This is a genomic window from Mycobacterium sp. MUNTM1 (assembly GCF_054660795.1).
Genome location: NZ_BAAGDE010000028.1, coordinates 1 through 57311, shown reverse-complemented (window position 1 = coordinate 57311; position 57311 = coordinate 1). Strand labels below are relative to the sequence as shown.

Here is a 57311-nt window from a genome sequence, read left to right as displayed (position 1 = left end):
ATCGTCGGGGATGTGGGCCTCAGGTTGGTGGAAGAGGGTGGTCGCGATGCGGGTTCCGAGGATGCTGTTGATTCCTAGTGCGGCTAGCACTTTGTGTTGATGTTTCGTGAGGTTGGGCGCCCAGGTGGTGATCCAGTCGGCGAGTTCGGCGTTGAGTCCGTCGATGAGGGCGGCGTAGGCGGTGTCGAGGCGGGTTGATTGGCCGGCTGGTGTGCGGGCGGCGATTTGCAGCAGCTGGATCTCCTCGTCGATGACGCTGAGTAGGTAGCGACCTAGGACGGTGAGTTCGGCGTGCAGGTCGCCGAGCCCGGCGAACAGTGCGCGGATGTCGCGCATGGCGTGGCGGCGGTCGAGCTGGCGATCGATCCCGGCGTCGAGCAAGGCGTCCTTGGATTTGAAGTGGCGATACAGGGCGCCCGAGCCGGCGGCCAAGCCCGCCGCGGCTTCGATTTGGGAGACGCTGGTGGCTTCAAATCCCTTGGCGCTAAAGAGTCGCATCGCTTCGGTGACCAGCCGTTCCCGTGTCGACACCGGTGCAGTCATTGACCTCTCCAAAGTGATCACTTACATTTGGCAAGAGCTTACTACACATGGCGTGTCTCGTGGGAGGACTATCAGATGGCGGAGCGCGACCAACCCGTGCCGCAGGGGCGGATCCGGCGCACCATGCCGCTGGCGGGCTTCGCTGCCCGCGCTGCAGGAGGCCGGTTGGTCGCTGGTTTGCGAGAGCGCACCGGTGATGACGGCGCGGTTGGGCGGTTTCACGAGCGCACCGCTGAGCGCTATACCGAACTATTGGGGCACTCCAAGGGTGTGTTGATGAAAGCCGGCCAGATCTTGTCGATGGTCGATGCCCGCGCACTCGGGACCGGCGGGTTCTGGCCCTATCAGAAGGCGCTGGTCCGACTCCAGGCTGATGCACCACCCATGCACCCGAGGCTCGTTCGCGATGTCCTCGATGCCGAACTAGGCTGCGCGGTGAAGCAGTTCGACCAGTTCGCCGAGAAACCAATGGCAGCAGCATCAATCGGCCAGGTACACCGTGCCGTCCTGCGCGACGGTCGCCAGGTTGCGGTGAAAATCCAGTATCCCGGTGTGGCCCAAGCGATCCGCGATGACCTCGCTAATACCGAGCTGCTGGCGACGTTTCTGCGCTTCATCAACTCAGCGTCGGGCATCAAGGTTGATGTTCGCCCGGTGGCGCGTGAGGCAGCAGCGCGGATCTCCGAAGAGGTGGACTATCGTCACGAGGCGGCGATCATCGCGATGTTCGCTGATCTGTACCGGGGCCACCCGTTCATCCGCGTTCCCGACGTCGTTCCCGAAGCCTCCACGGATCAGATCCTGACGATGACCTACCTCGATGGAATGGACTGGGCGGCAGCACAAGAGGCCGACCAAGACCTCAAAAACACCTGGGCCGAAGCCATCCTGCGCTTCAGCCACAGCAACTTCCGGCACGCCAACCTGCTGCACGTCGACCCGCACCCTGGCAACTACCGCTTCAACAGCGACGGAACTGTCGGATTCGTCGACTTCGGCTGCATGAAGGTCTTGCCCGAACCGATGCGCTGGCTCATGGTCGCCATGCAGCGCGCCGTCATCGACGGCCGCAAACACGACTACCGCACCCTGATGGCACAGGCCGGTTTCCTCGATCCCGACTCCGACCTGAGCGCTGACGAGCTCTATCAGTGGCAATCACAGATGTACTACGAGGCCATCACAGCACCACAGCCGGCCACCTACACACCCGAGACCATCGCTCGCACCGTTCGCGGCATATTCGGCCTGCGCGACGCCGACCATCCGATCAACCGCATGTACGCACCCGAGGACTACATGTTCGTGCCCCGCTTCCATCTCGTCGTCTTCAGCGTGTGCGCCGGTTTGGGCGCCACCATGCCGATCCGGGCCATCCACGAGGACATGGACGGGCTCGCCGAACCAGCCACTGAACTGGGCAAGCTGCACCACGCCTGGGTGCGTGAACGTGGCCTGCCCGGGGCCTTGGACCATCATGACCACCCCTAACAACCAACCGGCGCCCGCCCCCGACCTCACACCCAATATCAGCAACGTGCGGGCCCATCGTGACGGGTCGACCGCCACCAGCGAGGACACCATGAACTACGACGAGACTCCCATTCCGCGTGGGCGGATTCGCCGCGCCATGCCGCTGGCGGGCTTTACCGCCCGCGCCGCCGGGGGTCGGCTTGTCGCTGGTCTTCGGGAGAAGGCCGGTGATGACGGCGCGGTGGAGCGGTTTCACGAGCGCACCGCTGAGCGCTACACCGAGCTACTGGGCCATTCCAAGGGCGTGTTGATGAAAGCGGGCCAAATCCTGTCGATGGTCGACGCCCGCGCAGTGGGCACCGGCGGATACTGGCCCTACCAAAAAGCCCTGGCACGCCTGCAGGCTGACGCGCCGCCCATGCACCCCACTCTTGTGCGCAAAGTCCTCAGCGACGAACTAGGCTCTGCTGTCCAGCATTTCGTCGAGTTCGCCGATGAGCCGATGGCCGCGGCGTCGGTGGGGCAGGTACACCGCGGCGTGCTGCGCGACGGCCGCCACGTTGTGGTGAAAATCCAGTATCCCGGGGTCGCCCAAGCAATCCGCGATGATTTGGCCAACACCGAGCTACTGGCGACGTTCCTGCGGTTCGTCACGGCGGCATCAGGGATCAAGCTCGATGTCCGAACTCTTGCGCGAGAGGCCGCAGCGCGTATTGGCGAGGAGATCGACTACCGCCACGAAGCGGCCACCATCACCACGTTCAGCGAGCTCTACCGCGGTCACCCCTTCATCCGCATCCCCCAGGTCATCCGGGAAGCCTCCAGCGACCAAGTATTGACGATGACCTACCTCGATGGCATGGACTACCGAGCAGCACAACAGGCCGATCAGGATCTGAAAAACACGTGGGCCGAGGTCACCTCACGGTTCAACCTCGGCAACTACCGGCACGCCAACCTGCTGCACGCCGATCCGCATCCCGGTAACTACCGCTTCAACACCGACGGCAGCGTCGGCTTCCTCGACTTCGGTTGCGTCCAAATCCCGCCTGAAAAGCAACGCTGGCTGTGGGTGGCTTCGATGCGCGCTGCCGCCGAGGGGCGCACAGACGATTTCCGCGACCACATGATTCAGTTGGGAGCCATCACCGCCGAATCACCTTTGAGCACAGTCGATCTGCGGCGGTGGCTTGAGGAGACGAGTTACGAGGTCACCGCGCCGCAGCCGGTCACCTTCACACCCGACATCATCGCACGCACTGTCCGCGGATTCTTCGACATTCGTGACTCGGACCATTTCTTGGCGCAAATAACTGCTCCCCCTGAGTTGGTCTTCACATCTCGAATCACGCTCGCCTGCAATAGTGTCCTTACCGGCTTGCAGGCGACCCTTCCGATACGGGCGGTCCTCGATGACATGGACGGCGTCGCCCAACCCATCACTGAACTGGGCAAACTGCACCATGCCTGGGTGCGCGAGCGAGGCCTGCCCGGTGCCTTGGATCATCATGACCACCCCTGACGTTAGAGCCGGCGTGCGGCTGCCGTGGGATCCCGCCGACCCTTACCCGTTCTATGAGGCGTGTCGCCGCGGAGGCGATGTGGTGTGGGACAACACCGCCGCGACGTGGCTGATCCTGGGCTATCACCCGGCGCGACAGATCCTGGCGGGACCCGGCTGGACCAGCAACCCGCTGGCCAACCCCAACACCCCATCCGCCGTACGGGCAGCGGATCCAGACATCCTGCGCCGCAACATGTTATTCACCGACGGCGCCGATCACCAGCGACTGCGTGGCGCGGTCCGAGACTTCTTCACCCGCACTTTCATCGCCGGGCTGCGCGACGGCATCGCCACGCTCGCCGCGGATACGATCGACTCCATTCCCGCCGGAGCCGAGTTCGACTTTATGGCCGACATCGCCTTGCCCCTGCCGATCGCGGTCGCGGCCGCCTGGATGGGGCTCGACATCGCTGCAGCCCGGCTACTCCGCGAGGAGTCCGCCGCGATCACCCGGATGCTGGCCGACTCAACTGATGATGTCGCCGCCGAAGCCGGCACCGAGGCCCTCGCCGCGCTGCTCACCGAATTCCTTCCGTTGGCCGCCGATCGCCGCCGCTATCCCGGCGATGACCTGCTCAGCGTCATCGCCGCGGACACCGATCTCGAACTCGATGACGTCGTCAACACCGCCATCATCATCGCGATCGCCGGTCATGAAACCACCGCAAACCTGCTCGGCGCGACAATGATTCGCCTCCTCACGCCCTGGCCTGGCGGAGCCCGCCCCCTGGACACCATCACCACCATCGACGATGCGTTGATCACCGAGCTGCTGCGTCTTGATGGCCCTGTTCAAACCGTGGCGCGCACCGCCACCCAGGACCACGTTTTCAGCGACGTCAGTATTCGCGTCGGCGAACCCGCGCTGGTCGTGCTCGCCGCCGCCAACCGCGATCCCGCGGTCTTCAACAACCCCGACCAACTCCGCACCGACCGGTCCGGTCCGACGCCGCTGGCCTTCGGTCACGGGGTCCATTACTGCCTTGGAGCACCGTTGGCGCGGCTTGAGACCGCCGTAGCGCTTCAACAGATCCGGGCGCGCCGACCCATACTTTGTGGGAGTCCCACCTGGCGTGACAATCCCGCCATCCGCGGACCTCAGACACTGCCCTGCGTCTTCCTCGCCGCACCAGCGACCTGAATTTTTGGCAGCGCCACGCCAACGGAATCCGGTTGGTGCGTAGCAGATTTAGCGGCTTCACTTGGATGGTGTGTCTAACGGTCAGATGAAGGGGATCCGATTGCGCTGCTACACGGGCGGTCTCGAGGTATCACTCATCAGAACGTTCCATCGGGCGGTCGGAACCTTCCACAAATTCATCTTCGAGCTGTCACGATGACTCCCCTCGGGTCGGGCCGATCGCGGTGAGGACCTAGGACCATCAGTGATGGAGCCGAGCCGTTTCGAGTAGTATCTGCAATCCTTCTGGTATATAACGGATTTCATGTTCACCAGGTAATTGGCAATTGAACTTGACCCGCCCATCCGAAGATATTCCGGCGAACTCACCCGGCCGCGGCAATTACGTCGAGCAGATCGTCATGACCGCTGGTCCAACACTGCCAACAGCTCGTCGCGCTCGCCGCGATCATCTCGCGGCGCGGTGAAGGCGCATGGGTTCCTGCGCCGTTAAGGGGGAATGTGAAGTCATGTGTCGTTGAGCGAAGTTGACGCTGTGGGTGTGGAGCGGTCGGCCGGTATCGCTGACGGCGAACGCTCATCGCCGCGTTCTATCCACAGGTAGCGCAGGACTCCATCGTTATCGTTGGTTTCGACAATCTGGTCGGCTTGTGCGAGGACCGCAGGTTGGGCGTTGGCTGTCGCGATGGCGTGGTCGGCCACCTCGAACATGGGTAGGTCGTTGAGGTGGTCGCCGAAGACGGTCAGTGGAGCCTCGGTTAGCCCGAGATTGTCTCGTAGGCGCGCGACGGCACTGCCCTTCTGCGCGTCCGGATGGGCGACCTGCACTTCGGAGTAGCCGGGCACATAGCTGTTTACCGCGCTGGTCACCAGGGCGCAGTCGCCGAGCAGCAGACGAAGGCGGCTGACCAGCGTGCAGGCTTGTGAGTGCGGCAGGAACGTCGTTACCGTGGCGATCTGTTCGATGTCGACAACATCGGCAAGGTCATCGTGGTGCAAGCGAAGGCGGGGATCGCCGTACGCATGCTTTTCCGCGATGTACCAAGCATTGCCGGGATTGGCCTGTGCGCCAGGTGTGTAGTACATGTGGTCATCGACGCCGTCCCAGGTGGTCAGGATCGGTTCGATAGCGGCGTCCCGCAACGCTTGCACCGCGTCATCGGCGACCCCGGTGTCGAGCGTTCGCTGCTGGATATGGTGGCCGGAGTCCAGGTTGGTGATGAAGGCTCCGTTGAGCTCGATGATCGGCAGCGTCAGGCGGACTCCGGTAAGGAGTGCGCGGATGGCCGGGGCGCTTCGTGACGTCGCGACGGTGAATGCCAGCCCGGCATCAAGCAGCTGGTTGAGACCGTCCCGGGCGGTGGCGCTCAATGTCGCATCCGAACGCAGCAGTGTGCCGTCCAGATCGGAAACGTACAGCCGCGCAGTCACGGGCGGCGTTCGGCAGTGAGCACGCCCAGCCAGTCATCGGTGGAACACCACGGTTGTGCGTTTGGGGCGTATCGCTGGGCGAGCTCGGGGACTCGGGCGTGGTCTCGGACGGAAAAACCGACCGCCTTGAGTGCGTCGGTGAGTTCGGTCAATGATAAGGCGGTACGCCAGGGTTCGCCGCGGCGGCGTACCAGGCGCTCGGTGCGGCGTGCACCGACGAGTGGGTGTGTGCCGGTGACGATCTCGGGGTCACCAAAGTCTGTGACGAGGAGACTTCCCGGTGCGCAGATCGTGTTGAGATCGGCCAGAGTGCGATCAATCGCCGCTCGGGTGAGGTACACCGAGACACCGATCCACACGACGAGGCACGGTTGGGCCGGATCGAATCCCGCCTGGTGCAGACGCTGCGGCAGATGATCGCTTTCGAAATCGCACGAAACCCAGCGGACTCGTGCGTCCACAACGCGGCTCGCGCGGTCCAATAGTCGTCGCTTCTCCTGCTGGGTGGTCGGTGCGTCGACCTCGAAGAGGGTCGGCCCGGAATCCGTGATGGGCGTGCGCAGGCTGGTGGTATCGAACCCCGCGCCCAACAGGACGATCTGGTCGATACCCGCCGAGATCGCCTGCCGCAGAACGTCGTCGGTGTAGCGGACGCGCAACACAATGTAGGCATGTAACCCCGGCAGGTAGCCGTCGAGGGCGCGCAGCATCATGCGTGCAATGACCGGTCTGGCCAGCAGTGGTGCGTAACGGCCGGTGAACACCCTGGAGTCCGGGTCAAAGAGCAGGCGACGATCAGGCGGTTGCAGGGACTCCGCGGCCCGCTGGATCGCACACGTCTGTGCGGTCAGGCTGGCTGCTCGGTCCAATCGCCGACGAGGCATGACCTCAACCTATCGCGTGCCGACCAGAAACAGTCGCGGATCGTCTGGCGGGGCCTCCCCTCCGTCTGGTTCATAGGCGCCTACCCTCGATCAGCGTGACCGCAGTATCGGGGACTCAGACGACGAGCAGGGTGCTCAGTGGTTGGGGCCGACGAATCCGCTCGCGCGCCGACGTGCTCTCGACACCGGACGTCGAGGTCATCGCCGCCGCGGTGCGCCAGGCTGGCCCGCGGGGAGTGATCGCGCGGGGCCTAGGACGCAGTTACGGCGACCCCGCGCAAAACGGCGGGGGCCTGGTCATCGACATGACCCCGCTCAACCGCATCCACCGCATCGACCCGGACTCGGCGATCGTCGACGTCGACGCCGGCGTGAGCCTGGACGCCTTGATGCGAGCGGTCTTGCCGCACGGACTGTGGGCGCCCGTGCTGCCCGGGACCCGCCAAGTCACCATCGGCGGCGCGATCGCGGCCGACATCCACGGCAAAAACCACCACTCGCACGGCAGCTTCGGTAATCACGTCCTCTCCATGGACCTGCTCAAGGCCGACGGCACGATCACCACCCTGACACCCGAGGGACCGGATGCCGAATTGTTTTGGGCCACCGTGGCCGGCATGGGGCTAACCGGCATCGTGCTCCGCGCCCGGGTCCGGATGACACGCACCGAAACCGCCTACTTCATCGCCGACCACGACCGCACCCGCAACCTCGACGAGACCATGGAACTGCTCACCGGCGGCTCCGATGAAGGCTACGACTACTCGATGTCGGTGCCCGACACCATCTCCACCGGCACCCGGATGGGCCGGGCCGGATTCACCCGCGGATCACTGGCCACCCGCGAACAGCTCCCCCCACGACTACGCCGAGACCCGTTGCGGTTCACCGCACCTAAGCTGTTCACCGTGCCCGACATTTTCCCCAACGGATTGGTGAACGGGTTCACCTCCCGCATCGCCGCCGAGCTCGCCTACCATGTGTACCCCAAGCATGGCCGCGGCACCATTCAGAACATCACGCAGTTCTACCACCCACTGGATCTACTCGGAGAATGGAACCGCGCCTACGGACGAGAAGGCTTCATGCAGTACCAATTCTCCACACCGTTCGGCGCCGAACAGCAACTCGCCCACATCATCCGGGCAATCGCCGCGTCCGGGCACCGCTCCTTCCTCAACGTGTTCAAACGCATGGGCGCAAGTAATCGGGCGCCGCTATCGTGGCCACACCCCGGCTTCATGCTCAGCCTCGACTTCCCGATCAAACCCGGCATCGGGGCATTCCTCGACGGACTCGACGAGCGGGTGCTCGACGCTGGCGGCCGACTCTACTTCGCCAAAGACTCCCGCGCCAAAGCCCAGCACATCCCGAAAATGTATCCCCGCCTCGACGAATGGCGCACCGCCCGGAACAAAGCCGACCCCGGCGGCGTCTTTGTCTCCGACCTCGCACGACGACTCGAACTCGTCACCAGCCCCGAGCAACGACGGTGCCTCTAGGGTGTTGGTGTGAGCGATTCCTACCCTGTGCTTCACACAGCAACTCCGAGGGACTTTCTCGGAGAGGATCAATTCATCCAGGTTTCGGACCCAGGTGTTCGGGCGCTCGCGCGAAGGCTGCGGCACGCCACCGGCGATGATGCTCCGTTTGCCAAGGCGGCTTTCGAATGGGTGCGCGATCAGGTCGGACATTCGTATGACGTGTCCGATCCCAGGGTGACGTTGACCGCAAGCGAGGTCCTGCAACACCGGGTAGGCCTGTGCTACGCAAAGTCACACTTGCTGGCGGCGCTGCTGCGCTCCGAAGGTATCCCGACCGGTCTGTGCTACCAACGCCTTTTACACGGCAACGGACACGTCCTGCACGGACTCGTCGCCATCTACCTCGAGGAGGCGTGGCACCGCCAGGACCCACGCGGAAACAACGAAGGCATCGATGCCCAGTTCTGTCTCGGCACAGAACAACTCGCTTGGAAGGTCGATGAATCCCTCCGGGAAATCGACTACCCCCAGATATTCCCCTCGCCTGCACGCTGTGTCATCGACACCCTGCGCGGCGCCACTGACATCCTTGCGCTCTACGACACAGGCTTGCCCACCGAGCTTCCCGGCCGAAATTAGCGCGCCATCGGGGGCGGTTCGTCAATCCTTCTCGACATCCGTCGCACCGATCCAGCGGTTGCAGGCATCGACTTAAGCTGCTGCAACGGTTTTCGGTCATGGTGCGCTGGCCCGGTGATACGAAGGTGCCCCAATCCGGTCGGTGCCGGTGGCTTCAACGGTTGGCTGGTGATGTGGGCCGTGGGGGTCCAAGCCAGCTGGTGAGCGCTGTAGTGAGTCCGGTTTGTGTGCCGTTTCCGACCCAGGCGACGTAGCCATCGGGTCGAATAAGCACGGCGTGAGGTGTTGTGACGTTTCCGATGATAGGAAGTTCCCAACCGCCGGCGTATTCGGCGTGGATTACCGACAGCGTGTGTGCCCATGGGGAAGCGTCGAATGACCATGGCGTGCGAAGGTTGAGGAGTACTGCCTGGCCGTGGTGAAGAAGGGTACAGACCCGTGTTGGGCCGGCCGCGGTATGTACGTCGATGTCGGGCATGCGTCGGCCAAGTTGGGGGTGTCCATGGCCGAGGTCGTAATGGATGTCCAGGCCGCACATCATCGCGGCGATCCGTCTGCGCGGCCCGTCCAAGGCGATCAGCTCGGATACAGCGTCGCGTAGCGCATCGATGCGAGCGCCGCTGCCGTTGAGTGCGGTTTGGGCCATGGTGTTATGAAGTACGTTGGCGGCCACGGGATGTCGTTCGGTGTGGTAAGTGTCCAGCAGCATCTCTGGTGAGGTGCCGTTGATGACGTGGGCCAGTTTCCAGCCCAAATTCATCGCGTCTTGCATGCCGGTGTTGAGGCCTTGCCCGCCAATCGGGAAGTGCACGTGGGCGGCGTCGCCGGCCAGCAACACCCGACGATCGCGGTAGGACGACGCTTGTCGCGTGACGTCGGTGAATCGGGAAATCCATGTGGCGCTGCGTATTCCATAGTCGGTACCGCGTATCGTGATCAGTGCCTCGCGAACGTCATTGAGGGTCGGCTCGCCGATTTTTCCGACATCGGGTTCGGCCACCATGACCCGCACCGGTCCGTCGTCCTCCAACTTGAAGAAAGAGTGGAACCCGCCAGCGCGGTGCATACCCCACGGCGGATCCTCGCCCATTTCGACGTCGGCGAGCAGGCAACTCGTTGAAGGGTCCCATCCTGGGAAGTCGATGCCGGCGTTCTTGCGGATGAGGCTGCGCCCGCCGTCGCAGCCGATCAGGTACTGCGTTCGCAACGTCGCACCGTCGGACAGTGCGACATCGACACCGCCGTCGTCTTGCGTGAAACCCGTTACCTCACAACCCAAGCGGAGGTTTGCGCCGAGTTCACGCGCCCATCCCGCCAGGGCGCGCTCGATGCGGTACTGCGGCAGCCCCAGCCCATAGTTATGCCGCGCGGGCAGATCGCCAATGGGGAGCGGAATACCCGCGTAGTGCCCGATTTGGCCGGTCCATCCTTGCGTGAGGAATCGGTCGACGATGCCGCGTTGGTCGAGTATCTCGAGGGTGCGTGATGTCATGCCGCCGGCGCGTGATCCGGCGAGATCGTGGTGGGTGCGCCGTTCGATCACGGCGATGTCGATGCCAGCCAGGGCGAGTTCACCGGCGAGCATGAGGCCGGTGGGGCCGGCGCCGACGATGAGAGCATCGTGGTCGATCATGTGGAGTCCGCGGGAAAGCCCGGGACGACACGGCCGGACAGGGCGGCCAGGCGGTCGATGGCAGGGGCATGGTCGTCGATGGGTTGCGGCGGGGCGAACTGGCCGCTGCGCTGCAGAGCCGCGGCATGCCGCTGGGCGAAAGTCAGCGCTTCCAGCGCCAGATCGCCTGCCCCGTGTCGGGACTGGCCTGTGGCTGCGGCGATGTCCCAGCCATGGAGGAGCAGATCGGCAACGCGAAGGGCCAGCCGGCTGCGCAGCTGGGTCGGGAGATCTGTTGAAGGCGCAACCGTTCGGGCGAGTGCTCGCTGCATTACCGCCGTCGAGAAACGGTAGCGGTCCAGGAGATCGCCGGGTTCTTCCGAGCCGCTGAGGGTTTGGCTACCGGTTGGGTGAAGTTGCTGAGCGAAACTGAGGTTGACCTCGACAACGTGTTGGGTCACCTGGGTGACGTTCCAGTCTGTGCACGGGGTGGGCGCCTCCCATTGGGTGCTGGTGAGGTGCGCAAGCAGGTCATCCACGGTCTGAGCGGCGCGAGCAAAGTGTGTCGGGTCGGCAAAAGCCATGTCCGGGATCCTCTGCGATCTGGTTCGGGAGCCGGCGGTCTCGTCGAGGGTTATCGGGGGGCCGAATAGCCGGAATCAGCAACCGACGCGGATGGTCGTATCCCAGCGCGTCGAATACGTTGTGCACGAAGGACGTCGGCATGAACTGGCGCGCCTCTTCTCCTTTGGGTCGATCGACTAGTTGGCGAGCAACTCGAGATAGTCGACCCCACCGACATAGATCGTATCTTTCGCGGATCCGGGGCCGACCGCGGCAAGGGCGATCGCTGTGGCGAATTCGTCGAGGGACGGCAGCGGGCCGTGGGCGCGGCGAGCTTCAACAGCGCCCGGGTCGCGGCGGTGGAGTAATCGAACGATGATCGTTCCGTCGATCATGTCGCCGGAGACCACGGTCAGTGAAACGCCGCGGGTAGCGAGCTCAGGGCGCATGGCGCGCAGGGAGTCTTCGCCGGCACGTTTGCTTGCAGCGATCGGAATGTAGTCCTCCGGTACGGGTTTGAGGCCATGGAAATGGGCTTGGTGGCTGGTGACGAAGACGACGCGACCGCCAACCGGTATCAGCGGCAAGGCCCGGTTAAGCAGATGCGCCGGGGCGTCACGGTTGATATGCATCGGGTAGGCGGGGGAGGCGCCGCGCTCGAGCCCGCCTGAGGCGTTAAGGATCAGTACATCAAGGTGTCCGAATTCGTCTCGTACAAAACGGATGACCTCGGCACGTGCTAGCGGATCGCAGACGTCGAGGCGGATGGCTGAGGCTGATCCTCCTGCAGCGGTGATGTCGTCGACCACGCTGTTGGCGCGCTTGGTCTTTTCGCGATAGGTGACGACCACGTGGTTGGTGGGGGAGGCGAGACGGCGCGCCGTTTGCGCGCCGACACCGCGCGACGCGCCGGTGACCAGAATGATCCGCCGCCGCACCGGCGCCCGCTGGTGTCGATCCATGGCTTCTGCCTTTCTGACGTGCACTATCAGCCTGTGCTCCCTCGTTGGGGAGGGGGCCTTCGGAGGTGTCAGGACGCCATCCTACCGAATAAATAAGAAAAATAAGAGAAAATTGTGGTATCAGTAAGAACAGCTCCGCGGCGCTATTCATCGATCCAGGGGCCGGAGGTTGCGATGGAGTCTTTCGATGTGGTGGTGGTCGGCGGTCGGTGCGCGGGATCGCCGCTGGCTACGATGCTCGCCCGGCGCGGAATCAACGTCTGCGTCGTTGATCGGGCCAGATTTCCCTCTGAAACACCCTCAACCCACATGATTCAGCCGTGTGGTGTGCGCATCCTTGACGAGCTCGGCGTGCTGGAAGCTCTGTTGGCCGCGGGAGCTGTTCCGTTGCGGGACTTCACCATCGTCAGTGACGACGTCCGCATGGACGCCACCGTCGATGACGTGGCCGAGCATCCGGTGCTGTGTGTGCGGCGAGTGACGTTGGACGTGCTGCTCCTAACAGCCGCCGAAAAAGCGGGTGCCCACGCGCGCACCGGACTGCGCGTCGCCGGGCTCCTACGAGATGGGGACCGGGTGACCGGGGTTCAGACCGACAAAGGGCCGATCGATGCGCGCCTCGTCGTCGGCGCGGACGGGCGACACTCGACGGTTGGCGCCGAGGTCGGCGCGCAGGAATACCACGTGACGTCGCCAGGGCGCATGGCTGCGTGGGCCTATTTCGAGGGTATCGACCGTAATGGCCTGGCCCTGCTGGGCCGGATGAAGGACATGGCCTACCTCGCCGGCGCCACCGATGGCGATCTGTACATGGCGGCAATCGCGCCGGACCTGAGCCGGGCCGCTGAATTCCACGCGGACCGTGACAGATTCTTCACGACCGCCATCCGGCAATGGCCCGAGCTGGCCGACGTTATGGCGGGCGGACAGCGGGTCGGACCGCTGCGCGCTTTCGTCAACTGGCATGGCTACTTTCGTCAATCCGCCGGCCCGGGTTGGGCGCTCATCGGCGACGCCGGACACTTCAAAGACTTCACCCCAGGACAAGGCATCGCAGATGCGCTACGCCAAGCGCAGCGGCTCGCGCACAGCATCGTAGATGGCCTGGGCGCGGGCAGCCTTGACCGTGAGTTGCAGCGCTGGTGGCGCTGGCGTGACCACGACGCCTACGACATGTATTGGTATGCGGCGCGTATGGGCCAGCCCGGCCCCGCCTCGCCATGGACAAACTGCATCCTTCGCGAGATCAGCTCCGATGCCGACGCGGCGCACTCATTCCTGCGCATCCTTAACCATGACCTCCCACCCTCTAAGCTGTACACGCCAGCCCTGGCGTTGCGCGCCGCCGTCCGCACGATCCGGCAAGAGCCCCGCCACGCCACAGCGACAGTCAAAGAGTTCTTTTCGGTTGCGGGGCAAACCATTCGCCAAACCAGACAAAAACGAAACACGGCTCCAGACATGGCCATCTGAGGACATCTGAATGGGTGCGGCATGAACACAGCTCGGTACAGCATGGGGCTCGGAGACTCCGATGCCCACCGCCTGAAACTGCTCGGACAGTTCTACGATCCCAGCACATCGGCTTTCCTTGAGGCCGCCGGAGTCGCACCCGGTGATTCAGCGGTCGATATCGGTGCGGCCACGGCGGAGCCACTGATCGGATCGCTGCCCGTGTCGGCGATGCCGGAAGGGTCTACGCCGTGGATGCGTCGCCGCAACAACTACAGATCGCCCGCAACGCACTGGCCCATCGCCGCAACGTGCGGTTCGTCGAAAGAAGTCTCGAGGACGATCCGCTTGACGGTCAGCGCGTCGATTGGGTTTACAGCCGATTCCTGTTGATGCACGTCCAGGACCTTCGCAGTGCCCTTACCTCGATGGCGGCAATGGTTGCTGACAGGGGCGCCCTGCTGCTCGAGAGCGCTGATATTGGCAGTCTGCGGTTCTGGCCTGATGACGCGGCTAGCGGCCTATGGCGTGACTGGTGGTACAGGTTAGGGCGAGCGCGAGGACTCTGCTTCGACGTTGCCGACAGGATTGAGGATCTCCTCGTCGAGTCGGGCTTTACGATTCACCGCAAGGATCGCTATCAACCGATTACCTCAAGTGCAGAGGCCAAATGGGTTCACGCCCTTGGCTTCGAGCAGTGCATATCCGCCTATCGGGACGAAATCGGCGTTGCTGTCGAGCAAATCGAAGCCCACCACCGCTACCTTGACCGGGTCTTGCGCGACCCGGGGGTGACGATCTCCCTATTCGAAAACGTGCAATATATCGTTCGCTGCTCTTGATCCGAGTCTCGCATTTTGGTGCCTGGATTCGAGCTACCAAAACGCGCATGCATCGTCCTGACGCTGAGGCTGCCGGGTCCCTGTCGTTCGTCTGGAAGCAAGATGGTGGGGCGATATCGGACATTTGTTACTAACCGCGTTGTAAATTCGACTCGTGTCGTATAGCGTTGCCGTCACCGTCGATCCCTTCCTGCGCAGGTAATGTCGGCGATTAGCTGGTTGCGACAGAGCCAGCACTACGATTGGCTGTCGGGATATCTCGCGGCGCGGCGTTTGATCGTGATAACCCGCGTCTTGATGGCCATTCTTGCACTGTCGTACATCGTGTGCCTGCTCGCGCTGTTGGCCGGCGGGGATGGCCCCCGCGGGGCTGTTCCAGTTCTGATGACCTGGATCGCGTGCGCTGGCGGTGTGGCCGGGTTGCTGTTGTGGGTGTGGCGCTGGCCAACCCGCGCTCAATCGGTGGCCTTCGCCGTCACGCTCAATACCGGCATCGCGTTAGCGTGTCTGGTGTGCCCTAATCCGCTGGCCGGAATAATCGGGTGCATCGCCTTCGCCACGAGCGGCGCATATATCGCGTTTTTCTTATCAACCGGGTTGGTCCTCTACAACTTTGTTGTGGCTGCCGCCGTCGCCGCCACTCAGGCGGCACGGCTGGCAGCGTCGGGACATCCCACTCTCGCCGGGGTGGATCTGTGGCTGGTGGTCGAGGTGAACATCGCCCTCCCAGTGGCCATCCACGTCCTGATTCGTGCTGTAGCAGGTGATTTGCTGCAGGCCGACCAAGATCCCTTAACAAACCTACTCAACCGGCGCGCCTTCAACCACAAAATACTGGGGCTGATCACCACCCGCCGCACCGTCGACGCCCACTTGGTGGTGTTGGTCATCGACCTCGATAACTTCAAAGCTCTCAACGACAGCCACGGCCACGCCGCCGGCGACCAAGCACTGGTCGACGTTGCCCACCGATTGCAAACCCTCGCCGGCGACTACCAAGCGGCGCTCGCACGCAGCGGCGGCGAGGAATTCTTCCTCGCCGCCATTTCGCCGACGTGCAACGCAGAGGCTTTGGCAACCCAGGTCTGCGCTGCTGTCGCCACCTCGCCTTCCGGAGTCACCTCCAGCGTCGGTACCGCCTGCGCCCTACTTGTTGACGACACACGCGCCCAGCATCGGGCACTCCTTAAGGACCTCATCACCGCCGGCGACATCGCGATGTACCGCGCCAAACGCCGAGGCGGCAACCAATCCCACCACCACGGACTCCTACGCCCATCCCAAGACCTAATCTGATCAGCCCGGTTTACCGAGGAACAGCAGTGTCAACGAACGTGGGAATGCTGGTGGGGCTTGACGCCTCCCGTCCCTACGCCGGGGGATTCCAACTCGTTTAGGCCTACCCCACGGCTAAAGCTCGGGGACCGGGGCGCTGCGTACCTTCCGATGGTAAATGCCGGCTCGTTACGCGGGGTAGTGGCAGTGCGGACGCTTTAGACTTGTCGGATGATGGATTTCGGACTTCTTGGTGTTCCCGAGATTGAGGCTCTTCTGTCGGGGTTGCATGGTTTCAACCTGGCGACGATGGCTGAGAGTCTGGCGTTGACGGGTACCGCTCACGGCGTGACGCCTCCGGGCGCAGAATTGGCGTCGCTGACGGCGAATACGGGTATCCAGGCGCAGGTTGCTGATCTTGACGCGATCTGTCAGGCGTCGGCGGCGAATATCATGGCGTATTTGATGGTGTCGCAGTCGAATACGGCGGGTTCGGTGGCGACCGACCTGGCGTCTGCTGCGCCGTTCGCCATGGTGTAGTGAGCGGGCGGTTGTTTAGCGCTTACCACTGGGATTATCTGCATCGTCAGGGCTTGGTGGTGTCGTATCCGGTTCAGCTTGGGCCGTCGCCGTGTGGTGGTGCTGATGTGGATTTCGAGGTGCGTGAGGATCTCCTCGGCTGGGGGGTGCTGGAGGACACCGATTCGGGTTTGCGGTTATCAGCTTCTCGGAAGCCGATTTTCGATGCGTTTAGCGGGCCGCCAGTGAGTTTGTTTGGCACGACGCTGTTGTACCGGGACCAGGTGGACTCGGCGCCGGACCTGTCGGGTGTGTCGGAGTCGTTGCGTGCGGTGTTGGCGGCCGGGGTGAGCACGGTGCCGATGTCGAAGTTCGTGGTTGCCGCGACAGATGCTGTGGTTGCCGGAGCTGTGCAGTTCAACGGACTGGTGGCGTTGGCCGGTATTGATTGCGCGCACGCGGATTCGGTCACTCAGGCGGCGCGGCTGTTGTGGGAACAGTTGTCGCCGGGTCCTGCGTATGAGTCGTTGTCGGAGATGACGTTTCCGATGGCAGCGCTAACGGCTGTGTCCAAGGTGCGCATGGATGGTGATGATCGGCAGGATTGCCAGGCCGTAGCCGAGGTGGTGTTGGCTGACTGCGGTGTGCCTGGGCAGGACGCTGATTTCCTCGCGAAGCTGCTGCAGGTCCAACCGGACGCGGCAGCCCAGGTGTGTGTGTCTGTGTGGTCCAACCACAAGCGATTGGATGCCCAGGATGCCGCGGTGGGGTTGTTGCAGTTCGCCGCAGGTGCCGTATTGACCTATCCATGCTGGCGTTTGGACGGTAGCTGCTATGTCACCTACGTGCCCGCGACTGTTGAGCGTTGGGAAAAAGCGATCGTGGATTATGTGGAACATTATCAGCGGAGGCTTGAGGCTGTCGCGTGAGTTCTGCGTTACCGCCCCGGCTTTAAGCGGTCTCGGGTGCATCAACCGCAGTTATGCTTGTGAGCTATGACTGATACCTCGGTTGATCTGGAGCAATTGCGTGGCGTTTCTCGTCAGCTGCGCGCCATTGCCGAGGGTGATCTCAGCGCGTTGATCAACGATCATTCGGAGTTGCTCAAGACGTATCGCGGGGATGCTTCGGCTAATACGGTCGACGGGGCGCCCGCGGGTATCTATGCGGACACGGTGGCCGTGCTCGAATCAGGTGTGCATGACGTGTCGACAAAGTTTCAAGCGATGAAGGCCGAGCTACTCAAACTCGCTGACCACATGGACGCACACGCACAGGGGGTCGACAACGATGAAAGCGATGCCTCGCAAAAATTCACCTACGGCACCACAACTTAACTGGTCGACGCTGCAGTCCCGATGCGGGCAGCGGTCAGCGTGAGGCGCGATGGCTACCGACACCACCGTTGATTCTCCGGTCGTTAACGGCAATTTAACGGGACTGGACGGCGCCGTAGGGGCGCCCGGCACACCCGCGGCTGGGCCAGGGCGCCAAGGCCTCGACGCCCCGCTCACCGGCGTCAATGATCGGGACAAAGGACTGCGGAATTCGGGTAGTCACACCATCGCCAACTCGGGCGCAGGTGCGCGTGACATTGTTGATGGCGACACCGCATCTGCCGCTAAATTCGGCCAGGCTGGCCTAAAAGGGCCCGGCAGTGGGGGATTGGGCAGCGGCGGGGGCGGCAACGGACTGGACGCCTTCAAGAGCAACATGTTGGCTCCGGGCAGCATGCTGCAGTCCGCATTCACCGAGCCGCTGCAGGCAGTCCAGGGTTTAACGCGGCCACTTGAAGGCGCGCTGTCGGCGCCGCAACAGTTGTTGTCGCCGTTGAACTCAATTCTCGGCGGTGGTGGAGCACCCGGGGGCTTGGGTGGCTCGCTGAACCCGATGAGCGCGGTGGGGTCGACGGGCGGCAGCGGGGGGCTGTCGGGAGATCTCAAATCGCGCCTGGATCAGTTTGTCTCGTCGACCGCGGGCCGCGTGGATTATGCGTGGGGGGGCGGGCACGGAGATGGCGCTGGCCCCACGACGGGGCGCCCGGATGGCGGCGGGGCCGGCGACGCGCACGGCGACTATGCGAAGAGCGGTGTGGACTGCTCAGGCTTCACGAGGTGGGCCTACGCTGAGGTCACCGGCCACGACGTACTTGGTAAGTCCACGTCGGAGTCTCAATTTGCCGGCGGCCGTGCTGTGGGCAGCCCGCGGCCCATGGATGTGGCGTTTCCGCCGTCCGCGTTTTCCGGCGGCGGCGGGCCTCACCATGTTCAGCTGTATTTGGGTGACGGAATGATCGCTGAGGCACCGCAATCCGGCGAGAAAGTTCGTATCCGACCCGTGTCACCCGGGACACAGTTCCGACGGTATCTACCGGATTAGGTGTGACGTGGACGCGAAATTCGTTGCAGTTAGCGGGATCAGCGCAAAGCGCGGGATCTGGGTGATCGCATGACTGAACCCTGGCCTACCTATACGCCGGAGATGAACGCGTTTCGCATGGAGGCAGGAACCGGCCCGGAGACGTATATGGCTGCAGCGACGGCGCTTTCGGCGTTGGCGGCCAGTTTTGAGATTCAACAAGGGGTGCTGCTAGCGCACGCCGGCGTGATGGCCACGCTGTGGCCGGGGCTCACCGTGGCTGCGCGTCAAGCCAAGGTCACCGCTTACAGTGCATGGCTGGATACGATGATGGCCGAGTGTGCGCGACTGGCGGCGGCATGCGTTGTCATCGCCGAGGCCTACACGTCTGCACGTGCGGGCATCATTCCGTCCGCGGCGTGTGTTCAGAACCGGATCAGCCAAGCAGCCGCGGTCGCAACCAACTTTTGTGGCATCAACCAGCCGTTGATCACGTTTTTGGACACGGCCTACGTCGAGCACTGGACGCAGAACGCGACGGCGATGACCACTTACGATGCTCAAGTCATCACGGCATCGGCCCCGGTGCCTAAAATGCCGCCGCCGCCACTGGTGAATCCGGCCGAGCCCGCTCTTGATGCCGCCCAGCAAGCAGTCGGTGACGTGGCTCAAAACGCCGCCGGGTCGATCACCAATCAGGGAACGGACGCGTCGCAATTCATGCAGCCTCTGCAGGAGGCGATGTCAGCGCCCCAGCAGCTGGTGGGACAGACCGGGCAACTGATGCAGCCCTTCCAGCAAGCACTCTCGGCGCCCGAACAGATGATGGGGCAGTTCATGTCTGGGCTCAACGGCATGAGCAGCGGGGGCATGGGCGCTGACAACCTGTCATACAGCCCGCTGGCGGCGATGGGTGGAGCCGGTATGGCTCCCACTCTGAGCGGGGCCTCGAGCGGCGGTGCATTCGCCAGTGGCGGTGTTGGAGGTTTACGCCCGGCGCTGGCCGCCCCCACAGGCGGGCTGAGCACGATGTCGAGCACGCAAAGCCTTTCTGCCGGCGCTAGATCCGTTGTCCCTGCATCGAGTTCACCGATGAACGGCATGGGCAGCGGCGGCCTCGGTGGTGCTGGAATGCGGGGAAAGGAGGAACAGTCGTCCCGACAGCCGGTTGCAATCGAAGCAGGGGTCGCACCAATCGCTGATACCGATTCAGTGCGAGCAAATGAAATCCTTGCTACGTGGCTTCCTAAGCGAGCAGGCGGCTTACACTAGTTTTTAAACACACGCATTGTCTAAATGAAAGGATCGTCGGCAATGGATGTTTTGATTGACCACGCGGCTGCGAACGCAACCGTTTCGCAGATCGATGAACACCGGGAAGCCCGGTATCACTTGTGGCAGCAACTGCTGCGTGAATTCGAGGACCTGAAAGCCTCAGGCGCAATGCTCGGGCAAGCTTCCGAGGCCTGCCAGCTCGCGGTGATGCGCGTCAACGATGAAGTCGAGCGGCAAAATCAGTCCGAAATTCAGCTGATCGAGCACATCAGGAGCGCACTGGCCGACGACCTGCACAACGAAGCAGAGTCCGCAGCCTTGTTCGTGCCACACGGCCACTAACAGATACACGACACGGCAACAAACAACCGAGTCACGAATATTTGCAGAGAGGAATGCAACACAATGTCTGATATCGTTCAGTATCGCCCGGGTGCTCTTGACGCAGCGGAAGCGTCGCTGACGGCCACCCTGAATTCCATGAAACAAGCCGGCGATGATGAAATGCGGTCGATGACCCAATTCGTCAACGAATCATCGGGCCAGTTCACCCAAGCATTGGAATCAGAAAAGGCAAAGATCACGCAAATCCAGACCGATGCCGCGCAGGTGGTCAACCAGATCATCACGTCGGTGGGCGAAGCCAAGATGCAGAACGCAGCGCGCGACCTGCGGTCGGCCAACTCGATTCTCTAAGTCGGGTCTGCTGGCAGATCGAATATGTCAACTCCCGCTGGATGCTACGGGGCCGCCTCAGGTCCCGTGACCGTCACCATGCATGGAAGCGGGGACATCGTCTTACCTCTCGTCACGATTGGTGATGTCCCCGTTTCCGGTGCAGACCTCGAGACCCGGATACGGGCCTGCCTCGACGTTTTGGACATGCGCGCCGCCGATGATTGAACGGCCGCACGGCGATGACGCCGACCTGATCATCGTCGACGGCTGGCCCGCGGCGTTCAACGAGGACCTCCTACATCAGGCCGCTAACCACCATCGCCGTGTCGCTGACGTCCTCGCCGAACACGCGCATCCGCACTTGACGGCCGCTCACCGTGAAGCGCAGACCCGCATGGACGGCGCCTTGGCTACCCGGTCAGCCAGCCAAATGAGTCTGCACATCGCAGATACCGAGAGCTCCTACCGCCGGCACCAACGCTGCGCCGATGAGCTGGACAGTTTCGCGCAGACCGTCATCAGCACCAAAACAGGGATCATCGGCGCGGTCGACGAGTTCACCGCTAAGTGGGCTCAAGCCCTCGGGCTAGCCATCCGCGAGGGCTGGCATCAGCACCAGTACAACAACTACCGCAGCGAATTGGTCAGGGCGGGGCGCTGCGCCATCAAGGCCGCAAACACCAACCTCGAGTGTTCCTATGCCGAACTGGGGACCACATTGAAAGCAGAATTGGACGCATGACCGTCAGCGTGAATATCGACACGATCAATGCGGCTCTGACCGAACTGCAACACACATTCGACGAAAACAATGAGCGCCTCGACAGGATCGGCGCATACATGGACGACCCTAGCGAACCAAGCATCATCGTCCGAGTCAAACACGGAAAAATACTCGACTTCGCCGCGAGCAATGCCGTCACCGCTCTCGGGACGAAAGAACTCGAAGAATTAATTAACGCCGTGATTTTCGGCGCGTTCCTCGACTGGTATGAAAGAGTCAAAGCGCCATGACACGGTCCGATCCGCCCACCACCCCGGAAAGCGTCACCGAATCGCTACAAGCCATCGGAATTGATGGGGAAGGTGCAGCTGGCGAAGCGTGGCGTTCTGAATTACGCACAAACGCGAACATTTCCCAGCATCTATCCGAGATCCTCGCAGCCGTAAAATCCGCGAAAGAACGCGCCGAAGTAAACCTCGCCAATTATAAAGCTGCCGCACCAAGCCCAGCGGAAATAGAAGCGGCTCAACAGGAAGTCTTCGCCGCCAGCCGAGACGACGATCCCCGGCACGCAGACCGCCTCAAACACGCAGAAGAACGACTCGGTGAACTACTTGCACGCAAAGAAGCCGCTACCGACCAATACGAAAGCGACTCGAAAGACAACATCGACGACTTAGACGCAGATCGCCACGCCGCCGACCAAACGCTATCCCCAGAGGCCCGCGCGAAACTCCAGCAAATGCTTTCCGGACTCGCGGCGATCCCGCAGCAAATGACCCCCCAGCAACCTCAGGCGGCGCCGCAACCAGCTTCGGCGGGCTATCCCAGCCCAGCATCACCCGCCGGGTCAGACATTGCAGACAGCGGGTTCAACCCTGACTGTGCATACGACAACACCGCCGCCGACCAACCCGCCCAAACCCACACCGCCGGCGATACCACGCCGTTCACCGCCGTACCGACACTGACGAATGTCACCACCGCTGCGCCCATAGATGTCGCAGGCACACCGATCGCCACATCCGCCGGACAAACCACCGAGGGCCCCAGCGCCCCCAACACCGGTGCATCAGGGCTCATGCCACCGATGACACCAGGAATGGGAGCAGGCGCAGGCACCCACAGTGCGCGCCGCGAGGCATCACCAGCAAAAGACGGCAAGAGCGTCGACCGCGACGAAATCCTCAACGGCGACGACATGCTCAGCCGCAGCGTCAACGGCCGCCTGTAACCCCCCGACGCATCGCCAACCAAGCTTTTCGACGAACGAAATACGCAGCCAGGCCAGGGATTCGGCCGGAAACAGCCGAAGCGCCCTCACCCGGGGCTCGCGCCATCGCGATGAGAACATGCCCTGGTGTCCCGTCCGTCCGCGCGAACGGGCGGCGGAGCCAATCGCGACCGGTAGCAGCACCCAATTTCGGCTATCGCACAAGCATCGACTGACCGGCAGCGTGGGTGCTGCTGCACGAGGCAACCTGAGCAACAACAATCGACGAAATGAACGACTGGACAGAATCTGAGCTGGCCTGGCAATTAGCCGACCAAATCGGGCCGCTGCTAGCGGACCCGGATCGCGACCAGCTCTACACCACCATCGGCGCGGGACACTCGTTCATCGCGATCGACAAGATGCTGCAGATAATCGTCCAACGTCACCTGACAGTCCCCCGAGAGCTGGTAGCTACCCTTGCCGAATGGCTCGACGCATACGCCCACAGTCACGACGCGCCGCGCCTCAACGAACTACTCTGTCTTATCAAGGGCCTGCAGCAAGGTTGACCGCGAGGAGGTCAGGCGAGGCCGCGAGACATCCCGAAAGCGTATTCGGTCTGGCCGGTGGCAAGCCACCATGGCAGAATGGTGCCATGCCCTCCAAGCACAAGCATCCGGCCATTACGCCGCGGCCGGCCCCTGAGCTACGGGAGCGCGCCAAAGAGGCTGTTGCCGAGGTGAACTCGACATTGAACGGGCACATCATAGACTTTCTGCGTTGGCTGGTGGGAGACACCGATGAGTTGCCCCCACGGCCTAAGAAACCCATCCCACCCTTCAAGCAATGAATGCGTCTCACGCAATCACGGGTCGAAGTTGATGATCTTGGTAATTGCAGAACAACGATCGCGCAGTTTGGTTTCTTCCCCAATGAAACCAAGATTACTGATGGTCAGACATCGAATGTTGTTGGTGGCGCGGCTTATTGAGCTATGGTCTGAGCGCGTTGCTCAGGTTGTTCCATGCCGCGCGGCTCGCTGCTGCCCTTTCGGCTTTGAGTCGTCGCCGCAGGGAGCGTGCGTCAACTACGTATCGCAAGTCAAGCAGCCATTGATCGAGTACACGATTCTTGTGCAGCGCCATTTTCGTAATCTGCTCGCGCGTCAAACTCGTTGGCCCGCCGGACTCGTCATGAGAACTCACGACGATGCGACCGCGAAGGAAGGGAACGTTCTTTGCGGTTGACGGCGTGGCCGCTAACAACAGCTCTGTCGCGGGGCGGTTCACGTCGCGAGAAGCCTGCCCTATTGGGTGGAACCAGAAGTCCAGATAGCCGAAACGACTTGCAGTGGAGATGCTTTCGATCCGGACGGCCCCCAAGTATGCTGCGATCTCGTCCAGGGACGCTAGATCGACCAATCCGTCCGGATCAAAATAGTTGTTTCTGGGACTTAGGAAAATGACGATCACAATTCGATTTTATGTGGCTGCGATCGTTGCCTGATCGTTTAAGCGACCTACCGCTGCCTCGTTTTTCCTTCGAGTTTTGAACTCCGCCGCAAAGAAACATAGATCTGGTTCCTGTGCGGCAATGCCAAGCGCGCTATCCTAGGAATTCGCGTAGTCAATCCCGACTGACCTCGCGATGATACAAGAAGTTGGAAGGTGGCCGTCCGCTTAGCGGCGAATTACTGAGGCCGATCGGCTCACTGAGTTTCCAACTTGAGCGGTGTCACAGCATTAGGTAGTTTGACGTGCATTAGTTCGTCTTGAGCGGCGTTGACGGGCAGCGGCAGACGGTGCGCGCGGAAGAGCGGATGATTGACTGAATTCGGTGCTGCAAGAAGTGATTCGGTTCTGCAGTGGGTGTCGCCGGTTGAGGGGCATAGTCGAGCACTGTCGCAGATGTCGGTTTCTCGCCTACGAGGCCATTTGTCGGTTCGGTCGCGAGGACTTGACCACTCTCATGTGAAAATGCTGGCCGAGTGTTCGGATCTGTTACCTCCGATCGTTGTGCACAGTGGTTCAATGCGGGTGATCGACGGATTGCATCGCCTACGGGCCGCTGAGCTTCGCGGGCGCGACCAGGTCGATGTCGCGTTGTTTGATGGGACCGAGGAAGAGGCGTTTGCGTTGAGTGCGCTACTCAATGTTCGCCAAGGCCTGCCGTTGCCGCTGCAAGATCGTAAGGCTGCGGCAGTGAAAATTCTTCGGAGTAGTGCGGGCTGGTCTGATCGCGTTGTTGCGAGCGTAGTTGGTTTGTCCCCCAGGTCGATTGCGAGCATCCGGCAGTGTTCGACTGGCGATAGTCGTCAGTTGGACCGCCGGGTCGGTCGGGACGGTAAGGCGCGGCCGGTCGATCCAGTTGCAGGAAGGCTTCGCGCTGTGCGGTTACTTGCAGAGAATCCGGAGTTGTCGTTGCGCCCGCTGGCGCGTGCCGCGGAGATATCGATTTCTACGGCGCGTGACGTGCGGCTACGGCTGCGAAATGGTGATGATCCTGTTCCCACTCGTCTCCGCCGTTCACTCAACAGCTCCTCGCTCGGATCGCGGGAGAATAAGAGCAATACTGGGCCGCGGACGCGGCCTGGAGAGCATCGTGGTGCTGAAGATGAGACGGTGTCGGTCGTGCCCGAAGTGCGCGAGCCCGTGGAGGGCGATTTATCGCGCGTAGAAAACCGAACCGTGTCTTTTGATCTGAGCTTGGAGCGGCTGAAAAGAGACCCTGCTGTTCGCTCCAATGAGGCGGGCCGCAACTTGGTGCGTCAACTCGTAGCAGCTCGCCTCGTCGTGACGTACTGCCAGCAGGTGTTGCCTTTCGCCCCTCCGCATTGCTTGGCGACCGTGGCTGACCTAGCTCAGATTCAGGTCGAGGCATGGCAGCAATTGGCCGAGTCAGCTGATGCGTCGGCAGAGACGAAACGAGCGCTGGTATGAGCCAAGTCCGGCAGCAGTTATGTGAAAGAGGGTGAGGCATGCTGCGTCGGATTGCGTTGCTGGCTTTGGGTGCGCCTCGGCGGGTCATCGCCGTATCGCTGCTGGTTTTCCTGGCAGCTATCGTCTTTGGTGTTCCTGTCGCGAAAAGCCTGTCTGCTGGTGGGTTTCACGATCCCGCGTCGGCGTCGTCGCAAGCGAGTCGGTTGTTGGCGCAGAAGTTCGGCGAGACCGATCAGCAGCTTTTGCTGGTGGTGTCGGCGCCGGCCGGCGGCGCCCGCGGTGAAGCGGCGCGCGGTGTCGGTATCGACATCGTCGAGCATTTGCAACGTTCACGCTTTGTGCTGAATGTGTCCTCGCCGTGGACGTCGGCGCCGCAAGCCGCGGCGGCGTTGGTGAGCAAGGACGGCAAGTCCGGCCTGGTCATCGCCAACCTCAAGGGCGGGGAAAATGATGCGCAGAAATACGCCAAGTCGCTGGCTGCTGAGGTGGTGCACGACCGCGATGGCGTGAGCGTGCGCGCCGGCGGTTTGGCGATGGCCTACGCCCAGGTCAACGAGCAATCTGAGCGGGACCTGTTGATGATGGAAGCCATCGCGATCCCGTTCAGCTTCCTGGCGATGGTCTGGGTGTTCGGTGGCATGGTTGCGGCCGCGCTGCCGGTCGCGGTGGGTCTGGTCGCGATCGCCGGATCGATGGCGATCCTTCGACTGATCACGTTGACCACCGACGTGTCGGTCTATGCCCTCAACCTCACCACCGCGCTGGGATTGGCATTGGCGATCGACTACACCCTGTTGATCATCAGCCGCTACCGCGACGAGCTGGCTGAGGGTAGCCCCCCTCGGCAGGCGCTGATCCGGACGATGCAGACCGCTGGCCGCACAGTGTTGTACTCGGCGACCACCGTCGCCTTGGCGATGGCGGTGATGGTGCTGTTCCCCATGTATTTCCTGCGGTCGTTCGCCTACGCCGGCGTGGCGACCGTCGCATTCGCCGCCGCCGCAGCGGTCGTGGTGACCCCGGCGGCGATCGTCTGGTTGGGCCCGCGACTGGATTCCCTGGATATCCGGCGACTGGGCCGCAAACTGGTGCGGCGCCCCGCACCGGCGCCCAAACCGGTCCAGCAAGTTTTCTGGTACCGGACTGCCCGCGTCGTGATGCGCCGCGCATGGCCCGTCGGACTTGCCGTGACCGCGGTGATCGTGCTGGCAGGGGTGCCGTTCCTCGGAGTGAAGTGGGGCTTCCCCGACGACCGCGTGCTCCCGCGCTCGGCCTCCGCACACCAAGTCGGCGACCAGGTGCGCGCGGACTTCGCCAACAGTGCGGCCACCGCTGTGTACGTCGTGATCCCCGATGCGCGCGAGCTTGATGCCGGCGACATCGGCCGCTACGCCGCCGAGTTGTCCCAGGTTCCCGATGTTTCGGCGGTCACCGCGCCATCCGCGACGTTCGTCGCGGGCAACCCGGTCGGCCCGCCGGCCGCGCCCACCGGAATCGCCGACGGCAGCGCGTTTTTGACCGTCGCCAGCACCGCACCGCTGTACTCGAAGGCCTCCGACGCCCAGCTCGATCGGTTGAATGCGGTCGCCGGGCCGCGAGGCCGGATGGTTCAGCTGGCGGGGTTGGGTCCGATTAATCGCGACGGGGTCGACGCCATCACCGCGCGGCTGCCGCTGGTACTGGGTCTGATCGGCGTTATTACCGCGATCCTGATGTTCTTGATAACCGGCAGTGTGGTGCTGCCGGTCAAGACCCTGGCGCTCAACGTGTTGTCGCTGTCGGCGACGTTCGGTGCGCTGGTCTGGATCTTCCAAGATGGCCACCTCGGCGGTCTGGGAACCACCACCACGGGGCGCCTGGTGGCCAACATGCCGGTGTTGCTGTTTTGCATCGCGTTCGGGCTATCCATGGACTATGAGGTCTTCCTGGTCTCACGGATCCGTGAATATTGGCTGGCATCACGGAAAACCGACGCCGACAACGACGAAAGCGTCGCGCTCGGTGTGGCCTACACCGGCAAAGTGATTACCGCCGCCGCGCTGGTGATGGCGATCGCGTTCGTGGCGCTCAGCGCATCGCAGGCCTCGTTTATGCGCATGTTCGGTGTCGGCCTGACACTGGCCATCATTGTCGATGCCACCTTGATGCGGATGATCCTGGTTCCGGCGTTCATGCATGTCCTGGGACGAGGTAACTGGTGGGCCCCCAAACTCCTTGTGTGGCTGCACAACAGGATCGGGGTCACTGAGTCCCCGGGTACCGATCCGCGAGCACACGAGGTTGCCCCCGTCGACGCGGCTCTTGCCGATGAACACTAAGCGCCGGGGGAGGATTGGCCACCACCTAGCGTCCGCCACTGTTTGGCCGCGACCGGTTTCAACGCAAACACCAGAGGTCCGGTGGCTACTATGACCGGACTAGACCCCGTGCGGGATGGGCATTTTCCAGCAACAACTGAGCAAGAGCCGCGTGTCGAACACTTATCGATGAGGGAGCAATCGCCTTGGCCGACGCTGATGACGATGCCGAACGCACACAGATCCAAGCCGCCATCACCGCTCTGGTCAGCCGAGCTCTCGGCGACCCGCAGCAGCCAGAGCCGCAGCCGCACGAGGAATTTCGCGCGCTCGGGCTTGATTCCCAATCCTTTGTCGCGCTGATCGCCACTGTGGAGCGTCAGTTCGGGATTCAGTTCGGCTTGGACACACCACCAGAGGCATTCGCCAGTATCGCGCAGCTCACCGACGAGGTGTTGCGGCTGAGTTCGGCCCAGATTGCGAATTGAGAGGCAGGCCATGGGAGTTCTTGTGACCGGCGCGACGGGCAGCGTCGGAATCGGCTTAATGCTAGAACTGCTGGAGAGCACTTCGGCAGAGATTGTTTGCCTGGTCCGCGGCCCCGATGACGACACCGCGCAACGCAGGCTGCACGCCACCCTTCTGGAGGCAGCCGAGGTCTACGAGCGCGCCGAGCTGGCCGAAGCCATCACGAGGCGGTGCCGGGCTGTAGCAGGCGATGTGACCGAGCCCGGCTGCGGAATCGACGACCTCGCACGCCTGGGTGAGGTCGACGAAATGTGGCACCTGGCGGCCTCGTTGCGCTACCTGGACAAGCATGAGGACTCCATCCGGGCGGTCAACGTAGAGGGCACCCGCCAGGCCATCGCGTTGTCCCGCCGCGCGGGCATCGAGGTTTTCAACCACGCCAGCACCATTGGGACAGCCGGAGCGCAATCCGGCATCCACTACGAAGAGCCCATCCCGGCGGATGCGCCGATGAACAACGCCTATGAACGCTCCAAGCGTGACGCCGAGTATCTCGTCGGCGCCGCCGGGTTCACGACCGCCCGGATCATGCGGCTGCCGATCATCATCGGGCATAGCCGCACGTATGCGATGGCGGCCTGCACCCCCAGCGGTGTCTACACGCTGATCAACGAGATGAGCCGGTTCCACGCCGAGGTCGAGGATCGGCTCGGCTCCTACTTGGAGCATTACGGTGTCCAGGTCATCGCGGAGCCGGACGCGCGCAATGCCGCGCTGCCCATCGATCGTGTCGCGCAGGCGATGGTCACGTTGAGTCAGTGCGCCGCGGAACCGGGCTTCTACACGATCGCCAACACCGCGCTGGGCAATGTCGGTGTGTTGATGGCAGGCATCGCCGACGCGCTGGGCATCTGTGAGCCACGTTTCGTCCAGGATCGCGCGATGTTGACCTCGATCGATCAAATGTTCACCGACAAACTGCGTTTCCACGCACCGTATTTGATGCAAGACCACGTCTACGACTGCGCCAACCTGTTGCGCTACGTCAACCCCGAGGTGATCCACTTCGCAACCCCGCGCGAGGTCCTCGCGGCCTACGCAGAACACCACCTGGCGCACACCGGATCGCCGGTGGCGGCCGTGGGAAGCGTTGAGGGCTAACGGCATGGATTTCACACGCCCAGAAACGGTGGACATGCGGTATCGGAGCGGGCAGCGCTGCGCGACCCGCAACGGCGGCGAACTCTACGTCGAAGTCGACGGCCAGGGGCCACCGATCGTCTGTTTGAACAACTTCTTCATCGTCGCGCCCGCCTGGCGCAACTTCACCCCGACCCTCGTGCAGCATCACACCGTGGTGAAGTACGACCTGCAAAATCAGGGCGTCTCCACCCAGCGCGGCACGGACTTCCCGCTCGGTGAGCACGTCGAGGACCTGCTAGATCTGCTGGATTTCCTTGCCCTGGACAAAGTCACGCTGATCGCCTCGTCGATCTCCACGCTGATCGCGCGTGACTTCGCGCTCAAATACCCCGAGCGGGTGAGCGCGACCATCATGGTCGGACCCGCCTTCACGCCCTACGGCAACACCCGCCTGCAGCTCGTCCTGCGCGATCTGATGTATCGGCTCGACGCCGGCGGGGCACGAGCGGTCTTCGAGTATCTGTACCCGCTGGTGTTCGCCGGCGCCCAGGTCGAAAAAGGCGGCACGGCCAGCTATCTGGGGCTGCGGCAGCATTTCTTGGCGCTCAACTCCAAAGCCCAGATCCGCGCATGCCTGGCCGGCGTCATCAACCAGCCTGATCGCCCAGATATGGTGGCGCGACTGGCGGTTCCGACCATGTTCATCATCGGCGATGGCGATCACCAGTGGTCGCCGAGCATGCTCGACGATGCCTGCGCACTGTTGCCGGGCAGTCGGGGGTGCGTGATTCCCCGCAGTGGGCACATGCCGATGGTGGAGCAAACCGAGCAGTTCGAGGCGGCCGTGCTCGATTTCGTCGCATCGCTGGAGCAGCGCGCCGCGACGGCCACAGCAGCGGGCACGTGATGGCCGGCCGGGCACGCGTTGAGGACACTGCGACCTCGCCCGACTCCACCGACGATGGCGTGTGGTTGCAGGCGCTTTCGCAGTTGACACCTGTACCCCGCCAGTACGCCTGCCCGAGCGTCGCCCCCGAGGATGCCCCAACGTTTCTGGGGTGCGATGCGGCCACGCTGGCGGCGCTGACCGATCACGGATTGCCGGACTATCCGTCGGGATACGACCAGTTCGACCTGATCAATCTCGCGCTGCATGCACGGCTGGGCACATCGATCCCCGAGGTCAGCCTTGGGTTTTTGCTGCGCTTCATCACCGATGATCCTGCGACATGGACGTCGTCGATGCAATGGAGGTTCAGCGCCCAGGGCAGCTGTGAAGCCAACCGCGATGCCGCCCGGGACCGCACACCGGTCGCGGGTGAACGCTGGGTGTTGTGGGCTCCCGAAACGGGGCGCAATAGTACTGCGCCCCAGGCCGGCAACGGCAAAGTCACCGTCGCTGGCCCCACATTGTCCTTCTCGTGCGAGACTGCCACCGCCGGCCAGTCAGCGGCCATCCAGTCCGCACAGATCCGCGCGGTGGTCGATGAAATCATCGACGCCGGTTACACGTTCACGCGGATGCCGACCGCCGCGCAGCGAGACGGCTCCTGGATGCGAGGGCGCCGAATCTTTGACTGCGTGAGCATCAGCGCCGAGCTCGAGCGCAGATTCGCCGCGCGCGGATTGCAGTGCCGCACCCGTTATGGGTGGCTGGCCGCGCTCGCCGCGTCCGGGCATGCCTGGATCGAGGTCCTCGACGAAGATGGCCAGTGGAAACCCGTCGACCTCGCGCTGCGCTCGCTCGCGCAGATCCTCTACCCCGAACACACGCAGTTCCAACAGTTTTGCCTGGGGTCGCGGCTGAATCGGTTGATCCCCACCGGCTGCCCCATTGACCAGCCGCTGATCACCCATGTCTGCGACGGCGTTATGGACGACAACGACCAGCGAGTGAGCATTCAACAGCTACGGCAGTGAGCTGCCGGCGGCTTCGAAGGCGAGGTCTTTGAGGAGTTCATTAACCCCTGCGGTGATCGGGGAGGCGACCGCGTCGCGGTACAGACGCGCCGGAATGGAATCCTCACGGTAGCCGCGGGCCCCATGCAAGTGCATGCACGCCAACGCTGCAGCTAATTCCAGATCGGTCGCTTTCTGCTTCAGTGTCGCCGCGGTGAAGGTGTCCAGGCGGCCTTGACTGTGCTGCCAGGCCGCGGCATAGGCGAACTGGCGAACCAGCGCCAGCTGGCCGGTCAGGTCGGCCAGACGATGCCGCACACTCTGGAAACCGCTCAACGCGGTGTCGCCGACCATGTGGGTCCGGATATGCGTACTGAGAACTTCGAGGGTATAGCGGGCACCTCCAAGAGCGAGAAAGCCCGCGATGAGCCGTTCAAAGTCCAACGCACTCATCAATTGCAGGAGTGCACGTCCTGGCTTACCAAGCAGGTTGCTGGCAGGCACGGGCAAGTCCTCGAAAACCAGGGATGCCACACCGGAGCTGCGGAACCCGAGCGGTCTTTCAGGGGCCCGTCTCACTTCAATCCCGTCGATATCGGCAATGAGGATGCTTGCACCGGCTAGGCCGGCCGTTCGAGTCGACGTGATCGCGACCGTCACCGCGAAATCAGCCGAGACACCGTTGGCCACATGGGCTTTCACGCCAGCTAGCCGGTAGTCGTGGGTGTCAGCGATTTCGGCAGCACGCGAGGCGATGTTGCGCAGATCAGATCCCGCATGCGGCTCGCTGATCGCCAGCGCGGCGACCTTGTCGCCGCGCTGGGCTGGCTCCAGGTACTTTCGGCGCTGTTCGTCATTGCCGAAGAGGCGCAAGTACGACGCGGCCATGTAGGCGTGTACGGCGACGGCGGCGCGCAGGCCGGCATAGCCCGTGCGGCCCAATTCCTCGCAGAACACCGCACTGTCGAGAAACCCGGGCCCATCATGAGGTAATCCGAGCAGCCCCTGGGCGCCCAGCGCTTGCCACGCTGTCCTCGGAATACGCCGTTGCTGTTCCCACGAATCGGCGTTCGGTAGCACAATCTCGGCCAGAACGGCGCGGACACGTTCCCGTAGGGCCTCATGCTGGTCGTTAAGGATCGGACCGGTGCTCTCGGTGCCATCGCTCAGTGATGCGGTCATGGCGATCCTCCTGGGGCGTGTTGTGGCTCAGGCACATTCGCGGCCTACGGACGGGTCAGGCAGGGGAGAGCAATGCGGTGCGGTCGATCTTTCCGGTCTCGCCAAGGGGCAGCTCGTCGACCACCGAGACCATCTTCGGGATCATGTAGGCGGGTAGCCGGGCGCTCAGATGGGCGCTGACCAGACCAGGTAATTCTGCCGACATAGCGGGGTCCTCGGCGATGAGGAAGGCGGCCAACGCCCGCTGTCCAAGGCTTGGTTCGTAGGGGGTGACGTAGGCGGCGCGCACCGCGGCGAGTTCTTCGATGCGGTGGCGTACTTCGCCGAGCTCGATGCGGAACCCGTTGATTTTCAACTGATCATCGCGGCGACCGCAGAACACCAGCCGACCGTGCTCGTCGAGGTAGGCCAGATCTCCGGTGTGGTAGAGACGTTCGAGATGGGGTCCGATCGCTGCGTCGAAGAATTCGGCTGCGGTGCGCTCGGGCAGCCCGAGGTAGCCGGGACTGAGTCCGGGACCGGCCAAGTGCAGTGCGCCGATTTCCCCCGGGGCGCACAACCGGTCCTGGTCGATCAGGTAGGCGCGGGTGTTCTGGATCGGCGTGCCGATCGGCACGGTGGTGGTGTCGGCGGCTATCTCGTTGATCGGGTGATAGGTGGCGAACGTTGTCGCCTCGGTCGGGCCGTAGACGCTGACGATCCGGCCAGGCCCATAGTGGTCTAATGCCCGGCGCATATGCCGGATCGAATGGGCCTCGCCGCCGGTGAGGATGGTGCCCACGGAATCGAAGCTCTCCGGGGCCTCATCGACGATGGTGTTGAACAGCGCGGTGGTGACGAACGCGACGTCGCAGCCGTGCGCCTGGACGGTTTGGCGTAGTCGAGCGAGCCGCACGAAGCGATCGGGGTAGATCACGCACACGCCCCCGTGTAGCAGCGGCGCCCAGATCTCGAAGGTAGCTGCGTCGAAGGTGACTGGCGCCAAGTGCAGGACCCGCACCCCGGGTGTCAGGGGCGCATACCGCGAGCCGAAGACGAGCCGGGCGATGCTGCGATGGCGGATGGGCACACCCTTGGGCCGCCCGGTCGACCCTGAGGTGAAATTGATGTAGGCGATCGCATCAGGTGCAACGGTGGGCAGCTCCACCGGGCGAACGAGCCCGTGGTCTGCGGTGGCGGCGATGACCGGCCTGCCGAACAGCTGACCGACCGGGTCGGCGGCCACGACCCGCTGCACGCCGGCGGCATCGAGCAGCTCGGTGATCCTCCGCGTCGGCCACTGCACATCAATCGGGAGATAGGTTGCCCCGCACAACACGGTTGCCAGCGCGGCGGTGACCATCTGCGGGCCCCGCGGCAGGGCCACGGCGATGACGTCGCACGGCTGCGCGCCATGGTGCAGCAGACGGTGCGCCAGGCCGGTGGCCGCGTCATTGAGCTGGCCGTAAGTCATGGTCAGCGCACCGCGACACAGTGCTGGATGATCTCGGCGATCGGCGACTTGGCGGGCGAATAACTCACCAATCGGCAGGTCAGGATAGCCGGCGTGGGTGTCGTTGAGCTTGTCGTGGGCGGCCAGTGCGGCGTTGTCGGCGTAGATGTCCCTGACGGTCATGCGGTGCAATCCCAGCCTTACCGGTGGGGTGCGGTTTCCAGCAGGTTCGCGTGGATGGTCGCAGCGATCGCGGCGATGGAGCTGCGCTCATAGAGGTCATCGGGACTCAGGGCGTCCTCACCGTAGGTGGCGTCGGCGCGGTTCATCAGCTTGACCGCGGTCAATGAGGTTCCGCCGCAGGCAAAGAAGTCGTCATCAGCGCTAGTGATCTTCAGCCCCAAATCGCGGCACCACGCAATGATTTGGTTTTCGATCGTGGCGATGTCCATGTCTAGAGTTCCTTCCGTGGGATGAGCGAGCGTCACCGGATGCGAAATGGCGTGCCGTTGACGTTGTGGGTGACGAACTTGTTGTGGCCGTAGTGATCTTGTCCAGAGACCAACACGCAGCCGAATTTCTCCAGGCTGGCGCGCCCGCCGAATTCATCGAGCGTGTCGGTGAACGGATACACCCGAACCTGGGTGGGCAGATACCGGCCGGCGAAGCCCAAACGCATGTCTTGGGTCTTGCCGAGGTGGGGGTGCGAGGCATGCATGAGAGTGGACCAAAAGATCACGAACTGACCTCGGCGCATCGACAGCGACACAGCCTTGGATTCATCGGGTGTCCAGTTTGGGTCTTTTTGCAGCTGCCGGTAGTCGTAGCCGAACAGACCGCGCTTGACGCCGTTCTTTTCGACGTTGTTGATCGCACCGGCGTCGTAGCACATCGTCTTGGATTCGTCATAGTTCATCGTTTTGTGTGAACCCGGGATGACTTGCAGGCAACCCATGTCGACGGTGGCGTCGGTGAACGCACACCATGCGGTCAATGTGCCGCCGAAGTCGGCATCCTGGGGCCACAGGATCTGCGGCTTGCCTTCACCATTGACACCGGAGAAGGTGTCGGCCTGATGCCAGTCAGTGCCCTCGTCACCCGGGTACTTCGGGAACAGTTCGGTTCGCCAGCACAGCGTGTCTGGGCCCAGAATGCTCGAGACCCGGTCCACGATTTCTGGCCGGGTGATGTGCTCGGACAGGAAGTCGACATCGAGGTGGCGGTCATAGCTGGCCAGGTTGGTCACACCGGCCGCCGTCCCGGGCTGATGATAAATCGCGGTCTTGGTGTTCACCAGCTTCGGCGTAAGCGCGCGGTGGTTGGCCTGCATTTCGTCGGGGTCGTATAAGTCGAAGGGTCCGGCGACGCCGTCTTTGTAGAACTGCTCGAGCTCGCTCGCGCTCAACGCAAAAGTGGCGCGCTGTCCGATGGTCAATGGAACCAACCTTTCCTGGGATCCTGCCGTATACAGCGAAATTCGGGTGAAAGTAAGTAAGGTGGATGGGCACGGCAGCAGGGAAGCGGGGGGACTTAAACTGCGGCGGCGGTGCCTACGTTGTCCAATTTTAAGGTGTTCGAGCACATGGCGATTCCCTGCCAAAACACCAACAGGGCAAGCGGGTGGGCAGCGCATGTTGTCGCGAACTTTCGTCGCGCTGGCGGAACAGACCGCAGCGTGTCTTTTTGCCGGTGTACGAGATCCCAACGCGCGGTGAGGCCGATGTTAGAGTCGCGCCAACCACATTCGCCATATCGGATTACAGGCAGCGCTGCAGTGAGGTGACAAAGCCACATGAGTGTTTCTCGACTGCACCATCTCCGCGGGATCGGCGTCAACGATGTTGGTGACCGAGCCGACGCAGCCAACGACCCGTCAATTCTGCGACTGGAAAACCTCGACACCGATGTCCCGCCACCCGCGATCGCGATTGAATTTACCCATCGCGCAGTCGAAGACGACGCCGCCAACAGCTACCTGCCGTTGGAAGGACATCACGAGTTACGGCACGCCGCCGCTACACACGTGTCTCGTCTTAGCGGAACACCTTACGACCCGATCCATGAGTGTGTCAGCGTCGCCGGCGGCCTCAACGGCGTCTTGAACACACTCCTTGCCGTCCTCGAGCCCGGCCAAGAGATCGTCATCACCGATCCGGCCTACGGAGGCTTGATCAACCGCATCCGGCTCGCCGGCGGCGTCCCACGCCACGTCCCTGCCCACCCCACCCCCAACGGTTGGCAGACCGATCCCGCCGAGCTGGCTGCCGCGATCGGACCACAAACCGCCGCCGTACTGCTCATGGGCCCCGCAATGCCCACCGGCGTGCTCATAGGTACCGAACATCTCGACGCGATCGCCGAGCCCGTCAACCGACACGGGATCTGGGTCATCTACGACGCCGCGATGGAGCGCATCCGCTTCGATGGTCAGCAGCCACTGCACCCCGCCAGCCACTCCGGCTTAGCCGATCACACCATCACGATCGGTTCCGCGTCAAAGGAATTACGGATGATCGGATGGCGCGTTGGCTGGGTTGTCGGCCCCCGGGCGATCATGGCTGACATCGCGGTAGTCGGAATCGCCAATGTCGTCTGCCAGGTCGGGATCGCCCAGCAAGCCGTGGCGGCCGCCCTGGCCGCCCCCGACGCCGACGCCGAGGTCGCCGCCGCAACCAACACCTGGCGCCAACGCTGCGAACTCATCATCGACCAGCTATCGACCTACCCAGTTGTCCGTCCGCACGGCGGCTGGTCGCTGCTCATCGACACCGCCGAGCTGGGCCTAACCCCCGAGCAGGCATCATCGCGGCTCTTCGACAAGGGCCGCGTCGCGGCAACACCCATGACCGGATGGGGCCCCAGCGGCGATCGGTACTTGCGCCTGGTCTTCGCCAACGAACCCATCAAACGCCTGCAAGACCTACGCAGCCGCTTCGACGCTGCCCTGAGCTAGAGACGCACAGCGCCGCAACAGAGTTCGTCCCCGAGCCATTAGACACAGGGAATGTGTATAGGTGAAATACCAAGCCCGGCAACCGCAGCCGCGCAGACCGCACTTCCGCGGAGATGAGCACATAATCGTGCCGCGCTGAGGACAACAGGAGAGCACATGCCCATCGGGGACGCCCTGCAGGGACTTGTGACACTCACCGCCGTCGCGATCGGCTCACTGCTGGCCAAAAACGTATTCCGACGCTGCAACCAGCCAACCGTTTTAGGGCCCATCGTTTTCGGCCTCCTGATAGGCGCGATCGTGGCCTCCTGTAACTCGCCATCGGTTCGGATCGTCCTGCCGGGCACATCAAAATTCCTTATCGAATCCGCCGGCACCGCCGGACTGTTGCTGTTGATGTTCGCCGTAGGCATCGAACTACGAACCCACCATCAACCCATCGAGCAACGGCCGCGACAATGGCAGCTCGGCGCAGCCGCAGCGTTCCCCATCGCGCTGTGCGCCGCCGCGGCATGGCCCTTCGCCCACCAACTGACAGGGGCAAAAGGAAACACGTTCTCCGCGTGGGCGTTTGTCGGTGTCGCGCTCGGTGTCACCGCGGTCCCAGTGCTGGTGCTCGTCATCCAGGACCTCAAGATCACCCCGTCGTCTGTGGCGCGCGCGGCCATGCGCATCGCCGTCATCACCGATGGGTTGGCCTGGGCACTCGTGACCCTGCTGCTCATACTCACCGCAAAGCACGGCACCACCTCGGCGGCGGAGTTAGGTATCGGAGCATGTCTGCTGGCTATCGCAGTCCTTGTCTCCCCGCGAATCATCAACCGCTATCGAATGTTCGAGCAGAACAGCCCGCGCGCGATCACCATGTTCACATGCGCGCTCACCGGCGCCGCGTCAACCCAAATCCTCGGGTTACATCCGGCCGTCGGCGCGATCATCGCCGGCTACTTCTTTCCCGCGGCCCTAGCCAACGACGGCGCCAAGCATGTCCTACAGACGGTCATCGACCTACTCATCCCCGCCTTCTTTGTCGCTGCCGCGCTATCCATCCCGCTCCAAACACTGCCCGAGCAGTTGAGCTGGCATGGGCTGGTATGCCTGGTGAGCCTCACCGTCGCCGCATTCGCCTCCAAACTGCTGGCCGGCTACGCCTTCGGCAGAATCCGCGGCTACTCGAGAAGAGCATCATGCCAACTCGGCGTCTTATTGAACTGCCGCGGCGTCACCGAGATCGCCATCGCCTCAGTGGGTTACCAAGCCCACCTGATCGGCGCATACGCCTTCGCGACACTATGCGCACTGGCGATCCTCACCACGACGGTAACTGCACCGCCATTTCGCGCCTTCGCTCTCCGAGCGACGCCGCAGCGCCGGCAATCGAATGATCGAGCCCCCGTTTAGCGGGCAGGTTGGTAGGTTGTGGAGCGGCTTGCTGGGTGTAGGTAAGGCGGTCTTAATGTGCCAGTGCCCAGTGGGCCCGTGCTAGTCGTCGTGTTGGTCAGGCAGCTGGGCGGGGCGGGGCGGCCGAGTACGCCGGGGTCGTGTTCGTGACCGGCGGCCCATTCGTCGAGTTCTGGGGTTTCGGTGATGTGCCAGCGGGTGACGCGGCCTTCGCCGACGCCGCGGTGTTTGCCGATGGAGTCCAGGCCGGCCAGTAGGTCTGCGACGAGTTCGGGGTCACCGACGGCGCGCCAGGTGACGGTGGTGGTGGGGTGGGCGATGACGGGGACAGTGCGGGTTTGGTAGCGTCCGCGCCGGTCGGAGACGGCGCTGCGGGGAACGTTTGAGGTGAGGTCCTGGAGGCGTTGGTGGTCGGTATGTGAGGTGCGCCAGCGGATGTCGGGTTCGATCGTGTTGAGCGGGTGGGGGTGTAGGTCGGCGAAGGTGGCCATCCAATGCCAATCTGTGTTGTGGTGGGGATCCCCGCAGCGGGCCAGGGGCAGCTCCAGCATTTGGGGGTCGGCGTCAGGTTGGTAGGTGAGATAGTGACCCGCACCTCTGGCGGCCCACTTGCGTCGGTCCCAGAGGACCGAGGCGAGGAGGCCGTCCAGGGCGATCCCGTACGGGCGGGACAGCACGACGCCGTGTGGTGTGGTGGCGGTGATCTTCAGCGGGATCACTGTGTTACTCAGGTGATCTCGGATAGCGCGGCGATTACTTCAGCGCGGTGCGCCGTGAGTTCGGACCGCCAGTCCAAGGTCGCGTCGGGGAGCTTCCCACGTTCGACGAACTCGTCGCTGAAGCTGGCGGCGACGGAGCCGTGACCTGAGGCGATGCGACCACCGAGGTGTCCGCGGCTAATGAAGGTAATGAGAACGCTTCGCAGGAACGCGACTTGGTGGTCGGTGGCGTTGGCGAGGCGGACCCAGGTCTGCAGACGGGTGCCGGCGGGGAGGGTTTCGATGTTGAATCGCCCTAGCGGACTGGTGTTTTCGTCGTTATCGGTGCGGGGGGCGTGATCGGGTTGGGGGCGGTGGTCGGCCAGGTGTGTGAACGATTCCTCGGCGAAGGTGTACACGGCGGGCAAGGGGGTGGTTCTTGGTGGGCGAGGCAGGATGTGGGCCAGTTCGGCGACTTCGGGAAGAACTTTGCCGACGGTGAGCAGTCCGGACATGATGCGGTTGGAGGCGGCGCCGCCGAAGACGGCGATCTGCGGGAGCAGTGCCTTGAGGTGGCGTTCTTGTTCGTCGGTGAATGGGCGGGCGGATTTCGCGAGGCGGCCGCCGTTGGTGAGCAAATGTGCCGCGGGAACCGGTAATTCGGCGGCCTCGTAGTCCAGGACCGCCGCGGTGAGATCCTCTCCGATGCGGCGCAGGACGCCGCGGAAACTGCTGCCCGACACGATCGGAACATCCAGTAGCTCGCCGTCGGCGGTGATGATCTTTTCGGTGCGGAACATGGCGGCGCTGTCGGTACCAGGATCGCCATCGTCGCCGCCGCGGTGCACGATCGATGACAGGGCTACGATGTCGATGTCCCACCGAATGGTGTTCAGACTCATGCGCGTTGGGCTTCCCGGTCGGCGTCTACGGCCTCTTTGATGATGCGGACCCGTAATAGTAGGGCAGGCAGGCTGCGTTGGAACGCGCGCAGGACCGGTTGCGGCGGCTCGCGGAGAAGCTCGGCCAGTTCGCGCCGACGGTCCCGGTTGCGGGGGGCTTGGAGGCCGAGGTTTCTGAGCGCGGCTGAGGACCACCACTCGTCGAGTGTGACCGACCGGCGGGCGGCGCGAAACACGCGGCCGGGAAGGATCTCATCCCAATACCTTTTGCGGTGCTTTGGTTCGCGGACCCAGCTGTTCTCCCAGTCGATGCTGTAGTGCACCAGCAGCAGCAGCCGTTCGGCGGTGTCGGCGGCACGCCGGGTAGTGGCGTCGGCGCTGTCGTCGGCGGGTGCGGCCAACGATGGCAGGTCGGGGACCAGCGCCTGCCATGCCCGGGTCGGGGTGAGCTCGTTGGCGGCCATGGCGGTCAGCGTATCGGCTGGTCTGACCGCGCCGGGGTTGCCGCGGCGGCGGCGAGGAACTGGGTGGCGGTCCATAGCGGTGGGACGGTGCGCCAGGGTTGCAGCGCGGTCCACGCCGCCAACAGATGAGGCCAGCGTGCCCGAGGCTGGGCGGTCAGAAGGGGGAATGGTGGGGTCTGTCGGTGCAGCACCGAGTCGACCTGTTTGGCCAGTTGCCGCAGGGTGCGGGAGTTGCTTCGGACCCAGTCGGTGACGATGGGACGCAGCATGATCAGGTGCGCCAACCGTGTCGCCGCGTCCGCGCCCCAGGGGACGACGAGGCCGTCGGTGGCCAGGTGCCCCCATTGGGCGGTGGGCAGGATGTGGCGCTGATGCGACGCCGGCAGTAGCACCGCGTGGGTGTCGGGCAAAGCGCCGGCGGTGAGCACGCTGGCCAGCCCCGCGCGATCGGGGTATTCAGTGACCGTGGTTGTGCTGATCAGCATGGCCGGCACAGTGCGGGGTGGGCGGCTGTAGGCCCACGCGCAAGGGGTGCACAGCCAGTGCGAGCCAAACGGCCAGGCGTCGAACCCGGTGAACCTGTCGGAGACGATCCGGGAACTGGCGACCACAAGGCCATCTGTGCCGCAGCGCCCGCAGCGGCCTTTGGCCGGCGTGGGTGCCTCGACGGGGGGTTGGTCGGCGGCAACCCATGCCGCGGCGGCGGGATCGGACAACATTGCGCCGCCCAGAGTACGGGCGCGCGCCGACCGGGATCGTTTATTGTGGTGGTTACGAAACGCACACAGGGATTGGGTGAAGGTTTCACCTGAGGCGGCTTCGGGGCGGTTGATAGTAGCCGATCCCGGGGCCGCCTCCTCGTAAGCTCGGCGCGGCACAGATAACGGCCCTGCTCAGCTCATTAGACTGGCCAGGTGGGTGCCAAGACCGCCCGGCCGAACCGGGAACCGCTGGCGGTCGACGTCGAGGCCGGGGCGATCTCGTCTCGCGATGAAAAGGCTGCCCGCGAGGTCATCGAGTCATCGATGAGCGATCGCGACTTCCTGCGATTGGCCAACCGGATCATCGACGAGGCCCGCGACACCGACACCTCTGCGACCCGCGCGGCCCGTGATCGCGACCGGGCAACCCCCCGCGATGTCAGCCACGTCGAGTCAGCGCGGCTTCGTACCGGGCTGCCGGCGCCTGAGGAATTCCGGTCGACACTGAGTGCGCGGCAGCGAAAACTGCGCTCGGCCACCAAGAATCGAGTGCTCGCCGCTGCGCCGGCCACGCAGCGGCGAGCACTGCAGACCATGTTGGGCGACGAGGACCCTGGCCAGTGGCGACGCATCAACGCTGCATTGCACCGTGCCGCCGGCGATGTGCAGCAGCTCGACGACGCCGATCGCACCACGGTCCAGCGCCTGGACCGCATGATCCACTCCTATGAGGACATCAACGAGCGCAGCCACCGGGTGTATGTCGCGGTCGCTTTGCCCGACACACATCCGGACGTGAGCCGGTATGAGGATCTGCCGCGCAATCTGGCGCCGGGGTCGACGGTGTCGTTCGACCAGTTCACCGTGACCCGGCACAACCTGCACGAAACACCCGGACACGACAGCCATCGACACCTGGTGTTCGAGCTGGCCACCGCCCGCGGTATGTATCTGGGGCGCTCAGACAGCGTGGAAGACACCACCCACCTGCTGCCCCGCGGCATGCGATGCACAGTGGTGTCTGCCGAATACGCGCCGTATGCAACCGATTCCGGTGGATTCGACGAACGGCTTGTCCTACAACTCGAGGAAGCGTGATGAGGCGATGACCGCTGAATTCGTGGTGCACCCGAACCGGTCGCAGATCGGGCCCAACGTGGCTGGCCGCAACGGGCATTTCCGGTCGGTGAGCCGGCCACGGCAGCCGGTGTCGGTGTGTTTGGCCCGGATCGAGTTGCCGTCCACGCTTGCCGAGCACGCCGACCCTGACGGGTCGCTGACCTTCGGCGGGCTGGACTGGCGCTTCGTGGTCGGAGCGGCCCGCACGTTCGCCCGTACCCATACCGAGCTCGACGAGCTGCCGCCACCATTTGGATTCAAACGCGACGGGCAGTGGTGGTGGTGGGATAACACCACCACCACCGAGTCGATCCTGGACGGTGCTGCGGCCGCCGGTTATGTCGAGGAATACCTTGAGCAGTTGTTCCCGGGAATGGCGATCACCTTGATCGACGACCGATGAGCACGCCGGCGGGGCTGGATATGGCGGCACTGCGGGCCGTCGCGGCCCGCCGGCGCGGGGCCGGGTCGTATCGGCACCTGCTGGAGCGCATCGCCGTCCACCTCGAGGAGCACGACGGATTCGTGTCTTGGAGCGGCGGTAAAGACTCCACGGTGGTCGTCGATCTCGCGCGTCAGGTTGACCCGAACATTCCAGTTGTGTTCTTCGACAGCGGTTTACAGTTCCCTGAGACGCTGGCCTACCTGGAGAGGCTGGCCGATGCCTGGCGGCTGAACTTTTCGGTGATCCCCGCCGAGCCCGATCTGCTGACTGTCATGGTCGCACTGGGTGGGTTTGACCATCACGCCCCAGACCGGCGGCTGGGTGTGGAGCTGGCTGAGCTGATGATCACCGGGCCCGCCGCCGAGGCGCACCACCGTCACGGCCGGGGCTCGCTCTGGGGTGTGCGGGCCCAGGAGTCTCACGGCCGGCTGATGCTGTACCGACAGCAGTTGGCCGCCGAAACCCGTGCCCAGCACCAGCATCGGCGCACAACCGTTCGCACGCAGACCGGTGGGGTGGTGCGCCGCGCCGACGGGACCGTCACCTACGGGCCGATCTGGGACTGGCAGCCCCGCCAGGTGTTCGAGTACCTGGCGGGCCGCGGGATTGAACCCAACCCCTTGTACGCCAAGTTCGCCGATCTCGGTATGCCGTCCCAGCAGATCCGTGTCGACTCCATCATCGACGCGTCTCAACTGTCCAATGGGCACGTGGCATGGCTGCAAAAAGGCTGGCCGCAGGTGTTCGACCAACTCGTGACTGTGCTGCCGCGGCTTCGGGAATGGACCTAACTGACCGCGCTCGGTGCTATCCTGATCAGTGGTAGGGCACGCCCATACGGCTGGCCTCTCGCTCCGGGAAGGAGGACAACGATCGATCATGAGTACCGTGCTGGCAGGTGTGCTGCCTGCTGCTGTCCGCGAGGGGGACGACATCGTCGAGCAGCCGTTCGTCGAGTATCTCTGGTCTGATCTGGTGGCGCGGCGAAACGCGTTGAGTCTGTGGCCTGAAGACATCGCGCCGCTGCTGGGGATCGATCTCGCCCGGTACAGGGAGATCGAAGAAGGCATCTTCGGCTATGTCAGTCTGCGTGTCATCAACGATGTGATCGCGATGGAATCGTTCGTTGCTGAGGAAGCCGAATGGCTGGTGTCAGGGGCTCCGACTGAGGGCACCGTCGTGCTACACGCTGTCGTCGACCAGGAGACGTTCACCGCCCGCTACCCGCAGGCACGCACTACAGGCGGCACGATCGCCTATCCGGTCTCGTTACAGTACGTCGCGGTCGGGCGAGCCGCGGCCGAGTTGAGCCGGCGGGGCCGCGATGTCGAGGTATATCGCGGTGAGCGGCACTTCGACCTGACTGCGGCCCGGCTCGCCGTCGGACTAGGCAAGACTGAGACGGCATATCTAGTGGGGCGCAACGTGAAGTCCTACTACGCGGACGAAAAAGGACGCAAGCCGCCGTCCACCCATTCGCTGGGTGATCTGCGCGCCCTCGATGATTTCATTGTCGAAACCGCTGGCACGCTCGAGGTCGGGGTCGACGACCGAGGCCTCGACGTGGTGTGGATTCTCAACAATCAGCAGGAATTCGAGAAAGCCTACCCGCAGGCCCGTGGCCGGCGGACTAACCAGCCCTACCCGATCAGGGCGCTGCGCATCGCAGCAGCCCGGCGCGCGCACACCATGGAAGTCGCCGGCCGGCCCACACGTATCGCCACACGCTCCGCCGCTCCCGCCTAGAACGCACCCCATCCTCTGCCCCGCACAGGGATGGGGTGTGCGATGTGTTGGGCGGGAGCGGAATTACGTGATGATGGTGTGGTGGTGATCATGATGATGTCGGTGGCGTTGGGTAGCGTCGGGTTTGTTGAGCGCAACCTGGGCGCGTGTCTGGTTGCAGGCCATCGATCGTCTTTGGGGAAGTGATGATGTCGGGACGTTTTGTTGCCGATGAGTGCCTGGATGGGCCGGTGGGTTGTGAGGGCGCGGTGTTTGAGTATGCGGCGCTGAGTGGTTCGGGGGTTGTGTTATCTACGTTGTGAGCGGCATTATGAACTCTATGTCGAGCGGCTGGCGCCGCGGATCGACGAGATTAATCGCCGGTATCCAGTGATGGCTCCGCCTGATTTCGATCCGCTTGCAGCCGGTGAATCCTGGGACGAGGACGGCTGGTAAACGCGGGACGGTTGCCCGCTGGCTAATGCCACCCATTGCACCACAGATTGTGGTCGGTGGGTGGTTTTGCGTTGTGGCGCAACTGTTTCCTGTCGCATTGGGCCGATGCAGGTTGGGGCGGTGGTGTCGGTGGGTGGCGGTAGTGTTCTCGGTGTAGGGCAAGCCGTTTGGCGGGCCTGATGAATCCCGGGAAGGGGACTGTGGTGGACAGAATTTCGGTAATGGGCCGCTTGGTGGCTGGTGTCGTTGCGGTTTTGGGGTTTGTTCCGGTCGAGTCGCTGGTTTTGGTGTTGATGCGCGGCGGCGCTGTGACCAGCGTGATGCGGGGGGATTTAGCGGATCCAGGCTGGGCGGTTCACGCCGAGCATGTCGCGGATCTGGTGCTCCGCAGCGGGTCTGATGGTGTGATAGCGGTCGTGGTGTCAGAGCAGGGGGCGATGTGCTCGGTACGGGTGGCGGAGTTCGAGTCTCTGGTGGGGGTGGTGTCGGCGGCACTGCGTCAGCGCGGTAGTCGGGTGCTGGATGCGGTGGTGGTGGACCGGATTGAGGCGGGTGGGTGCTGGCGCCGCCTGGATGACGTCCTTGTGTCGGGGGTGCTCGACGAGGATCCGGCGTCATCGGTGTTTGCTGTTGCCGCGGTGGTTGAGGGTCGTCGGATGTATGGCAGCCGTGAGGAATTGGTGGCGTTCGTGGATAGCGATTCCGAGCGGGTCGCGGCGCTGGCGCCGCTGGTGTCTGGCGCGGGCGGTGCCGGGGAACCGGTGGAGGTGTCAGTGCGTCGGGTGGTGGCGGCGGCGCGGCGGATGGCGGCGGGGACGGCGCCTGATGATGGTGAGCTGGCGGCTGTGGGCGCGACGCTGACCGATGTGCGGATACGTGATGCGTTGCTGGGGTTGGCTGTTGGCGAGGACGCGGCGGCAGCAGAGGCGTTGTGGGCGTTATTGGCGCGGGTGCTGCCTGATCCGTTTCGTGTCGAAGCGTTGGTGTTGCTGGCGGCGAGCGCGTATGCGCGCGGTGATGGTCCGCTGGCCGGCGTGTCGCTGGGGGCGGCGCTGTCCGCGGATCCGTGTCACCGGCTGGCGGGCCTACTCGATGTTGCTCTGACTGGCGGTGTGCGCCCGGAGGAGGTGCGGGTGGTGATCGCGAAGGCCGCGGCCGCGGTGACTGTGTAACCGGTTCCTCCTCCCGAGGTGCGGGTGGGGGTGTGGAATACCCCGCGCGCAACCCCCTCTACCTCAGTCTGCCTGCCCCGCACTGGGATGGGGTGGGATCTCAAAGCAGTTGGGGGCGAATGCGTGTCGTCGTCGTCGTCGTGATGTGTCCGTCGGTCGGTCGTGTCGGTGGGTGTCGGTAGTGTGCGTGGTGTAGGGCAAGCCGTTTGGCGGGCCCCGGAATCCCGGGAAGGGGAATTGTATGTCGATTTCGGGTCAGCGGGCAGGTGGCGGAGCGCAGGACAACAGGAGAGCGCCGCGGTTGGCGCGCGCTGCGATTGCGGCGGCGCGCACGGTTGCTGAGGTGGCCGGCCTCGTCGATGAGGACCAGCGCGCGATTCTAGAAGGGTTCGCGGGGTGGGGGCCGGTGGCGAAGCTGTTCGACCCGCAGCCGTTGGGAGTGTGGGCCGAGCTGGCCGATGAACTCGAGGCCGTCGCGGGTGAGGCGATGACATCGGCCGCGCGGGTGGTGGACACCTCGTTTTTCACCCCGGCTGACCTGGTTGGCCACATCTGGGATGTGCTAAGAGCAGCGGGCTTTTCGGGTGGGTCGGTGCTGGACCTGGGATGCGGGGCGGGCGCATTTGCTCGGCACGCGCCTGGCGATATTACGATTTCGTACACCGGCGTTGATGCTGATTGGTTGTCGGCGCAGATCGCGCGCGCGTTGCACCCGCGGGCCACGATTCTGACCGGCGAGTTGCAGAAAGTGTCGTTGCGGCACAAAAGGTTTGATGCGGCGGTGGGCAATGTGCCGTTTTCTGCGGCGCGGGTGTATGACGGCGCTACCGGGTTTTACGGGTCGCTGCACGACTACTTCTTGGCGCGCGCGGTGGCCGCGGTGCGGCCTGGCGGCTACGTGGTCGCGGTGACGTCGCGGCACCTACTCGATTCGGCGCGCGGCGTGCCGACGACGATCCGCGAGCATGCGGATCTGATTGCGGCGGTTCGGCTGCCATCGGGGTACTTCGCGGAGGCCGGCACTGAGGTGGTCGCTGATGTCGTCGTGCTACGTGTCCGAGACAGCGATGGTGACCGCCAGGGTTGGGCGCCCGATGATGAGGCGTCGCGGGTGACGCTGACCGAGACAGTAGGCGGCCGGTATTGCCGTGAGCCGGTCAGCGGCTGGTGGGCGGCGCACCCGGAGTTGGTGGCCGGGGTGATGCGGTTGACCGGTTTTGATCGCGTCCCGTTGGCGGTCGACGCTGAGGATCAGGCCGCCGCGGTGGCGGCCGCGTTCGCCGCCGTGCCGCCGCTGCTGGTCGGTGGCTACCCAGTCGGTGGCGGGCCGGCCGTTGGGGTAGCCGGTATCGGGCTCACCGACGAGCAGGGCCGCGTGGAGGGGTCATTGCATGTCGTCGACGGTCAGGTGGTCCGCGTCGTGGACGGCGCGCTGTCTGTGGTGGCGCGCCCGAGCTCGGAGTTGCGGGCACTGATCGGGTTGCGTGATGCGGCGGTGGCATTGCTGGACGCCGAATCCGACTGGGATCGGCCTGATGGTGAGGTCGAGCCGCTGCGGTTGGCATGCCGGCAGGCCTACACGGCGTACGTGGCGCGTTTCGGGGCGCTGAACCGCGGTGTGGTCACCGAGGGTAAGCCTGACCCCGAGACGGGGCTGCCGCGGCTGGGCTGGCGCACACCGAGTCTGGGCGGCTTCCGTCAAGACCCCGATTGCCCGGTGGTGCTGGCGTTGGAGATGTTCGACCAGCAGACGGGGCAGGCCGAGGCGGCGCCGATCCTGATGCGGCGGGTCAACAAGCGGCCTGCCCCGGCTACCACCGCAGACACCGCGGCGCAAGCATTGTCGATTTGCTTGGGTGAGGGCCGGGGCCTGGACTTGAGCCGCATCGCGGGCCTGGTCGGGTTGGACGGACCTGAGCAGGCATTCGCCGCCCTCGGTGAGCTGGCCTTCCGCGATCCGGTCGACGGGCGGGCCGTCACCGCGCGGGACTATCTGTGCGGGGACGTACGGGCCAAGCTGCGCGAGGCGCTGGCCGCCGCGGCGGTTGACCGCCGCTATGAGCGCAACGTGGCGGCATTGGAAGCCGTTCAGCCGCCGTGGCTGGGTCGCAACGAGATCCGCATCGAATTGGGATCACCTTTCGTGACCGCCGGCGATGTCGCGGACTTTTGCGCCGAGGTGTTCGGGGTGCGGGCCCGGGTGGATCACATTGCGCCGCTGGCGGCCTGGGAGGTCACCGGATCTCGGGCCCAGCTGTCGCCGCAGGCGCGGATCGCGTATTGCACGACGCGGATGGATGCGTTCACGCTGTTGGCGGCCGGGCTCAATGGTGCCGCGCCGGTGGTGTGGGACGAGGTCTATGACGAGGTGACACGCACGCGGCGCAAGGTCCGTAACCCAGATGCCACCGAGGCCGCCGAACAGACGCTCGCCGCGATCGCCGAGCGGTTCTCCCTGTGGATCTGGGAGTGCGGCGAGCGGGAGCGGCGCATCGTCGATCGCTACAACCACACGATGAACGCGCACGTGCTGCGCAGCCATGACGGGTCTCACTTGATGTTTCCCGGGCTGGCCGAGGGGATCGAATTGTGGCCCTGGCAACGTGACTTTGTGGACCGGGCGGTGTCGACGCCGGCCGTGTTCTGCGCCCACGAGGTCGGGCTGGGTAAGACTTACACCGCAATCACTTTGGCAATGACGTTGCGTCAATTCGGCCTGGCTAACCGGCCCGCGTTCGTTGTTCCGCTGCATCTGCTCGAGCAAACGACACGCCAGGCCTATCAATCGTGGCCGTCAGGCCGGTTTTTGACCGTGACTCGTGCGGATCTGCACGGTGATGCCCGACGGCGGTTTCTCGCGCGTTGCGCTACTGGTGACTGGGATCTGGTGATCATGACCCACGAAACGTTTTCGTCGCTTCCGGTGCCCGCCGGGGTCGAAGAGGCCTGGCTGTCAGACCAGCTCGGGGATCTGGAGAACTACACCCGCGCCCAGGGGCATGCAGGCAAACGGATCGCTGCCGCGGTGCGGTCGCTGCAGGGGCGGATCGCGCGGTTACGGTCGAGGTTCAACGACCCCCAGGCGATCACCCTGGGCACGCTTGGCGTGGATTATCTGATCGTCGATGAGGCTGACAAGTTTCGTCGTCTCGAAATACACAGCCGTGCTGAGGGGTTCAGCCTTGGGGCGTCCAAGCGGGCAATGGACCTGTTTTTGAAGATCTCGTTGTTGCGTCGAGCCAACCCGACCCGGCCGCATGTGTGCTTGCTGACCGGAACCCCGTTCACGAACACGCTCGCTGAAAGTTATGTGTGGCAACGCATGCTGACGCCAGATCGGTTGGCAGAGACCGGGCTAACCCACTTTGACTCGTGGGCCGCGCAATTCGTCCGCTACGAGGTTTTGATCGAGACCAGCCCCGACGGTGCGGGCTTCCGGTCTCGGCGGCGGCCGTCGGTGATCCACAACGTTCCCGAAATGCGGTGCATGCTTTCTGAGTTCATGTCGATGGTGCGTGCCGATAGTGTCGGGTTAGCGCGCCCGGCGGTGCGCCGGCATACCGAGGTGAGCGAGCCCAGCGCGGCCCAGCGCGCATTCATGGATTCTTTGGTGCGCCGCGCCGATGACCTGCGGGCGCGCCGGGTACGTGCCGACGCGGACAACATGCTGTTGATTTGCGGAGACGGCCGCAAGGTTGCGCTGGACCCGAATCTGGTCGGGATCAGGGAGGAGGCACCGAAGCTGGCGGGGGTGGCTCGCCGCGTCGCCGAGGTGTATCACCGCACCAAGGACCTCGAATATGACGGGTCGCCGTTACCGGGTGCGTTTCAGCTCGTGCTGTGCGATCTGGGCACACCGAAAGCAGGTGGCGCGCACAGCTACGGCCGGATCCGGGCCGGGTTGATCGCGGCCGGCGTGCCGGCCACCAAGATCCGGTTCGCACACGAAGCGACCACCACCCGGGCGCGTGAGGCGCTGTTCGCCGGGTGCCGCGACGGCAGGATCGCTGTGCTGATCGGCTCGACAGCCAAGGTCGGGATAGGGGTCAACGTGCAGGACCGGCTGAACTCGATCCACAGAGTGGACCCACCATGGACGCCGGCGGCCTGGGAACAAGGCAACGGCCGGGGTATACGAAACGGTAACCAACACAGTGTCATTGACATTTACTCGTATGTGGCTCGGGCAACCTTCGACGCATTCATGTTCGGCACGGTCGAGCGTAAATCCCGCGGATTCGAGCAGCTGTACCGCGTCGATGGACAAGCCCGCGAAATCGAGGACGTCAGCGGTGACGGGACGCTGAGTTTCGGTGAGCTCAAAGCCGCCGCAGCGGGCAACGACCTGCTGCTGCGCCAGCACGAGCTGGCCACACGGGTGCGGGCCTTGCGGCTGGCGCACATTACGGTGCAACAAAACGTGCGTACCCTGCTGGGGCAAGCGGACAACGCCGCCGCAGCCGCAGAAGCAGCCTCGGTGCGGGCGCGGCGACTCGCAGAATTCGCCGAACATGCAGCGGGCATGGACGACATCGATACGACGAGGGTGGGGGCGGCCGCGTGCCCACCCCGTGACGCAGGCCGCTACTGCGGCCCGCAACGAACCGGGTGGAGTGACCATCGGGTGTCGATCCGCGTCGCCACCACCGATGCCGACCCGGAGTTGGTGGTGGCGTTCGACTACCGCACGCTATGGTCGCACCCCATTCCCGGCAAGGTCCGCCGGCGCGGACCCGAGGCGGTCGCCGCGTGGGCACAGACAATCGTGGCCACCTGGATCGCCGGCGTGGATGACGAGATCACGGCCACCCGTCAACGGGCAGCTGAATCGACCCTTCGCGCCGAGCACGCTCGAGACACCGCCGCGGCCGTCGATGCCGGCGAGCCCGCCGAACTCGTCGCCGCCCGCGCCGAGCTCGAGGCCGTCAACCGTGCGATCGCCGACTCGCTCTCGGATGAAGGGCCACCAGCCGCGGCATGACGCGGTGATATCGGCGGTGGCCCCCACGGCCTGATGGTGTGGGGCCACCGTCGGCATGATGGGAGCGCCTCGCGGGCCGTGTGATGCCAGGCTCATTGGCGACTCAGCGCCCGAGTCCGTCTCGATTCCCTTGCACCCCATCCCCCTGCCCCGCACAGGGATGGGGTGCAAGGAATTCCGGTAAATCCGTTGTGGCGGTGCGGGTTTAACGGCTGCGTTTGTCGGTGGTTGTCGGTAAAATAGTGGGTGTAGGGCAAGCCATTCCGGCGGGCCTCATCAATCCCGGGAAGGGGCGTAATTTCTGATGCCGTCAACGCTTTATTGCGACAATTGTTGCTGCGAGATTGACCGCGATATCGACTATTTCTGTGATTCGTGCAGTGAATGGCGTTGCGACGCCTGCTCTCCCTGTTCGTGCGATGACGACGATGACGACTGCGACCACGACTCGCGGGTTCATTCCTACGAGTACCGTCCTCTGAATTTTCGTCCGAAGGGCAATTATCCGGCTGAAGCGCTGTTGGGCGTCGAGCTGGAAGTGTGCGGTGGGCATGGGGTTATCGCTGATGTCGTGCACGGTGTCGATTCGTGCGAGGACCACCTGTACATGAAGCGGGATGGGTCGATCTGCGGGGTGGAGATTGTCACCCATCCCATGACATTGGCGTGGGCACGTCAGTACCCGTTTGCCCGGCTGCTGGGCAACCTGCGTGCTGTGGGGTGCTCGGTGGACGACGATTACGGGCTGCATATCCATGTGTCGCGCAACGCATTCCGGCGCGACGGCAAGCAGTCAGCGGCGCATCAGATGACGTGGCTGCTGTTCATGTACCGCAACGTGACGGAGCTGGAGGAGTTGGCTCGCCGCAGCTCGGATCAATGGGCGTCGTTTCGCAAACCTGTTCCGGGTGAACTGGCCCGCAAAGCGAAATCCATTGGTGACGACAACCGCTATGTTGCGGTGAATTGCAACAACGACAAGACGTTTGAGTTGCGGTTTTTCAAATCGACGCTCGATGAGCGGGAGTTCTATGCGGCGATGGAGTTCGCCGACGCCAGTGTGCGCTACACGCGCTTCATTGCATTGCAGGACGTGTTGCGCGGCAAGGCGCTTACCTGGCGGCACTTCAGCGGATGGGTGAAGCGCCACAACTATCGGTACCTGTGGGCCGAAATCAGCGGACAGCCGTTGTCGGCACCGGTTTTGCGGGGAGTGGCCCAATGTGCATAGTCAGCTATTTGCCGGCGGGTGTCCCTGTGGACGTTGACGGTCTTTTCAACGGTGGCTTGCATAACCCGCACGGGCACGGCTGGGCGATCGTCACTGACGGAACCTTGATGGTGGGCAAGTCGTTGGACCTGGCCGACGCGCTGGATGAGTTCTGTGAGGTCCGTGAGCGTTACCCGGCGGGTCCCGCGCTGTTTCATAGCCGGTGGGCGACACACGGCAGTATCGGGGTGGACAACGTTCACCCGTTCCTGGTGGGTGGTTCTGCGGCGACGGTGCTGGCGCATAACGGCATCCTGCCCAAGGCGGCACACCCCGAGGCCGGGGATGACCGCTCGGATACTCGCAAGTTCGCCGACGAGATTTTGCCGCGACAGTTCCGCCGCCTCGATCGGCGCGGTGTGCAGCATGCCTTGTCGCAATGGTGCGGTATGGGCAACAAGCTGGTGATCCTTACGGTGGCCGCGCGGTATCAACGCAACGCCTACATCGTCAATGAGGCCGCCGGCTGCTGGGATCACCGGACGGGCATCTGGCACAGCAACACCGACTATGAGGCGTACCCGAGTTGGTGTGACGGCTCGCAGGCGCCGGCAGGCGTTTCGTTGTTCGCCGAGGATTACTGCGCGTTGCGTGGTTACGGCCTGATCGACGCCAACGGGTACTGCGACGAGTGCCGGTCGTGTCAGGACTGCATGGAACACGTCCGTAACTGCCTGTGCTGGAACCACCGGTACATGGCGGTCTGATGCTAGGGCGGCGCTGCCGGGCCGGGTTGTGGGCTCGGCAGCGCCGGCCGGCGGGACCAGCCGGCCTTACCCCCCGCACCCCTGCCCCGCACTGGGATGGGGTGGGGGGCAGGGGTAGGGCATTGGGGCGGTGTGGGTTTGGGCGCAGCGATTGTCGGTGGTGTTCGGTAGAATTGGTGGTGTAGGGCAAGCCGGATGGCGGGCCTCAGAAATCCCGGGAAGGGGAGTTGTGATGCGTATTGCCGAGACGACTTCGACGCTGGTGAGTAGCGCCGCGAAGTTACCCACGATGACGAGTCGGGTGGACCCGCAGGGCGCGCGCCGGATGATGGAGATGTTGGTCAATCTTTACGCCGACCGGCGGTTGGCGGTGGTGCGTGAGTATGTCTCCAATGCGGTTGATGCTAGCCGCGTGGCGGGGAGCGCTGAGCCGGTGGCCGTGACGTCTCCGACGCTGGTTGAACCGAATTTCATCGTGACCGATCAGGGCACCGGCATGTCGATGGGTGAAGTGGAGGCGACGTTTTTGGCGTTTGCCGCGTCGAGCAAGCGGGACAGCAACGAGCTGGTCGGCGGGCTGGGTGTCGGCGCGAAGTCGGCGTGGACCCTGGCGGAATCGTTTCTGGTGGACACGGTTAAGGGTGGGCGGCGCACAACTGTGAGGGCGGCCCGTAATTTGGAGCATCAGGTACTGGTGTCTGATGAGCCGAGCGAATTACCGGACGGGACAACGATTGTCATCCCTGTTGAAGTTGCCGGGCATGTCGAGGCATGGCGGCGGGTGGTGCTCGAGGTCGCCAGCGCCCACGACGACGGCGCGGTGATGGTGGACGGTGCGCCGGTGGACAGCCTTGCCGCAGGGGCGTCGTGGATCGGTCCGGTGTCGTGCCGTCGCCTTGAGCGAGGCGACCGCAGCGCGGTCGTGGTGCGCAGCGGAGGCACGTTGTTTTCGTCGGTGCCGGAGATCACCCGGCGAGTGTTGGACGGCAGCGGCGGGTTGTCGGGATGCGTGATCGAGTTGCCTATCGGGTCGTTTGACCACACTCCGAGCCGGGAGTCGGTGATTGCCACAGACCGCACCCTGGCTGCCGTGGATAGGGCGCTGGAACAGTACCGGGTGGCGTATGACGCGCTGGCGCGGCGGGTGTCGGACCTGGCGGTCACCGATGTCTGCGCTGCGGTGGCGCTGCGTACCGACACGCTGGGCAGCGTGGGCAGTGCGGCGATGTTGCCGGTCCCGTTTCAGATCGGGGTGCCTGCTGGGGTCGGATGCTGGCTCATGCGCCACCGCAGCGGACGTTCACGCTGGGAGCGCGTTGAGCACCACCGTGACGACATCTTCGAGGCGGTGACCGCTCGCGCTGAGATGAGCCGAACCCTGGTGGTGACGGGTGTGCCAGCGGGGCGGGTGCTATCGCGGTTTGCCACGTTTCTGGCCGCTCATCATCCCACGGTGCGGCGGGTGATCGCCGTGCCACAAGGCCGCACGAGGTTGGCGCTGACCGTGTTTCAGGGCGGGACCACTGTGACCGAACAAGTGTGGGAGGTCGGTGTTAACACTGACGGGATCGCTGCGCATTACACCTTTGAGCAGTGGAGCGCGGCGATTGCGGCCAGGCGCGCCACCCGTGGGCCAGTCACAGGCTATGCGTGTGTGGTCATCGACCGTGATGGCGGACCGGGCCGGGATGCCGTCTTGAGCGGTGCGGAGATTGCCGCGTTGGGCCTGCCGGTCGTTTACGTGGCCGAAGCACGCCCGTACCGGGCGCACAGTGGTCTCAAAGCGTCGGTGACGGTGTATCTGGGGACGCGCAAAAGCGGCCCCCTCATTGCCGCCGTTCCGCACGCGATGTCTCGTGGTGAGTGGATCGAACAGCGCTTCGCTGCCGACACTGCCGGTTGGTCACCGACCGAGCTGCTTGCTGCGGCCTACACCCACCCGCAATGGAGGGCACACCAACCCGAATTCGACATCGCCGTGGCGGCGCTGGCCGCCAGCACTGACGAGCACCCACAACGCGCGCTGCTGGGACGGATCGCGGCGCTGGTGGCGGCTGCCGGGAAAGTCACGAAGGCCCAGACCGCGACGGTTGAGGCGCTGAGCGGCTGCGCGGCGGCGCGGGCGCAGTTCGACACGATCAGCAAGCTGCGTACCGACCTGCGGCGGGCCTATCCGCTGTTGGCGCATTTGCGTGGTTGGGACAACGCCGACACCCACGCGCATTACGTCGCCTACGTGGCCCACACGCCGCCACAGACTGCCGTTAAGGCCGCCTGAGCCTTCCAGTCGATAGTTCAAACCGAAACTACGAGAACAGGATTCAACGCATCATGCACGCACTCATTGATCAGCAATCGATCATCGTCGTCGAAGGGCCAGCTAGTGTGCTCATCGCGGCCGCCGATCCCACCTACGAGCCGGTACGCCGCTACCTGGTGGACGAACAAGGGGCCGATTTCGCTGCCGTCCGTGACCTGGTAGCAACGTTCCGCACGATAGTGAAAGCCGCTGCCGCCGAGGCTGTCTCGGTGGTGGACGGCCACGCCAGTGCAAGCGTGAACGGGCACGAGCCATATCGGATCTTGCATGGTGATCCGGTAGAGGAGGTGGTGCTAGCGGCGGCTATCCGGCTCACCAGTAGCACCGCAGACCTCGCGCCGCTGGGGGCGTTTCTGCGGCGTCTGGAACGCAACCCGTCGCCAGCATCGCGGTCACAGCTGTTCGGCTGGCTCAAGGCCGGTGGATTCACACTGACCACCGACGGATACATCGTCGGCTACAAGTCGGTGCGCGCGGACGGACGTTCGGCGCACGCGGGCAACGAGCCGGTCACCGTGAAAGCTCAGGATGGGACGGTGCAGACAGTAACCGGGAATGTGCCCTACCCGGTCGGGGCTACCGTGTCGATGGACCGCGATCTGGTTGACGACGACCGGAACTCGGCGTGCTCGGTTGGCCTGCACGTGGGCACCTTCGGCTACGCGGAGAGCTTCTCCGAACAGATGCTGGTGGTTCTGGTCGATCCGGCTGACGTGGTGTCGGTGCCCACCGACTCACACGCGCAGAAGATGCGAGTGTGCCGCCTCTATGTGGCTGCCCGCCACGACGGCGACCAGATCGCCGACGCGGTGATCGATCACATTCGCACCGTGCCGGACTTCGACTCCAGCCAGTGCTACGACAATCGCCCAGAAAACGCATCTCGCCCCGTTTTCGGGGTGGCCGAGGCGTGGGACAATCTCAACGACCTGGACGATGAGGACGACGACGGTCTGGCAGACGCGAACGAATAGTGAGCGGTGTTGGCCCGCAGGCAGATTCGAGGCTTGCGGGCCACCAGCACACGGTCACCGCCACCCTGCCCCTGTGGCTAAGCCGGGCACCTGCCCTGCACTGAGATCGGGTGGCGGTCTTTGGGGGCCGTAGTGAACTGCTGCTGCTGCTGCTCGGCTGCTCCAGTTGGTTGTCGGTGAGGGCCGGTAGTGTGCGTGGTGTAGGGCAAGCCGTTCCGGCGGGCCTGAAGATCCCGGGAAGGGGAAAGTACTGTGACTGTTGCGGATTCACCCGCGGTATTGCGGGTGGGCATGGATGGCGTTGTCACACGGGTGCCGTTTGTGGTCGAAGACCGGGGCGGCGCGGGCGCGTTGTTTCGGGAGCAGATCGGCTGTCGCCTGTTTGATGTGATCGCCCTCGACGACCGTACGGATATGTGGGTTGACGATGAGGCGATCGCGTGTGTGGATTTCGACGATCGAGAGGCGTTGGCAGAGGTGATCAACCCGGTTGCGACATGGATTGCCCATCGGTACGGGCGGCGGCAGCCGGTGTTCGGGGCGGTGGTGATGACGCGTCTGGTGGGTGAGAGTTCGGTTGCTCTTGATGATGATCAGCTGGCTTGGTTGGAGTTGCTGGCGGTGTTGGCCGCCGCGGTGCTCGGCGATGTGCTGGCTGAGCGTGTGGGCGGGGGCCGGTGATGATGCTGACGATCAAGGTGGAGAACGCCTACAGCGACGGCCACGAGTCCACTGTGATTGAAACGGTTGAGGTCCAGCCGTTCAATGATATTGAGGAACTGTGGGAGCAGATCCGAGAGCGCACCGGCGACGGTCGCGGCTCAGATCGGGATCTTGGCTACTGCTACACGATCACGATTCTGGCCTCCGCTGAGTATCTGGATCTGGTCGGCGCGAGTAATGAGTGGGTGGGCGCATGAATAGATGTGCTGTGAGTCCGGGAGCTTGGGCTGGTGGTGGTTGAGCGGTTTGTGGGTTTGGTGGTCGGCGCGGTTCGAGCGGGGTTGGGCCGGGTTGGCGGTGTGGG

Annotated in this window: 53 protein-coding genes and 1 pseudogene (1 of these 54 running past the window's edge); 39 read left to right on the top strand and 15 right to left on the bottom strand. The window is 63.9% G+C overall.

The genetic code is table 11. The features are described 5' to 3' along the window. A protein-coding gene (locus ACYQ8K_RS17140) for a TetR/AcrR family transcriptional regulator (protein ID WP_459970761.1) crosses the window boundary here: on the bottom strand, positions 1-543 show its 5' portion. The gene continues 72 nt to the left of window position 1, outside the view; the window shows 543 of its 615 coding nt (coding positions 1-543); it begins with the start codon at positions 541-543; its stop codon lies beyond the left edge, outside the window. 75 nt (positions 544-618) lie between these two features. On the opposite strand from ACYQ8K_RS17140, the gene ACYQ8K_RS17135 reads away from it, so the two are divergent. The 3 genes from ACYQ8K_RS17135 (at position 619) to ACYQ8K_RS17125 (ending at position 4721) form a co-directional block, all read left to right on the top strand. Then, the gene (locus ACYQ8K_RS17135) at positions 619-2034 is read left to right on the top strand and encodes an ABC1 kinase family protein (protein ID WP_459970760.1); all 1416 of its coding nucleotides are present in this window, start codon (positions 619-621) and stop codon (positions 2032-2034) included. Between the two features lie 91 nt (positions 2035-2125). After that, complete coding sequence (locus ACYQ8K_RS17130; RefSeq protein ID WP_459970798.1) at positions 2126-3538, top strand: ABC1 kinase family protein; 1413 nt, start codon at positions 2126-2128, stop codon at positions 3536-3538. After that, positions 3525-4721, top strand: a complete 1197-nt coding sequence (locus ACYQ8K_RS17125; protein WP_459970758.1) for a cytochrome P450 — start codon at positions 3525-3527, stop codon at positions 4719-4721. The genes ACYQ8K_RS17130 and ACYQ8K_RS17125 overlap by 14 nt, the downstream gene beginning before the upstream one ends. Positions 4722-5228: 507 nt before the next feature. Here the strand turns inward: ACYQ8K_RS17125 and ACYQ8K_RS17120 are convergent. Next, the gene (locus ACYQ8K_RS17120) at positions 5229-6152 is read right to left on the bottom strand and encodes an HAD hydrolase family protein (protein ID WP_459970756.1); all 924 of its coding nucleotides are present in this window, start codon (positions 6150-6152) and stop codon (positions 5229-5231) included. Further along, on the bottom strand, positions 6149-7036 hold the full coding sequence (locus ACYQ8K_RS17115) for a class I SAM-dependent methyltransferase (protein ID WP_459970754.1): 888 nt from the start codon (positions 7034-7036) through the stop codon (positions 6149-6151). Before ACYQ8K_RS17115 ends, ACYQ8K_RS17120 begins: the two co-directional genes overlap by 4 nt. 95 nt (positions 7037-7131) lie before the next feature. On the opposite strand from ACYQ8K_RS17115, the gene ACYQ8K_RS17110 reads away from it, so the two are divergent. After that, positions 7132-8538: an FAD-binding oxidoreductase gene (locus tag ACYQ8K_RS17110; protein ID WP_459970752.1), complete on the top strand. Its 1407-nt coding sequence runs from the start codon at positions 7132-7134 to the stop codon at positions 8536-8538. A gap of 9 nt (positions 8539-8547) precedes the next feature. Continuing rightward, on the top strand, positions 8548-9159 hold the full coding sequence (locus tag ACYQ8K_RS17105) for a transglutaminase-like domain-containing protein (protein ID WP_459970750.1): 612 nt from the start codon (positions 8548-8550) through the stop codon (positions 9157-9159). A gap of 154 nt (positions 9160-9313) precedes the next feature. Here the strand turns inward: ACYQ8K_RS17105 and ACYQ8K_RS17100 are convergent, their stop codons facing one another. From ACYQ8K_RS17100 to ACYQ8K_RS17090, 3 genes are all read right to left on the bottom strand, one after another. Then, a complete protein-coding gene (locus ACYQ8K_RS17100; RefSeq protein WP_459970748.1) occupies positions 9314-10792 on the bottom strand; it encodes an FAD-dependent monooxygenase in 1479 nt (492 codons plus the stop codon). Beyond that, on the bottom strand, positions 10789-11355 hold the full coding sequence (locus ACYQ8K_RS17095) for a TIGR03086 family metal-binding protein (protein WP_459970746.1): 567 nt from the start codon (positions 11353-11355) through the stop codon (positions 10789-10791). The genes ACYQ8K_RS17100 and ACYQ8K_RS17095 overlap by 4 nt, the downstream gene beginning before the upstream one ends. 177 nt (positions 11356-11532) lie before the next feature. Then, positions 11533-12297 (bottom strand): SDR family oxidoreductase, encoded by a 765-nt coding sequence (locus ACYQ8K_RS17090; RefSeq protein ID WP_459970744.1) that lies wholly within the window; start codon positions 12295-12297, stop codon positions 11533-11535. A 174-nt stretch (positions 12298-12471) separates the two neighbouring features. Here ACYQ8K_RS17090 and ACYQ8K_RS17085 point away from each other — a divergent pair, with 174 nt between their 5' ends. The 14 genes and pseudogenes from ACYQ8K_RS17085 to ACYQ8K_RS17020 all read left to right on the top strand — a co-directional run bounded on the left by ACYQ8K_RS17085 (position 12472) and on the right by ACYQ8K_RS17020 (position 23205). Then, entirely contained in the window at positions 12472-13770 is a 1299-nt protein-coding gene (locus ACYQ8K_RS17085; protein ID WP_459970742.1) for an NAD(P)/FAD-dependent oxidoreductase, read from the top strand. A 176-nt stretch (positions 13771-13946) separates the two neighbouring features. Beyond that, a pseudogene (locus ACYQ8K_RS17080) lies at positions 13947-14591 on the top strand (class I SAM-dependent methyltransferase); the annotation flags it as partial. Between the two features lie 201 nt (positions 14592-14792). Then, positions 14793-15887: a GGDEF domain-containing protein gene (locus tag ACYQ8K_RS17075; protein WP_459970740.1), complete on the top strand. Its 1095-nt coding sequence runs from the start codon at positions 14793-14795 to the stop codon at positions 15885-15887. A 210-nt stretch (positions 15888-16097) separates the two neighbouring features. Further along, complete coding sequence (locus ACYQ8K_RS17070; RefSeq protein ID WP_089152585.1) at positions 16098-16406, top strand: hypothetical protein; 309 nt, start codon at positions 16098-16100, stop codon at positions 16404-16406. Next, a complete protein-coding gene (locus ACYQ8K_RS17065; protein ID WP_459970738.1) occupies positions 16406-17314 on the top strand; it encodes an ESX secretion-associated protein EspG in 909 nt (302 codons plus the stop codon). Before ACYQ8K_RS17070 ends, ACYQ8K_RS17065 begins: the two co-directional genes overlap by 1 nt. A gap of 66 nt (positions 17315-17380) precedes the next feature. Next, the gene (locus ACYQ8K_RS17060) at positions 17381-17722 is read left to right on the top strand and encodes a hypothetical protein (RefSeq protein ID WP_089152587.1); all 342 of its coding nucleotides are present in this window, start codon (positions 17381-17383) and stop codon (positions 17720-17722) included. A 49-nt stretch (positions 17723-17771) separates the two neighbouring features. Beyond that, a complete protein-coding gene (locus ACYQ8K_RS17055; protein ID WP_459970736.1) occupies positions 17772-18764 on the top strand; it encodes a C40 family peptidase in 993 nt (330 codons plus the stop codon). 69 nt (positions 18765-18833) lie between these two features. Further along, entirely contained in the window at positions 18834-20015 is a 1182-nt protein-coding gene (locus tag ACYQ8K_RS17050) for a PPE domain-containing protein (protein ID WP_459970734.1), read from the top strand. A 42-nt stretch (positions 20016-20057) separates the two neighbouring features. Continuing rightward, positions 20058-20360 (top strand): hypothetical protein, encoded by a 303-nt coding sequence (locus ACYQ8K_RS17045; RefSeq protein ID WP_459970732.1) that lies wholly within the window; start codon positions 20058-20060, stop codon positions 20358-20360. 63 nt (positions 20361-20423) lie between these two features. Next, positions 20424-20714, top strand: coding sequence for a hypothetical protein (locus tag ACYQ8K_RS17040; RefSeq protein WP_459970730.1), 291 nt, complete (start codon positions 20424-20426; stop codon positions 20712-20714). A gap of 199 nt (positions 20715-20913) precedes the next feature. After that, positions 20914-21438, top strand: coding sequence for a hypothetical protein (locus ACYQ8K_RS17035; protein WP_459970728.1), 525 nt, complete (start codon positions 20914-20916; stop codon positions 21436-21438). Further along, on the top strand, positions 21435-21710 hold the full coding sequence (locus ACYQ8K_RS17030) for a hypothetical protein (RefSeq protein WP_459970726.1): 276 nt from the start codon (positions 21435-21437) through the stop codon (positions 21708-21710). The genes ACYQ8K_RS17035 and ACYQ8K_RS17030 overlap by 4 nt, the downstream gene beginning before the upstream one ends. Continuing rightward, positions 21707-22654, top strand: a complete 948-nt coding sequence (locus ACYQ8K_RS17025) for a hypothetical protein (RefSeq protein ID WP_459970724.1) — start codon at positions 21707-21709, stop codon at positions 22652-22654. The genes ACYQ8K_RS17030 and ACYQ8K_RS17025 overlap by 4 nt, the downstream gene beginning before the upstream one ends. Before the next feature lie 269 nt (positions 22655-22923). Continuing rightward, positions 22924-23205: a hypothetical protein gene (locus ACYQ8K_RS17020; protein WP_459970722.1), complete on the top strand. Its 282-nt coding sequence runs from the start codon at positions 22924-22926 to the stop codon at positions 23203-23205. Between the two features lie 423 nt (positions 23206-23628). Here ACYQ8K_RS17020 and ACYQ8K_RS17015 read toward each other — a convergent pair whose 3' ends face one another. Next, positions 23629-24108: a hypothetical protein gene (locus ACYQ8K_RS17015; RefSeq protein ID WP_459970720.1), complete on the bottom strand. Its 480-nt coding sequence runs from the start codon at positions 24106-24108 to the stop codon at positions 23629-23631. Between the two features lie 558 nt (positions 24109-24666). Between ACYQ8K_RS17015 and ACYQ8K_RS17010 the strand changes: the two genes are divergently transcribed. The 6 genes from ACYQ8K_RS17010 to ACYQ8K_RS16985 all read left to right on the top strand — a co-directional run bounded on the left by ACYQ8K_RS17010 (position 24667) and on the right by ACYQ8K_RS16985 (position 31403). Then, entirely contained in the window at positions 24667-25575 is a 909-nt protein-coding gene (locus ACYQ8K_RS17010; RefSeq protein WP_459970719.1) for a hypothetical protein, read from the top strand. A gap of 38 nt (positions 25576-25613) precedes the next feature. Further along, positions 25614-27893 (top strand): MMPL family transporter, encoded by a 2280-nt coding sequence (locus tag ACYQ8K_RS17005; protein ID WP_459970718.1) that lies wholly within the window; start codon positions 25614-25616, stop codon positions 27891-27893. A gap of 185 nt (positions 27894-28078) precedes the next feature. Further along, complete coding sequence (locus ACYQ8K_RS17000) at positions 28079-28360, top strand: acyl carrier protein (RefSeq protein ID WP_459970716.1); 282 nt, start codon at positions 28079-28081, stop codon at positions 28358-28360. Positions 28361-28370: 10 nt separating this feature from the next. Then, the gene (locus ACYQ8K_RS16995) at positions 28371-29501 is read left to right on the top strand and encodes an SDR family oxidoreductase (protein WP_459970715.1); all 1131 of its coding nucleotides are present in this window, start codon (positions 28371-28373) and stop codon (positions 29499-29501) included. A 4-nt stretch (positions 29502-29505) separates the two neighbouring features. Then, positions 29506-30390, top strand: a complete 885-nt coding sequence (locus ACYQ8K_RS16990) for an alpha/beta fold hydrolase (protein ID WP_459970714.1) — start codon at positions 29506-29508, stop codon at positions 30388-30390. Continuing rightward, entirely contained in the window at positions 30390-31403 is a 1014-nt protein-coding gene (locus ACYQ8K_RS16985; RefSeq protein WP_459970712.1) for a hypothetical protein, read from the top strand. Before ACYQ8K_RS16990 ends, ACYQ8K_RS16985 begins: the two co-directional genes overlap by 1 nt. On the opposite strand, the gene ACYQ8K_RS16980 is transcribed toward ACYQ8K_RS16985, so the two are convergent. From ACYQ8K_RS16980 to ACYQ8K_RS16965, 4 genes are read right to left on the bottom strand one after another with little or no spacing between them, the layout of a single operon-like run. Then, the gene (locus ACYQ8K_RS16980) at positions 31392-32564 is read right to left on the bottom strand and encodes an acyl-CoA dehydrogenase family protein (RefSeq protein WP_459970711.1); all 1173 of its coding nucleotides are present in this window, start codon (positions 32562-32564) and stop codon (positions 31392-31394) included. The two genes, ACYQ8K_RS16985 and ACYQ8K_RS16980, sit on opposite strands and share 12 nt — an antisense overlap. Positions 32565-32619: 55 nt before the next feature. Further along, entirely contained in the window at positions 32620-34179 is a 1560-nt protein-coding gene (locus ACYQ8K_RS16975; RefSeq protein WP_459970710.1) for an amino acid adenylation domain-containing protein, read from the bottom strand. 17 nt (positions 34180-34196) lie between these two features. Beyond that, positions 34197-34448, bottom strand: coding sequence for a phosphopantetheine-binding protein (locus ACYQ8K_RS16970; RefSeq protein ID WP_459970708.1), 252 nt, complete (start codon positions 34446-34448; stop codon positions 34197-34199). Between the two features lie 32 nt (positions 34449-34480). Beyond that, entirely contained in the window at positions 34481-35431 is a 951-nt protein-coding gene (locus ACYQ8K_RS16965; protein WP_459970707.1) for a chlorinating enzyme, read from the bottom strand. Positions 35432-35788: 357 nt separating this feature from the next. On the opposite strand from ACYQ8K_RS16965, the gene ACYQ8K_RS16960 reads away from it, so the two are divergent. Further along, positions 35789-36949: a pyridoxal phosphate-dependent aminotransferase gene (locus ACYQ8K_RS16960; protein ID WP_459970706.1), complete on the top strand. Its 1161-nt coding sequence runs from the start codon at positions 35789-35791 to the stop codon at positions 36947-36949. 186 nt (positions 36950-37135) lie between these two features. Next, on the top strand, positions 37136-38350 hold the full coding sequence (locus ACYQ8K_RS16955) for a cation:proton antiporter (RefSeq protein ID WP_459970704.1): 1215 nt from the start codon (positions 37136-37138) through the stop codon (positions 38348-38350). Here ACYQ8K_RS16955 and ACYQ8K_RS16950 read toward each other — a convergent pair. Genes ACYQ8K_RS16950 through ACYQ8K_RS16935 form a run of 4 tightly spaced genes read right to left on the bottom strand, consistent with a single transcriptional unit; the run spans position 38347 to position 41133 of the window. Further along, complete coding sequence (locus tag ACYQ8K_RS16950; RefSeq protein ID WP_459970703.1) at positions 38347-39069, bottom strand: hypothetical protein; 723 nt, start codon at positions 39067-39069, stop codon at positions 38347-38349. The genes ACYQ8K_RS16955 and ACYQ8K_RS16950 overlap by 4 nt on opposite strands. 8 nt (positions 39070-39077) lie before the next feature. Continuing rightward, positions 39078-39950, bottom strand: coding sequence for an RAMP superfamily CRISPR-associated protein (locus tag ACYQ8K_RS16945; protein ID WP_459970701.1), 873 nt, complete (start codon positions 39948-39950; stop codon positions 39078-39080). After that, the gene (locus tag ACYQ8K_RS16940) at positions 39947-40414 is read right to left on the bottom strand and encodes a hypothetical protein (RefSeq protein WP_459970700.1); all 468 of its coding nucleotides are present in this window, start codon (positions 40412-40414) and stop codon (positions 39947-39949) included. Before ACYQ8K_RS16940 ends, ACYQ8K_RS16945 begins: the two co-directional genes overlap by 4 nt. A 5-nt stretch (positions 40415-40419) precedes the next feature. Further along, positions 40420-41133, bottom strand: coding sequence for a hypothetical protein (locus tag ACYQ8K_RS16935; protein WP_459970699.1), 714 nt, complete (start codon positions 41131-41133; stop codon positions 40420-40422). Positions 41134-41328: 195 nt separating this feature from the next. Between ACYQ8K_RS16935 and ACYQ8K_RS16930 the strand changes: the two genes are divergently transcribed. The 12 genes from ACYQ8K_RS16930 to ACYQ8K_RS16875 all read left to right on the top strand — a co-directional run bounded on the left by ACYQ8K_RS16930 (position 41329) and on the right by ACYQ8K_RS16875 (position 57204). Then, positions 41329-42213: a hypothetical protein gene (locus ACYQ8K_RS16930; protein WP_459970697.1), complete on the top strand. Its 885-nt coding sequence runs from the start codon at positions 41329-41331 to the stop codon at positions 42211-42213. 7 nt (positions 42214-42220) lie between these two features. Further along, positions 42221-42637 carry a hypothetical protein gene (locus ACYQ8K_RS16925; protein WP_459970695.1) on the top strand — a complete coding sequence of 139 codons (417 nt, stop codon included), beginning with the start codon at positions 42221-42223 and terminating at the stop codon, positions 42635-42637. Continuing rightward, complete coding sequence (locus ACYQ8K_RS16920) at positions 42634-43470, top strand: phosphoadenosine phosphosulfate reductase domain-containing protein (RefSeq protein ID WP_459970694.1); 837 nt, start codon at positions 42634-42636, stop codon at positions 43468-43470. Before ACYQ8K_RS16925 ends, ACYQ8K_RS16920 begins: the two co-directional genes overlap by 4 nt. Before the next feature lie 88 nt (positions 43471-43558). After that, positions 43559-44425 carry a hypothetical protein gene (locus ACYQ8K_RS16915; RefSeq protein WP_459970692.1) on the top strand — a complete coding sequence of 289 codons (867 nt, stop codon included), beginning with the start codon at positions 43559-43561 and terminating at the stop codon, positions 44423-44425. A 656-nt stretch (positions 44426-45081) separates the two neighbouring features. Next, entirely contained in the window at positions 45082-46032 is a 951-nt protein-coding gene (locus ACYQ8K_RS16910; RefSeq protein WP_459970691.1) for a DUF4192 domain-containing protein, read from the top strand. Between the two features lie 343 nt (positions 46033-46375). Further along, on the top strand, positions 46376-51013 hold the full coding sequence (locus ACYQ8K_RS16905; protein WP_459970689.1) for a methyltransferase type 11: 4638 nt from the start codon (positions 46376-46378) through the stop codon (positions 51011-51013). Between the two features lie 304 nt (positions 51014-51317). Further along, positions 51318-52244 carry an amidoligase enzyme gene (locus ACYQ8K_RS16900; protein ID WP_459970688.1) on the top strand — a complete coding sequence of 309 codons (927 nt, stop codon included), beginning with the start codon at positions 51318-51320 and terminating at the stop codon, positions 52242-52244. A gap of 26 nt (positions 52245-52270) precedes the next feature. Next, the gene (locus tag ACYQ8K_RS16895; protein ID WP_459970687.1) at positions 52271-52990 is read left to right on the top strand and encodes a class II glutamine amidotransferase domain-containing protein; all 720 of its coding nucleotides are present in this window, start codon (positions 52271-52273) and stop codon (positions 52988-52990) included. Between the two features lie 289 nt (positions 52991-53279). After that, positions 53280-55268, top strand: coding sequence for an ATP-binding protein (locus tag ACYQ8K_RS16890; protein ID WP_459970685.1), 1989 nt, complete (start codon positions 53280-53282; stop codon positions 55266-55268). Between the two features lie 53 nt (positions 55269-55321). Further along, on the top strand, positions 55322-56284 hold the full coding sequence (locus tag ACYQ8K_RS16885) for a hypothetical protein (RefSeq protein ID WP_459970683.1): 963 nt from the start codon (positions 55322-55324) through the stop codon (positions 56282-56284). A gap of 252 nt (positions 56285-56536) precedes the next feature. Then, positions 56537-56965 (top strand): hypothetical protein, encoded by a 429-nt coding sequence (locus ACYQ8K_RS16880; protein WP_459970682.1) that lies wholly within the window; start codon positions 56537-56539, stop codon positions 56963-56965. Then, on the top strand, positions 56965-57204 hold the full coding sequence (locus ACYQ8K_RS16875) for a hypothetical protein (protein WP_459970680.1): 240 nt from the start codon (positions 56965-56967) through the stop codon (positions 57202-57204). The genes ACYQ8K_RS16880 and ACYQ8K_RS16875 overlap by 1 nt, the downstream gene beginning before the upstream one ends. Positions 57205-57311 lie beyond the last annotated feature (107 nt).

Coding starts and splice junctions, on each gene's coding strand:
- ACYQ8K_RS17135 (WP_459970760.1), top strand. CDS start 619: ATGGCGGAGCGCGACCAACCCGTGCCGCAGGGGCGGATCCGGCGCACC.
- ACYQ8K_RS17130 (WP_459970798.1), top strand. CDS start 2,126: ATGAACTACGACGAGACTCCCATTCCGCGTGGGCGGATTCGCCGCGCC.
- ACYQ8K_RS17125 (WP_459970758.1), top strand. CDS start 3,525: ATGACCACCCCTGACGTTAGAGCCGGCGTGCGGCTGCCGTGGGATCCC.
- ACYQ8K_RS17115 (WP_459970754.1), bottom strand. CDS start 7,036: ATGCCTCGTCGGCGATTGGACCGAGCAGCCAGCCTGACCGCACAGACG.
- ACYQ8K_RS17100 (WP_459970748.1), bottom strand. CDS start 10,792: ATGATCGACCACGATGCTCTCATCGTCGGCGCCGGCCCCACCGGCCTC.
- ACYQ8K_RS17095 (WP_459970746.1), bottom strand. CDS start 11,355: ATGGCTTTTGCCGACCCGACACACTTTGCTCGCGCCGCTCAGACCGTG.
- ACYQ8K_RS17090 (WP_459970744.1), bottom strand. CDS start 12,297: ATGGATCGACACCAGCGGGCGCCGGTGCGGCGGCGGATCATTCTGGTC.
- ACYQ8K_RS17085 (WP_459970742.1), top strand. CDS start 12,472: ATGGAGTCTTTCGATGTGGTGGTGGTCGGCGGTCGGTGCGCGGGATCG.
- ACYQ8K_RS17075 (WP_459970740.1), top strand. CDS start 14,793: ATGTCGGCGATTAGCTGGTTGCGACAGAGCCAGCACTACGATTGGCTG.
- ACYQ8K_RS17070 (WP_089152585.1), top strand. CDS start 16,098: ATGATGGATTTCGGACTTCTTGGTGTTCCCGAGATTGAGGCTCTTCTG.
- ACYQ8K_RS17060 (WP_089152587.1), top strand. CDS start 17,381: ATGACTGATACCTCGGTTGATCTGGAGCAATTGCGTGGCGTTTCTCGT.
- ACYQ8K_RS17055 (WP_459970736.1), top strand. CDS start 17,772: ATGGCTACCGACACCACCGTTGATTCTCCGGTCGTTAACGGCAATTTA.
- ACYQ8K_RS17050 (WP_459970734.1), top strand. CDS start 18,834: ATGACTGAACCCTGGCCTACCTATACGCCGGAGATGAACGCGTTTCGC.
- ACYQ8K_RS17045 (WP_459970732.1), top strand. CDS start 20,058: ATGGATGTTTTGATTGACCACGCGGCTGCGAACGCAACCGTTTCGCAG.
- ACYQ8K_RS17040 (WP_459970730.1), top strand. CDS start 20,424: ATGTCTGATATCGTTCAGTATCGCCCGGGTGCTCTTGACGCAGCGGAA.
- ACYQ8K_RS17035 (WP_459970728.1), top strand. CDS start 20,914: ATGATTGAACGGCCGCACGGCGATGACGCCGACCTGATCATCGTCGAC.
- ACYQ8K_RS17030 (WP_459970726.1), top strand. CDS start 21,435: ATGACCGTCAGCGTGAATATCGACACGATCAATGCGGCTCTGACCGAA.
- ACYQ8K_RS17025 (WP_459970724.1), top strand. CDS start 21,707: ATGACACGGTCCGATCCGCCCACCACCCCGGAAAGCGTCACCGAATCG.
- ACYQ8K_RS17020 (WP_459970722.1), top strand. CDS start 22,924: ATGAACGACTGGACAGAATCTGAGCTGGCCTGGCAATTAGCCGACCAA.
- ACYQ8K_RS17010 (WP_459970719.1), top strand. CDS start 24,667: ATGCGGGTGATCGACGGATTGCATCGCCTACGGGCCGCTGAGCTTCGC.
- ACYQ8K_RS17005 (WP_459970718.1), top strand. CDS start 25,614: ATGCTGCGTCGGATTGCGTTGCTGGCTTTGGGTGCGCCTCGGCGGGTC.
- ACYQ8K_RS16995 (WP_459970715.1), top strand. CDS start 28,371: ATGGGAGTTCTTGTGACCGGCGCGACGGGCAGCGTCGGAATCGGCTTA.
- ACYQ8K_RS16990 (WP_459970714.1), top strand. CDS start 29,506: ATGGATTTCACACGCCCAGAAACGGTGGACATGCGGTATCGGAGCGGG.
- ACYQ8K_RS16985 (WP_459970712.1), top strand. CDS start 30,390: ATGGCCGGCCGGGCACGCGTTGAGGACACTGCGACCTCGCCCGACTCC.
- ACYQ8K_RS16980 (WP_459970711.1), bottom strand. CDS start 32,564: ATGACCGCATCACTGAGCGATGGCACCGAGAGCACCGGTCCGATCCTT.
- ACYQ8K_RS16975 (WP_459970710.1), bottom strand. CDS start 34,179: ATGACCGTCAGGGACATCTACGCCGACAACGCCGCACTGGCCGCCCAC.
- ACYQ8K_RS16970 (WP_459970708.1), bottom strand. CDS start 34,448: ATGGACATCGCCACGATCGAAAACCAAATCATTGCGTGGTGCCGCGAT.
- ACYQ8K_RS16960 (WP_459970706.1), top strand. CDS start 35,789: ATGAGTGTTTCTCGACTGCACCATCTCCGCGGGATCGGCGTCAACGAT.
- ACYQ8K_RS16945 (WP_459970701.1), bottom strand. CDS start 39,950: ATGAGTCTGAACACCATTCGGTGGGACATCGACATCGTAGCCCTGTCA.
- ACYQ8K_RS16940 (WP_459970700.1), bottom strand. CDS start 40,414: ATGGCCGCCAACGAGCTCACCCCGACCCGGGCATGGCAGGCGCTGGTC.
- ACYQ8K_RS16935 (WP_459970699.1), bottom strand. CDS start 41,133: ATGTTGTCCGATCCCGCCGCCGCGGCATGGGTTGCCGCCGACCAACCC.
- ACYQ8K_RS16925 (WP_459970695.1), top strand. CDS start 42,221: ATGACCGCTGAATTCGTGGTGCACCCGAACCGGTCGCAGATCGGGCCC.
- ACYQ8K_RS16920 (WP_459970694.1), top strand. CDS start 42,634: ATGAGCACGCCGGCGGGGCTGGATATGGCGGCACTGCGGGCCGTCGCG.
- ACYQ8K_RS16915 (WP_459970692.1), top strand. CDS start 43,559: ATGAGTACCGTGCTGGCAGGTGTGCTGCCTGCTGCTGTCCGCGAGGGG.
- ACYQ8K_RS16910 (WP_459970691.1), top strand. CDS start 45,082: ATGGGCCGCTTGGTGGCTGGTGTCGTTGCGGTTTTGGGGTTTGTTCCG.
- ACYQ8K_RS16900 (WP_459970688.1), top strand. CDS start 51,318: ATGCCGTCAACGCTTTATTGCGACAATTGTTGCTGCGAGATTGACCGC.
- ACYQ8K_RS16890 (WP_459970685.1), top strand. CDS start 53,280: ATGACGAGTCGGGTGGACCCGCAGGGCGCGCGCCGGATGATGGAGATG.
- ACYQ8K_RS16885 (WP_459970683.1), top strand. CDS start 55,322: ATGCACGCACTCATTGATCAGCAATCGATCATCGTCGTCGAAGGGCCA.
- ACYQ8K_RS16875 (WP_459970680.1), top strand. CDS start 56,965: ATGATGCTGACGATCAAGGTGGAGAACGCCTACAGCGACGGCCACGAG.